Raw genomic sequence first — 56893 nt, forward strand, 5'->3', positions numbered from 1 at the left:
GGTTGGGCCCCAACAGCCCCCCCGCCCGGGGTCGGGGGTGTTTTTGGCCGCGTTCCGCGGGCCCGCCCCGCCGCCCCGGCGCCGCGGTGCGCGAGAACGGGCCGGCGCAGTTGAGCAGCAGGTCGATGCCGTCGAGCCCGCGCGCGAGCGCACCGGCGTCGTCGAGGCCGAACACGCGCGCAGGCAGGCCGAGCCGCCCGGCGAGTGCCTCGACCGCTTCGCGGTTGCGGCCGCCGAGCACCGGCGCGAGGCCGCGCCGCACGGCTTCCCCGGCGATGAGCGTGCCGGTGTAGCCGTTCGCGCCGTAGACGAGCACGCGCTGCATGCCCGCCGTCATTTCGGCGCCGCGGGCGTCGCGTACAGCTGTTGCGCGCGCTGGAACAGGACCCACGAGGTGGCGATGTACTTGTCGCCACCCTTGGGCATGTTGCCGCGATGCGTGTGGGTGAAGCCGGCGGGCGCGAACAGCAGGGCGCCGGTCTTCGGCACGACGCGCCGCTGCTGGAACAGGAACTCGGTCTCGCCTTCGGCGAAGCCTTCATTGAGATAGAGCGTCCACAGCAGCACGCGATGCAGGTTGTCGTCGCTTTCCACTTTCGGCGAGATCTCGCTGTGCCAGTACGGATAGCCGCCCAGGTCGGCGGAGTAGCGCTGGATGTTGATGCCGCCGGGGCGGAACAGGCGCACGATGAGCTGCTTGAGTTCGGCGTCCGGCATCGCGCGCACGTCGTCGACGCCGAGCATCTGCATCTCCCCGCTGCCGGCGCGCTGGCGATGCAGCACGGTCGGCGCGAGTGCGAGGTGGGTGTACTTGCGCAGGTACGCGACGAGGCCCTGCAGCATCACGCCATTCAACATGTTCTCGGCGTTCTTCCACTCCGGCTGGCCGCTCACGTGCAGGTCCCAGCTGTCCTTGAGGCGCGTGTTGACGCCACCGGACGTGCGGCCACGCACGAGCTTGTCGCTCGCCTCGAACGCGGCGACGAGTTCGGCGCACGCCTTCGCATCGAGCGCGCCTTCGTACACCTCGATGAAGTCGTCCATAGTCATCCGCCCGCGGGGATCGGCCGTATCATCGCCCGGACTCTATCTCATCGGCGCGGCGGAGCTGGCGATCCTGACCGGCGCCTGCATGCGCGACGCGGTCACGCGTCCGCGCCGGCCCCAGCGGCCCGCGCGAGATGGTAGGCGGTCACGCGGTCGACGTCGTTCGTCGAACCGAGGAAGACCCGGACGCGCTGGTGCAGCTGCGAGGGCGCGATCCCGAGGATGCGTTCGCGCCCCGTGGTCGCCGCACCGCCGGCCTGTTCGACGATGAATGCCATCGGGTTCGCCTCGTACATGAGGCGCAGCTTTCCGGGCTTGCCGGGGTCCTTGAGGTCGCGCGGATAGATGAAGATGCCGCCGCGGGTCAGGATGCGATGCACGTCGGCGACCATCGAGGCGACCCAGCGCATGTTGAAGTCGCGACCGCGCGGTCCGGTCTTGCCGGCGAGGAGTTCCTCGATGTAGCGGCGCATCGGCGGTTCCCAGTGGCGGATGTTCGACATGTTGATCGCGAACTCCGAGGTGTCCTCGGGGATGCGCAGCTTCGAATGCGTGAGGGGGAAGTTGCCCTGCTCACGATCGAGCGTGAACTGGTAGACGCCGTCGCCGAGGGTGAGCACGAGCACCGTGCTCGAGCCGTACACCGCGTAGCCGGCCGCGACCTGCTGCGTGCCCGGCTGCAGGAACGCCTTCTCGTCCGGCTCCTTCACGCCCTCGGGGCAGCGCAGCACCGAGAAGATCGTGCCGACCGATATGTTGACGTCGATGTTCGACGAGCCGTCGAGCGGATCGAACACGAGCAGGTATTCGCCCTTCGGGTAGCGGTCGGGGATCGGGTGCGGATCGTCCATCTCTTCCGACGCGAGCGCGGCGAGATGGCCGCCCCAGGCGTTCGCCTCGAGCAGTATCTCGTTGGAGAGCACGTCGAGTTTCTTCTGCGTCTCGCCCTGGACGTTCTCCGTCCCCGCGCTGCCGAGCACGCCGCCGAGCGCGCCCTTGCCGACGGCGATCGAGATGCGCTTGCACGCGCGCGCGACCACCTCGATGAGCAGGCGCAGGTCGGCGTTGATGCGGCCCTCGCGTTGCTGCTCGATGAGGAACTGGGTCAGCGAAATCGACTTCATGGGCGCTCGGCTCCGGAGGGCGGGTCGGGACGCGCATTGTCCGGAGTCCGGGGCCGTCGAGAAAGGGGCACGGGAGGCGGGGCTGCTGACACCACGTTGGCAGTGGCGGGGCGGCATCGTAGCGGCACGCCGATGACCGGCCCCGCCAAGGAATCGACATGCTGAGTCCGAACGTCCCCGCCTGGTTCGAGATCCCGACCACCGACCTCGATCGCGCCCAGCGCTTCTACGAGGCCGCGCTCGGGGTGACCCTGCAGCGCCAGCCGTTCGGCGGCCCGCCGATGGCGGTATTCCCGCGCGGCGACAAGCCGAACGCGACCGGCGCACTCGTGCGCATGCCGCAATGCGAGCCGTCCATGCAGGGTAGCATCGTCTATCTCAGCCTCGACGACATCCGCCCGGTGCTCGAGCGCGTGCCGACCCTCGGCGGCGAGGTGTTCGTGCCTCGTACGCAACTCCCCGACGACATCGGCTTCTTCGCGCAGATCCGCGACAGCGAGGGCAACCGTGTCGGCCTGTTCTCGCCGCGATGAACGCCGCGCCGACCACCGGCGATCCCGCGCGCGCCGCGATGCTCGGCGCGCTCGGCATCGCCGCCCTGTACACCCTGCCCGACCTGCGCGCCCCACGCGCCGGCAGCCAAAGGAGCCTGGCGATGCCGCCCCAGCCCTCGCACGACTTCGATTTCCTGCACGGCCGCTGGGTCGTGCACAACCGCCGCCTGCGCGAGCGCCTGGTCGGCTGCACCGAGTGGGAAGCCTTCGACGCGGTGCAGGTGTGCCGCCCGATCCTCGGCGGCTTCGGCAACGAGGACGAACTCGTCACCGACGCGTTCGGCGAGCACCACTTCATCGGCATGACGATCCGCCTGTTCGACCCGCACGCGCGCGAATGGAGCATCTACTGGGTCGACAACCGCAGCGTGCAGCTGCAGCCTCCGGTGCGCGGCCGCTTCGACCGCGGCGTCGGCACGTTCCATGGCCGCGACGCGCATCGGGGCACGCCGGTGCGCGCACGCTTCATCTGGACCGTCGTCTCGGCCGATCGAGCGCACTGGGAGCAGGCGTTCTCGACCGACGATGGCAAGAGCTGGGAAACCAACTGGACCATGGACTTCGAGCGCAGCGCCGCATGAACGCACTCCCTGCCACCGACGCCCGCCATCGCATCGAGCCGATGCTCGCCGCGGCACGCCTTCGCCCTGCCGCGGCCGGCCGGCGCGAACACCTTCATCGAGGAACCCCGCGCATGACATCCGCGACAACGAATGCATGGCCGACGAATGCATGGCCGATCGTCGAACTGCGCCAGTACACGCTGCACCCGGGCCGCCGCGACGACCTCATCGAGCTGTTCGAGCGCGAGTTCGTCGAGACGCAGGAGGCCTGCGGCATGCGCCTGTTCGGGCAGTTCCGCGATCTCGACGATGGCGACCGCTTCGTCTGGTTGCGTGGTTTCGCGGACATGGAACGGCGCGCTGCCGCGCTCGGCGCGTTCTACGGGGGACCGATATGGAAGGCACACCGCGACGCGGCGAACGCGACGATGATCGATTCCGACGACGTGTTGCTGCTGCGGCCGCTGAGCGCCGACAGCGGTGTCGCACTCGACGGCGCGATGCGCCCAGCGGCGGCGACGTCGACGCCGCGCGCTCGCCTGGTCATCGGCCTCGTCTTCCGGATGCCGCGCGGTGACGGTCTTTTCGCCGAACGGCTCGAACACGGTGTCGCCGCCTGGCTCGCGCGCGCCGACGCGACGCCGCTCGCGAGCTTCGCCAGCGAACATGCGCCGAACACGTTTCCGGCCCTGCCCGTGCGCGAGAACGAACACGTGTTCGCCTGTTTCGCCGCATTCGATGACGACGCGCACTGGCAGCGCCATCGCGAAGGACTCACGGCGACCGTGCCCGCGCCGATGCAGCTGCTGCGCCTCGCGCCGACCGCGCGTTCGCTGCTGCGCTGACGGCGACGCTTCGGCGCGCGCACGCGTCGAACTGCAGGCTGCCATGCGCGATGATCCGGACTTCCCCGCAGGAGAACCACGACATGAAGAAGACCTACCACGGCAGTTGCCATTGCGGCGCGGTGCGCTTCGAGGCCGACCTCGACCTCGCCGAAGGCACCGGCCGCTGCAACTGCTCGATCTGCACGAAGACGCGCAACTGGGGCATCTCGGTCAAGCCCGACGCGTTCCGCCTGCTCGCCGGCGAAGACGCGCTCGCCGACTACACGTTCGGCACGCACGCGAACCACCACGTCTTCTGCCGCCATTGCGGCGTGCGCCCCTTCACGCGCGGCCACGTCGAGGAAATCGGCGGCGATTTCGTCTCGGTCAGGCTCGCCTGCCTCGACGCCGTCGATCCGGCCGAGCTCGCCGAGGCACCGGTGCGCTATTTCGACGGTCGCGCGAACAACTGGTGGAACGCGCCGGCCGAGACGCGGCACTTGTGAGCGCGACGCGCGCCCGGATCGCCCTGGCATGGCGCGCACGGCGCGTGCCCTGCCAGCCGCGGCGAGCGCATGCGCGCCACCGAGCTTTACCACGCGCCGTCGATCGCGACATCATCGCCGGATGCGCCGCGCCGACCGCCTGTTCCTCATCATCCACGCATTGCGCGGCCGGCGCACCGCGCTCGCCGCGCGCGGCCTCGCCGAGACGCTCGGCGTCTCGCTGCGCACGGTCTATCGCGACGTCGCCGACCTGCAGCTGTCGGGCGTGCCGATCGAAGGCGAAGCCGGCGTCGGCTACGTGCTGCGCAAGGGCGCGGACATCCCGCCGCTGATGTTCAGCGCCGAAGAACTGGAAGCCCTCGTCGTCGGCACGCGCTTCGTCAAGGCGTTCGCCGGCGAACGCTTGCACCGCGGCGCGCAGGCGGCGCTGCTGAAGATCGAGGCGGTGCTGCCGCCCGAACTCAAGCAGCGCGCGACGCGTTCGCGCATCTTCGCACCCGCGGGCTGGAACGAGGCGCGCACGGGCCTCATCGACCGCCTGCACGCGGCGATCGCCGCGCAGCTGGTATTGCGCCTCGATTACCGCGACGAGGCGGGCCGCGGCTCGCTGCGCGAGGTCGAGCCGCTCTGCCTCGCGTTCTGGGGCGGCGTGTGGACGCTCGGCAGCTGGTGCCGCCTGCGCGCGGATTTCCGCACCTTCCGCCCGGATCGCATCGTCGCGTTCGAACCGACCGGCGACACCTTCGTCGAGACCCCCGAGCGCGGCATGGCCGCCTACGTGCGCGCGATGGGCGGTGACAGCGAGGGTCTCGACCTCTAGTTCCGCGCCTGCGGCGCTCGATCCGCTGCCTCGGGCATCCCGGCGAGCGGAGCCCATCGCAGCGCCCATCCTGTGGCACTGCCCAAGCACGCGATCGGTGCGATGATGGCGGCTTTCGTGACGGAGAGCCCGATGAACCGCTGCTGCCTCGCCCTGTTGCTCTGCACCGGCCTTGTCCCGCTAGCCCACGCGAGCGATGCGGACGACCGCTTCAAGGCGCTCTACACGAAGGAGTGGAGCTGGCGCCAGCAGCAGTTCGGCGGGCTCGACGACGAGGACCGGCAAGCCGACCCGAAAGACAACCACCTGCCCGCAGTCGATGCCGCGACGCAGGCGAAGCGGCTCGCCTACTGGGACGACGTGCTGAAACAGCTCGACGCGATCCCGGCGCGCCAGTTGTCGGCGGAGAACCAGGTCAATCTCGCCGTGTACCGCCCGCAAGTCGAGAACCTCGCCGCCGACGTGCGCTTCCACGGCTATGAAATGCCGTTCAACAGCGACTCGCAGTTCTGGTCCGACCTCGGCTTCATGACGCGCCGCCCGCTCGGCGACGCGCAGGCGGTGCGCAACTACATCGCCAAGCTCGACGACGTGCCGCGCTATTTCGACGAGCAGGTCGCGAACATGCGCGCCGGCCTCGCGCGCGGTTTCAGCGTGCCGCGCGCGGTGCTCGACGGCCGCGACGTGTCGATCGCGAGCTACGCGCAAGCGAAGTCGCCCGAAGAAAGCGATTTCTACGCGCCGCTGAAGAACCTGCCGGCGACGATCCCGGCCGACCAGCAGGCCGCGCTGCGCCAGGACGCCGCGCGCGCGATCAGCGAGCACGTGATTCCCGCCTACGCGAAGCTGCTCGCGTTCTTCCGCGACGAATACATGCCTCACGCGCGCGACACGCTCGCGGCCGAAGCGCTGCCCGACGGCAAGGCCTACTACCGCCAGCAGATCCGCGAATACACGACGCTCGACCTCGACGCCGAGGCGATCCATGCAATCGGACTCAAGGAAGTCGAGCGCATCGACGCCGAGATGCAGGCGACGATGAAGGCGAGCGGCTTCAAGGGCGACTTCGCCGCGTTCCTCGAGTTCCTGCGCAAGGACCCGCAGTTCTACGCGAAGACGCCGGACGAGCTGCTCATGCGCGCGGCGTGGATCGCCAAGCAGGTCGACGCGAAGATCGGCCGCTTCATCGGCACGCTGCCGCGCGGGCGCTTCGGCATCGAGCCGGTACCGGCGTCGATCGCGCCGTTCTGGACTGCCGGCCGCGGCAGCGCGCAGACCTACTGGGTCAACACCTACGACCTGCCCTCGCGCCCGCTCTACAACCTGCCGGCGCTCACCCTGCACGAGTCCTCTCCCGGCCATTCGCTGCAGGGTGCGCTCGCCGAAGAGCAGAAGCAGCAGCCGGAATTCCGCAGCCGCAACTACATCTCGGCCTATGGCGAAGGCTGGGCGCTGTACTGCGAGAAGCTCGGCAAGGAGCTCGGCATCTACCACACGCCGTACGAGGAATTCGGCCGCGAAACCTACGAGATGTGGCGCGCGGCACGCCTCGTCATCGACACCGGCATCCACCACAAGGGCTGGACGCGCGCGCAGGCGATCGACTACCTCGCCTCGCACACCGCGCTCAGCCGCCACGAAGTCGAGACCGAAGTCGACCGCTACATCTCCTGGCCGGGCCAGGCGCTCAGCTACAAGCTCGGCGAAATCCGCATCGTCGAGCTGCGTGCGCGCGCGGAGAAGGCGCTCGGCGAGAAGTTCGACCTGCGCGCATTCCACGACGCGATCCTCGCCGAAGGCTCGGTGCCCCTGCCCGTCCTCGACCAGCGCATCGACGCGTGGATCGCCTCGCGCAAGGCGGCAGTGAAGTCCTGAGAGCAAAGGCGAAAGCCTGAAGCACGAAGGACACGAAGGAAAAGCGATCAGATCGGAAGTCTGAAACACGGAGCACTCGTTCGTGTGCTCCGTGTTTCAAGCTTCCGGTCTTTTCCTTCGTGTCCTTCGCGGTTCAAGCTTCAGGCAGGACCGGTTCGCCGTCAGCGCTTGGGTTCCTTCGCCGGCGGCTTGGCCGCGGCGTCCTTCTTCGCCTGTTCCTCGAGCGCCTGCTGTCGCCATTGTTCGAGGACGGCGCTGCGGTTGCGCAAGCGCGCGTCGGCCTCGCTCGGAGGCGCCGGGGGCGGCTCCGGATCGCCGGTGTCGGCGTAGCGCACGAGTCGTGCGAACTGTTCGCCGAGCACGCCGTCGACCTTGGGCGCGAATTCGTCGAGCCCGCTCGCCGACGAGCCATTCACGCGGTACTCGAGTTCGAGCCGGGTCGAGCCGTCGTCGGCGGTGCGGATCCAGAACGTGAGCACACCGGTCAGCGCGAACTCCTGCAACGGACCCAGCGCCGCGTCGATGCGCAGCATGCGCTCGGGCAGCGCCATCAGGACGCGCCCGTGCACCGCGCTGCCGCCCGGCCAGCGCTCGCAGAAGCAGCCGTCGGCATCGGGTTTGAGGCTGAGGTTCCCGGCCTTGCCCGACCAGGTGTGTTCGCGGCTCCACCAGCTCGGCACGGCGACGAGCGAGGCCCATGCGTGTTTCGCGTCGCCCTTGACCGGTGCCGCATACGAGAGCACGAAACCGTCCGGCACGGCCTGGCGCACCTCGGCGTGCGTGGCACCGGCGAACGCCAGCGCCAACGTTGCGAAGGGGCCCAGCCAGCGCTTCATCGTCGCCTCCGTTTTCATCGTGACGTCGTTCCGACCGCGCGGGGATCGGATGGTTCGCCCGCGCCGGCGGCGCAGCCGCCGGATCGCGTACCGCGCGACGGCGCGGCAGCTATACGTCGCCGTCGTTCGACCAGCCCTCGCCGGTGCCGCGATGGTGCACGAGGTCGCCGGCGAGCACGTCGCCGGCGGGGATCGACGGCTGCGCGGCGAGTTCGGCGTAGAGCGGGCGGAAGTCCGGCCGCGTCGCGTCCATCAGCTGCTCGAAGCTGTCGATGACGAAGTAGGTCTTCTGGTAGGTATCGATGCGATAGCGCGTGCGCATGATGCGGGCGAGGTCGAAGCCGATGCGGTTCGGCGCGGGCGACTCGAGACAGTAGATCGATTCGCCCTTCGAACTCACGATGCCCGAACCGTAGATGCGCAGGCCGCCGTCCTGGCGGATCAGGCCGAATTCCACCGTGTACCAGTAGAGGCGCGTGAGGTTCACGAGTGCTTCGGCGCCGACACCGTGCGCCTTCACGCCGCCGCGGCCGTAGGCCTGCATGTAGTCGGCGAATACCGGCTCGAGCAGCAGCGGCACGTGACCGAACAGGTCGTGGAAAAGATCGGGCTCGGCGAGGTAGTCGAGCTGCTCGGGCTTGCGGATCCACCAGGTGACCGGAAAGCGCCGGTTGGCGAGGTGGTCGAAGAACACGAGTTCGGGCAGCAGGCCTTCGACGCCGACGAGCTGCCAGCCGGTCGCCTTGGCGAGGACCTCGTTGAGCTCGTCGAAGCGCGGGATCGCGTCCGGCGTCATGCCGAAGCGTTCCTGGTTGGCGATGAACTCGCGGCAGGCGCGGCCCTTGAGCAATTCGCGCTGGCGCTCGAACAGGGTCGCCCAGGTGCCATGATCGGTGCGCGAGTAGCTCGCCCACGGCTGTTCCACCACCGATGTGGTGTAGACCGGCACGTAACCCTTGTCGGTCTGCTGATGTTCGACGCGGCGCGGTTCGGACGAAGTCATGGCATGGATCCGGTGTGCATGCGCGACAGCTTAGCGCGTGGCGCGTCGGGGTGCGCGCGCTGCGGCATTCAGTCGCCGGCGCGGTCGTCGGCCGGCGGCGCGGAGCGTGGCCGGAACGCGATCACGCGGCCGTGGCCGGCATCGCCCGCATTGCGCTGCCAGAGTACGGGCACGTCGGCCGCGCGCGGCAGTTCGAGCTCGTCGTCGACTGCGTCGTTGGCTGCCTCGGTCTCCCAGCTGTAGCGCTTGCGTGCCGGCATCGGGTCGCGTCGGCGCAGCGCGATCGCGGCGAGCAGGCCGGAGACCGCACCGGCGAGGTGGTATTCGAAGCTGATGCGCTCCTCGTGCGGCAGTACCGAGAGCAGCATGCCGCCGTAGAGGAAGAACACGACGAGCGAGGTCACCACCGCGAGACGGTCACCGCGCAGCAGCCCGATCACGAACAGGAACAGCATGAGCCCGTTGACGATCCCGCTCGCGCCGACGTGGGCCGAGTCGCGTGCGAACAGCCAGACGCCGAGCCCCGACAGCAGCCAGATCGCGGGCAGCGCGAGCCGCGTCGCGCGCGGGTAGACATACAGGGTGAGGGTCGCGAGCACGCCGAGCGGCAGCGTGTTCGACATCAGATGGTCGAACGACGCGTGCGCGAACGGCGCGGTCAGGATGCCGACGAGGCCGGCGGCACGGCGCGGCAGGATACCGAGTTCGTCGATCGGCCAGCCGAGCAGCCAGGCGGCGAGCCAGACGATCCAGACCCCGGCCAGCAGGGCGCCGGCACCGAGCAGCGCATAACGGATGCGCAAGCGATCCTGCGCGACCGTGACGGAGGTGGGCTCGGGGACGGGGCGGGCAATGTCCATGGGTGTCACATAGGGCGCGCGGTTCAGCTGCGCAAGTCGACTGCATCACAGAATGGAGGTCGATACCCGTTGGTACAATCCTTGCGATAGCAAGCCGAAGATCCGCGCGTAGAGGGCGTGCGGCCGTTCGGTACTCCGCAGCGCGACCGGGAGAGGGGGCCCGCCGTGCATCCGGCAGCAGTACGCGCGGCCGCCACGTGCAGCCGACCGCGCCTGCGTGCCGACCCGTCATGAGCTTCGACATCAAATCCGCCATGTTGATCGCTTCGCTGCTGACCTTGTGCGTCGGCGCGAGCCTGTCGTTCGCCGCGTCGCGCTATCCGGCGCACCTGCGCGCGGCCATGCGCATCTGGATCGGCGGCCTGCTGATCGAGACGCTCGCGCTGCTGTCGGCGGCGCTGCGCAGCCCCGCATGGGACGACGCGTTGCCGATCGTGCTCACCAACACGATGTACGCGCTGTCCTACGCGGAGATGGGGCGTGCAATGAACCGCTTCGCTCAGCGCCCGCGCAGCAGGGTGCCGCTGCTGCTCGTCGCGCTCACGTTCGCGATCCTGTGCCTGTTCACGCTCGCCTGGCCGTCGCCGCGCTGGCGCGTCACGTTCGATACGCTGCCGATCGTCGCGCTGCAGCTCGGCGTCGCACGCGCGGTCCTGCTCGGCCGTGGTCGCCTGCGACCGGCCGACATCCTCACCGGTTCGCTGTTCATCGCCTGCGGCGCGCTCGCGCTCGCGCGCGGCCTCACCGAATTCCTCGCCCCTGTAGTCGGCCTCGAGGAATTCCGTCCCTTCATGCTCAACGTCGTGCTGATCTTCAGCTCGATCCTGCCGATGCTCGGCACGATCGGCTTCATGCTCATGTGCGGCGATCGCATGAACGAAGACCTCGGCCGCCTCGCGATGACCGATCCGCTCACCGGCGTGCACAACCGGCGCACGCTCGTGCGTGTCGCCGCGAGCGCGATCGACGATGCGCAACGCGACGGGCGTCCGCTGTCGCTGCTCGCGATCGACGTGGACCACTTCAAGCGCATCAACGACGCCTTCGGCCACGATGCCGGCGACGAGGCGCTGCTCGGCCTCGTGCGCCTGATGCGCGAATCGCTCGCGGTCGACGCGCCGCTCAGCCGCATCGGCGGCGAGGAATTCGCCGTGCTGCTGCCCGGCCTCGGCGAACTCGAGGCCTGTGTGCTCGCCGAGTACCTGCGCCAGCACGTCGCGAGCGCGCTGCTGCCGCTCGGCGGCCAGCCGCAACGCCTGACCGTTTCGATCGGCGTCGCCTCGCTCGACGCTGGCACGCGCGACCTGCGCGCGCTGCTGCGCAATGCCGATCGCGCCCTGTACGCGGCCAAGCACAACGGCCGCAACCGCTGCGTCGCCTATTCGACGCTCGCCCCGGCGCCCGCGGCGTCGCAGATCTCGGCCGTGCGCTGAGGGGCGATCCAATAAGCTTGGAACACGAAGCACACCGAGCACACGAAGGAAGAATCTTCCTTGGCTCCTACCTCGTGTGCTCGGTGTGCTCGGTGTTTCATGCCTTTCCTTGCCCAGCGCACGTCTTCGTACGATCAACCCGCGCCGGCCTTGCGCGGCGGGATCAGGGGGCTCGCGACGATCGAGGCGGCGATCACCAGCGCGACGACGACGAGCGCGACGCCGATCGGTATTTTCCAGATGCCCGCGAGCAGCATTTTCGCGCCGATGAAGAGCAGCACGACCGCGAGGCCGTGGCCGAGCAGGTGGAAGCGGTCGGCCATGCCGGCGAGCAGGAAGAACAGCGCGCGCAGGCCGAGCACCGCGAACACGTTCGAGCTGAGCACGATGAACGGGTCAAGCGTGACCGCGAAGATCGCCGGGATCGAGTCGACTGCGAAGATCACGTCGGTGACCGCGATCAGCACGAGCACGACGAACATCGGCGTGAACCAGCGCCGGCCGTCCTCGCGCACGGCGAGCGCGTCGCCGCGGAAGTCGCGCGTGATGCGCAGGTGCCGGCGCATCCAGCGCAGGATCGCGTTCTGCTCGAGATCGGGCGCCGACGCCGTCGCGAACAGCATCTTGAGTCCGGTCAGCAGCAGGAACAGGCCGAACAGGTAGAGCAACCAGTGGAACTTCGCGACGAGTGCCGCGCCGACGAAGATCAGCAGCGCGCGCAGGACGATCGCACCGAGCACGCCGAGCATGAGCGCGCGCTGGCGCAGTGGCGGCGGTACCGCGAACGTATTGAACACGAGCAGGAACACGAAGATGTTGTCGACTGCGAGGGCCTTCTCGATCAGGTAGCCGGTGAGGAACTCGAGGCCGACTTCATTCGCGACCGCGCGGCCCGCATGCGCGTCGAGCCAGGCCCAGAGGCCGAGGTTGAACGCGAGCGCGAGTCCGACCCAGGCGGCGCTCCACAGCGCCGCCGCTCGGAACGTGACGCGACGCGGGCCTGCCGCGCGCAGCAGTGCGAAGTCGACCGCAAGTGCGATGAGGAGGATGGCGACGAAAGCCGCCCAAATGCCCGGTGTCGCGATGCTGTGCATGTCTGTGTCCCAGAAGCCCGGAATGGACCGAGGGCGCGGGGTCACGAATGCTCGGGACACACCTTCGCCGTCGACGGCGAAGGTCTTGCTCGCGTCTCGCCATGGCGAGACGCCCGCCGGACCGGGGCCTTCCGGCCCGTGATGACGATCGCGGCGACGGGAGAGCTACTCCCCTTCTGCTGGGTGGAACTTAGCGCCAGGCCGGCGGGCTGGCAAGGTCGGATGCAGTACGGGGTGTGAAGAATGGTGAGGTGGACGGCGGAGGGCCGGGGAGCGGCGGATCCGCCTTCACCGCCCCGCAGGGTCGAATCGCCGCTCCCGCCTTCGGCCTTGAGCCGCCTTCCGAGACCGTTGCTCCCACATCGCGCGCGGCCCGACAGGTGTCCACGAACACCGCGCGGTCCTCGGTCCCAAGCCCCCATTCTATAATTGCCCGATGAATCGCCCCACCCCGGCCCCGCTGCCCGTCATCCAGCTCAAGACCGAACGCCGCTCCAACCATCCCTGGATCTTCCAGAAGATGGTCGAGAAGCCGGCGACCAAGCCCAAGCCCGGCAGCGTCGTCGACATCGTCGATCGTGAAGGCCATTTCGCCGGACGCGGCTTCTACAACGGCCATTCGCGCATCGCGCTGCGCGTGCTCACTGCCGATCCCGACGAAGCCGTCGACGAGGCGTTCTTCGCGCGCAAGATCGCGCAGGCGGTCTCGCTGCGGCGCGAGGTGCTGCGGCTCGATGCGGTCACCGATGCCTATCGCCTGATCCATTCCGAAGGTGACGGCCTGTCCGGCCTCGTCGTCGACCGCTTCGCCAACACGCTCGTCATCGAGTATTTCTCGGCCGGCATGTTCAAGGTGCGCGACCTCATCCGGCGCTGCCTGCTCGAGCATTTCCCGGACGCGGACCTGTACTGGTTCGCCGAGGAGCACGTGCAGAAGCAGGAGAGTTTCGACTGCGGGATACCCGCGCCGCCGACGCCGACGGTGATCCACGAGCACGGCGTGCAGTTCCACGCCGCGCCGGGCACCAAGCACAAGACCGGCTTCTTCGCCGACCAGCGCGACAACCGCAAGCTGCTGTCGACGTTCTGCGAAGGCAGGCGCGTGCTCGACCTGTGCTGCAACTCGGGCGGCTTCGGCATCTACGCCAAGGCGATCGGCGGCGCGAGCGAAGTCACCGGCGTCGATCTCGACGAGGAGATCCTCGCGATCGCCGAGAAGAATGCGCGCCTCAACAAGGCCAAGGTGCGGTTCGTGCAGGCGGACATCTTCCACTGGCTGCGCGACGGCAAGAGGGACCCGTACGACGTCGTCATCCTCGACCCCGCGAAGATGACGCGCGATCGCGAACAAGTGATCCCCGCGCTCAAGAAGTACCTCGACATGAACAAGCTCGCGCTCGGCGCGGTCAAGCCGGGCGGCATCTTCCTGACCTGCTCGTGCACCGGCCTCGTCAGCGAGGAGCAGTTCCTCGACATGCTGCGCCGCGCGGCGTTCTACGCAGGCCGCACGGTGCAGGTGCTCAAGGTAACCGGTGCCGGCGAGGATCATCCGTGGCAGGCGCACGTGCCGGAGTCACGTTATCTCAAGGCCGCGTTCTGCCGCGTCGAGTAGGCGGGTTGCGCACATCGCGAGGGAGCATCGCGGCTGAAGCCGCTCCCGCGGGAGGAGGCACTCACACGCGGGAGAGCACCGTGGCAAGCCCCCACCGGGCGCAGAAGCGCGCCGGTGGGCCAAGGACGGCCTTACGGCTTCCAGCGGGTCGCGATGCGGTCGGCAAGCACGAGGTCGGCCTGCGCAGCCTTGCCGCCGCGCTCGTAGGCGACGGCGAGCTTCGTGCCCGCCGGCAGCGTGCGCAGGCGCTCGCGCCATTCGGGCAGGCGGCGTGCGCCCACCTTCTCGCCGCCGATCGCGCTGATGCGGTCGCCTTCGCGCAGGCCCGCGCGCGCGGCGGCGCTGTCCTTCGCGACATCGGCGACTTCGAGCGCGTCGCCCGCGCCGAGCAGCCACAGGCCGCTGCGGTCGAACGCATCGGCGTTGGCCGCGTCCGCATTCGGCGCGAGGTACATCTTCTTCGCGCCGTAGTCGAACGCGACCGTGTAGCGCTTGAGCACGCCGCCGCCGAGGTTCGCCGAAAGATCCGGGCTCGCGAATGCGCCCTTGTCGCCGGTGTAGAGGTCGCCCGCGATGCCGGTCACCGCGAGGTCGCCGAGTTCGAGCGTTCCGAAACGGGCGGGACGCCCGCGCGACGGACCGCCGACGCCCCAGCCGACGACCGCGTCCGGGGCCGCGTGGTATTTGTCGACGAGGCCGTGTTCCCGCACGAACGGCGCGTGCAGGGTGAGTGAAACGCGCGAGCCGGTATCGATGCTGATGCGGGCCGGCAGTCCGTCGAGCGTGCCCTGCACGATCGGAATGCGATCGGCGAGTTCGAACGGCACCACGTGAGCGCCGGCCGGCGGCGCGAACTTCGCCGGGTCGGCGAGCACGAGTTCGTGCCTCGCGTAGTCGATCGTCACGCCGAAGCGGCGGAACATCTCGTAACCGACGAGGCCGTCGCTGTCGTAACCCTCGACCGCGGGCAGCTTGCCGAGATCCATCACGTAGAACACAGGACGCGACAACACGGCGTCGCCGAGCCGCACTTCCTTCGCATGCGCGAACGCGAGGTCGACCAGCTCGTCGCCGACGCCGCGCCCGGCAAGCTTGCCCTCGCCCGCGAGGCCGAACTTCTTCGCCGCGGCCGGCGTCAGCAGGTTCGCACCGCCGGTGTCGACGAGGAAGCGCGCCGGCTTGCCGTCGATCGAGCCCTGCGCGTAGATGTGGTTGTTGACGAGTTCGAACGGTACGCGCGCGCCCCCGGTCGGCGCATCGATGCGCGCGGTCGCGGTCATCGCCGGCATCGCGAAGTCGGCGTCGACGACCGCGACGTTCACCTTCATGCTCGTGGCCTGCACTTCGCTGCGGTTGCGCTCGTCGACGCGTCCGGCGGTGTCGGTGAGGAAGGTGGCCGAGTGGAACGGCAACTTGACGCCGTCGACGTCGCGCCAGTCGTCGAAGCTCGTCGTCGCGATGTCGGCACCCTGCTTCTGCTCCGTGCGCACGAGCAGGTGCGTCTGCACGTCGAACCAGAGCGTGACCGGATCGCCGCCTTCCGGCGTCGCGACGAGCACGTCGTAGCGTCGACCGTCGAGTTCGCGCGCCTCGGGCTTGCCATAGCTCGCGCCGATGCGCGACGGATACCAGTAGCCGCGCGCATCGAGCCAGGCCTGGCTGCGCGCGCGGCGCTTCGCTTCCGGTGCATCGAGCGCGGCCACTTCGCCGCCCGGGTCGCGCGACCACGCGACCGTGCCGTCGTAGCCGTCCGCGCCTTCGATCGGGCCGAGCTTGTAGTGGGCGTTCGAACGCCCCTGCACGAGGTCCTGCGTTGCATCGAACGCGCCGCTGAGCCCGCCCGCGGCGAGCATACCGTCGGTGCGAACGCTCCTCACCGCGTCCCAACGCGCGCCGCCGCTCGCCGCCTTCCAGCGCGCTAGCAGATCGCCCGCCTCGTCCGCGCGCGCTGCCTGTGCGAAACCGAACGCCAGCAACGCCAGCGCGATCACATGCCTGCCCATCTTCGTCTCCTTCGATCGCGGCGCTCGCCCTTGCGAAGCACCGTCGTTGATTGAATAATTGCATCGAATTTCAAACGAGGCAACCCAACCGATGGCACGGATCCGCAGCGCACTGGTGGAGGACGCGGACGAGATCGCCCTGCTCGCTTCGCCGACGCGCATCGAGATCGTCGATACGCTCGAGGCCCTCGGCGACGCGGTCAGCGTGGCCGAACTCGCCGCCGCGGTCGGGCGCCCCGCGGACAGCCTCTACTATCACCTGCGCCAGCTCGCCGACGGCGGCCTGATCGAGGAGGAAGCCGCTCCCGACGGCCGCCGCTATCGCTCGCGCACGCGCAAGGGCGACCGGCTGCGCCTGCGCTACCGGCCCGGCGCGACCGCCAACGCCGATGCGGTCGGCCGCGTCGCCGCGAGCGTGCTGCGCGTGGCCGGGCGCGATTTCGCGCGTGCCCTGGCCGACCCCGACACGATCGTCGAAGGGCCGCGGCGCGAGCTGTGGGCCGCGCGCGGCAAGGGCTGGGTCGATGCCGCCGAACTCGCCGAGATCAACCGCCTGCTCGCGCGCCTGATGGAACTGGTGCAGAAGCCTGCGATCGAGCGCCCGCGCGGCAAGCTCGTCGCGCTGTCGTGGGTGCTCGCGCCGGTCGAGGCGAAACCCGCGCGGCGAAACACCGCACCGCGCGGCACCGCACCACGCAAATCCCGCGCGCGCTGAACGCGTGGCGCCGCGACTGCTAGACTGCGCGTCCGCCCGCATGCCATGACGTCGATGAAGAAGCCCGCGCGCACGACGAAGAAGCACCCGCTGCCACCCCCCGTGACGCAGGCGCAGGCCGAGGATGCCGTGCGCGTGCTGCTGCGCTGGGCCGGCGAAGACCCGCGGCGCGAAGGTCTCGTCGACACGCCCAAGCGCGTCGCCGACGCGTACCGCGACTGGTTCTCCGGCTATGCGATCGATCCGGCCGAATACCTCGGCCGCACGTTCGAGGAAGTCGCCGGCTACGACGAGATGATCGTGTTGCGCGACATCCACTTCGAATCGTTCTGCGAGCACCACATGGCGCCGATCATCGGTCGCGCCCACGTCGGCTACCTGCCGACCGACAAGGTCGTCGGCATTTCCAAGCTCGCGCGCGTCGTCGACGCGTACGCGCGCCGCTTCCAGGTGCAGGAAAAGCTCACCGCGCAGATCGCGCACTGCATCGGCATGGTGCTCAAGCCGCGCGGCGTCGGCGTCGTCATCGACGCGACCCACCAGTGCATGACCACGCGCGGCGTGCACAAGACCGGGGTATCGATGATCACCAGCCAGATGCTCGGCACGTTCCGCGAGGATGCGCGCACGCGTGCGGAGTTCCTGCGGTTCATCGATTGCGATCGGTGATTGCGATCGTCCTCGATCGCAGCTTCGACGCGCGCTGCGCCGAATGGCGATGCCTCGGCTCGGGCTGTTCCAGAGCGGCCATCCATGTGCCCGTGCATGCCTCGCGTGAGCGTTGACGGCAGGCGCGCGTGGCGGATGCGCCCGGGCTGTTGACCGCCTTCGCGGGCGCGAGCCGCAAGCGCATCACGCGCGGACGGAGCCGGGATCGGCTATCGTGCGCGCTTTCGCCTGCCGGCCCCCGAACCCGCCATGGAACCGATCGCTCCCGCCGCGCCACGCCGCGCCGCGCTGGTCTTCATCTTCGTGACCGTGCTGATCGACATCCTGTCGTTCGGCCTGATCATCCCGGTGCTGCCGCACCTGATCGAGAACTTCCTGCACGGCGACGTCGCCGCCGCGGCGCGCTGGTACACGGGCTTCGCGAGCGTGTTCATGGCGATGCAGTTCGTCTTCACGCCGGTGCAGGGCGCGCTGTCGGATCGCTATGGCCGGCGTCCGGTGATCCTCCTCTCGAACCTCGGCCTGGGCCTCGATTTCGCGATGATGGCGCTGGTCGACTCGCTGCCGCTGCTGTTCATCGGCCGCGTCGTTTCGGGGATCACCTCGGCGAGTTTCAGCACGGCCAACGCCTACATCGCCGACATCACGCCGCCGCAGCAGCGGGCGCAGGCGTTCGGCATGATCGGCATGGCGTTCGGCCTCGGGTTCATCGTCGCGCCGTTCATCGGCGGGCATCTCGGCGCGATCGACGTGCGCCTGCCGTTCTGGGCCGCGGTCGCGATGAGCCTCACGAACTTCTGCTACGGCTGGTTCGTGCTGCCCGAGTCGTTGCCGGCCGGGCGGCGCGCCGCGCGCTTCGACTGGAGCCATGCCAATCCGCTCGGCTCGCTCGCGCTGCTGCGCCGCTACCCGCAAGTGCTCGGCATCGCCGGCGTGCTGTTCCTCATGGCGTTCGCGCACATGGTGTATCCGACCACGTTCGTCCTCTACGCCGACTACCGCTTCGGCTGGGGACCGGACATGGCCGGCAACACGCTCGCGCTGGTCGGCCTGCTCGCGGCGATCGTGCAGGGCGTGCTGATCAAGCGCATCGTCGCCGCGCTCGGCGAGCGCCGCACGCTGCTGTTCGGCCTCGCCTGCGGCGCGGTCGGCTTTGCGCTGTACGCGCTCGCGCCGACCGGCTACTGGTTCTGGGCGATGATGCCGGTCGCCGCGTTGTGGGGCGTCGCGACACCCGCGGCGCAGGCGCTCATGACGCACGCGGTCGATCCACGCGAACAGGGCCGCCTGCAGGGTGCAGTCGCGAGCCTCGGGAGCATCGCGGGCATCTTCGGCGCGCTCGTGTTCCCGACGATCCTCGCCGCGGTCGCAGGTGCCGGCCGCCACGACGTCGTCGCGGGCGCGACGTTCTGGCTTGCCGCACTCATCGTCGGCAGCGGCGGGCTGCTCGCGTGGCGCGTCTCGGCCCGCCTGCCTGCGGTCACGAACGCCGCGCCGCCGACGACGATCGAACCTGCGATCGTTTCCGACGCCGACGAAATCATCGTGCAGCCTGCGCCGCAGCGCGACTGATCGACCCGCGACGCGGGGACTTCTTGATGTCGAGGCGCATGGTGCGCCCCCTGCGCGTCGTGGCGACGTGATTTTCCACGCGGATCGGATCATTCCCATGCCGATCCAGTCCATCAAGCCATGCGCGTCCGCCAGCGTCCGATTCGAACGCGCTGCGACGATGCCTTGCCTGCACGCAGGCACCGGCACGCCCGGTCCGCCCTTGCATGCCGAAGGATGCATTGGCGCGGATTTCAAGGGTCCCTTTCGGCACTGGCCGGCCGCCCCCATCCTGCGAGGATGCGCATGCCGGAGCGGTTCCGGCACCGTGGAGACGTCGATGCTGACCTTCGTGCTGTGGTTGCTGCTGCTGGTGTTCTGCTGGCCGCTCGCGCTGCTCGCGCTGGTGCTCTACCCGCTCGTTTGGCTGCTGTTGTTGCCGTTCCGCCTGCTCGGGCTCGCGGTCGAAGGCGTGTTCGAGCTGCTGCGCGGGATCATCCTGCTGCCTGCACGCGTGCTGCGCGGCCGCCCGGTCGCCTGAACGGCACGGCTCGGCCACCCGCACGGACCTCGGCCCCTGCGGCGCGCTACACTCGGGCGCGTCCGCGAGGGGCCCCATGACCGCATCCGACCCGAATCCGGCCGAGAGCGCCGTGCAGGCACAGCCGCTCGGCGCCTTGTTCGACGCCGTCTACGACCGGCTCAAGGCGATGGCCAGCCGGCAGCTCGCGCGCGGTTCGCGCGGTACGCTCGACACGACCGCGCTCGTGCACGAGCTGTGGCTGCGCGTGAACACCGGGCGCGAGCTCGCGTTCGAGCATCCCGCGCAGTTCTTTTCCTATGCCGCGCGCGCGATGCGCCACCTGCTCGCCGACCGCGCACGCGACCGCATGCGCCAGAAGGCCGGCGGCGACTGGGTCCGCATGAGCCTGACCGGCAGCGAAGCGCTCCATCCGCAGGTCGAAAGCGCCGAGCAGGCGCTCGCGCTGGAAGAGGCGCTGACGAAGCTGGAACAGGTCGATGCACGCGCTGCGCGCGTGGTCGAACTGCGCTGGTTCGCCGGCCTCTCGCCGGAGCAGGTCGCCGAACTGCTCGGCCTCACCCGGCGCACGATCGACCGCGACTGGCGCTACGCGCGCGCGTTCCTGCTGTCCGCGCTCGAATGATGTCCGCGCCACGCACGCAACGGCGTTATCGCTGACCGACACGGCGGTGCCTGGGGACCGCGATGACCGCCACACCCGCCAGCCCACGCGAATGGTTCGAAGCCGCGCTCGCCCTCGCGCCGGCCGAGCGCGCCGAATGGCTCGCCGAGCACTGCACCGACGAGGGCCAGCGCGCCGAGGTGCTGCGCCTGCTCGCGGCCGACGCCGAGGGCGGCGAGCGCGTGCTCGACCAGCCGTTCGACCAGTTGCTCGGTCGCGTCGGCGAAACCGCGGCGCCGCCGGCGCCGCTGCCGCACGGCACGACCGTCGGCGACTACACGCTGATCGAGCGGCTCGGCGAGGGCGGCTACTCGGTCGTCTACCGCGCCGAGCGCGAGCAAGCCGGCGTGCGCCAGGCGGTCGCGCTCAAGCTGCTGCATCGCGGCCTGCACACGCCCGAGGAACAGCGCCGCTTCCGCGACGAACGGCGCGCGCTCGCGCAACTGCGCCATCCGGGCATCGCCCGCCTCATCGAGGGCGGCGTGACGGCGGCCGGCGCGCCGTACATCGCACTCGAGCTCGTCGACGGCGCGCCGATCACCGACTACGCGCGCAGCCACCGGCTCGACCTGCATGCGCGCCTGCGCCTGTTCGTCGCGGTCTGCCGCGCGGTCGAAGCCGCGCATCGCGCGTTGATCGTGCATCGCGACCTCAAGCCGTCGAACGTGCTGGTCACCCGCGAGGGCGAGGTGAAGCTGCTCGATTTCGGCATCGCCAAGCTGCTCGATGCCGGCGACGACGCGACGCGCACGCAGCGGCAGGCGCTGACGCCCGCCTACGCGGCGCCGGAGCAGTTCGCGCTCGGCCAGATCACCACCGCCACCGACGTCTATGCGCTCGGCGTCCTGCTCGGCGAACTCGTGACCGGCCAGCGTCGTGCGCCCGGCGACGCGCACACGCCGTCCTCGCGCGTCGGCGCCGATACCGACGAGGCACTGCTGCCCGCACCCGCGCGCGTGGTGCGGCGCCAGCTTCGCGGCGACCTCGACAACATCGTATTGAAGGCGACCGCAGCCGAACCCGAGCGGCGCTATGCGTCGGCCGGTGCATTCGCCGACGATGTCGAGCGCCACTTGGCCGGGCAACCCGTGCAGGCGCACCCGCCGTCGCGCTGGTACCGCGCACGCAAGTTCGTCTCGCGCCATCGCGGCGGCGTCGCCAGCAGCGCGTTGTTCCTCGTCGCGATCCTCGCCGCGCTCGCGCTCGCGGTGTGGCAGGCGCAGCGCGCAGAGTCCGCGGCTCGGCGCGCGCAGGTCCAGGCACGCCGCGCCGAAGCGATGCAGGCCTTCCTAGGCGACGTGTTCCGTGCCAATTCGCGCAACCAGCCGGACGCCGTGAAGGCGCGCCAGACCACCGCGCGCGAGCTGCTCGATCTCGGCGCGCGGCGCATCGACGACGCGATGGCCGACGTACCCGAGGCGAAGCTCGGCGTGTTGCAGCTGTTCGCCCAGCTCTACGACGACCTGCAGCTCGCCGACGAGGCGCTGCGCGTGCGGCGCCAGGCCGTCGAGCTCGCCCGCGGCGTATACGGCCCGTCGTCGCTGCAGGTCGCCGACGAGCTCGTGCACCTCGCGAGCGCGATGCAGAGTTCGCGCGAGGATGGCGATGGGCGCAGGGCGACACTCGACGAGGCCGGCCGCATCCTCGATGCGCACGGCGACGCCGACTCGCCGACCCGGGGCGCCTGGCTGCGACGCGAGGCGGAGTACTGGTGGAACTACGATCCCCAGCGCGCGTACGACTACGCGCAACGCGCCGTGCGCCTGTTCGACGCGAAGCCGCCATCGGTCGATCTCGCCGACTCGCTGCTCAGCGCCGGCGTGCAGGCGCTGCAGCTGCACCAGCCCTCGCAGGCGGCCGCGGCGTTCGCGCGCCCCAACCACATCTAGCAGGGCGTGGCCCCGGCCGCGCCCAATGCGGTGAAGTACTACGCCGACCTCGGCGAAGCGCAGTCGCAACGACTTGAGCTCGCCGCTGCCGAGCGCAGCCTGCGTGCCGCATGGACGATGGCGAAACGCGACAGCGGCGACGAGCACATCGACGTGCTGCAGACCCAGCAGCGTCTCGGCGCCCTGCTCTGCGACATCGGCCGCACGCAGGAAGGCCTCGACCTGCTGCGTGGCGCGAAGGAGCTCGCGATCAGGTTGCGCGGTGCCGATGATCCGTTCCACACGCGCGCGGTACTGAGCGCGCTCGGTCGTTGCGAGGCGGGCGCGGGCGACCTCGACGCAGCACTCGCCGATGCGCAGGCGGCGACCTCGATCGACCGCAGCCGTCGCCCCGGCAGCCTCGACCTCGCGCAACGCGTTGAGCGCGAGGCCGCGGTACTGGTCGAACTCGGCCGCTACGCGCCCGCGCAAGCCGAACTCGACGAGGCGGCCGCGCTGCGTGTGCAGGCGAAGCAGCCGCGCGACGGCGAAGCATTCGCCGGCAACCTGCGCCTGCAGGCGGCACTCGCGCTCGCCCGCGGCGACACCGTCGGTGCGCGCGAGCGCGTCGCCGAACTGCGCGTCGAAGCGAGTGAGTCGGCGCTGTCGTTCGATCGCCTCGAGCGCCGCCTGCTCGCGGCCGAGGCTGCACTGGCGTCAGGCGACGCCGCGGCGGCATCCACTGAGTCGCTCGCGGTCGCGCAAGCGATCGCGCGCAGCGGCGAGGCCGACGCGCTCGATCCCGGGAGCGCCCGCGCTGCGCTGGACGCGGGCCGCGCTGCGGCGCTCGCGCACGACACCGCCGGCGCATCGGCGTCGCTGCGCCGCGCGATCGGGCTGCGCCGCAAGGTCATGCTGCCGACGAGCCCGCAACTCGCCGAGGCGTTGGTCGCACTCGCTTCGGTGGAACTCGACCGCGGTGACCGCGCCGCCGCACGCACGCTCGCCGGCGAGGCCACGGCGATCCACGCCGCACACCCCGAACTCGGCGAACACTACCGCCGCCCGCTGCGCGACCTCATGGCCCGCCTCGGAGCGGAATGAGCGCAAGCGCGGCGACCGGAAGGAAAAAACGGAAAAAGACTGAAACACGAAGGACACGGAGCACACGAAGGAAGAGCGAAAGGCCGCGACCGTCGAAGAAGTTTGAACCGGGAGCACATGAAGCACGCCAAGAAAGCAAAGGCCATTGACGGAAACTGCCTTCCTCCGTGTGCTCCATGTTCAATCTCCATCGCTTGCTTGTCTTCGTGTGCTCCGTGTCCTTCGTGTTTCAGTCTTTTCCGCTTTCCGAGCCCGCCGGGTTTCCGAACCCCAGATCGGCCGCCTCGAAGGCGACGCGCTCGGTGCCGAAGCTCGTCTGCGCGAGCACGCGTGCGCGCGTGACCTTGATCAGCCAGCCGTGCTGTTCGAGCGGCTCGCTCGTGCGGAACGCCTTCGGCGTGAGCACGGCGGCGCAGGCGCGGTGCTGCGGATCGCGCACCGACGCGTAACGGATCAGGGCGATGCCCGCTTCGCGCGCGCCGCGGGCGAGCGCCTGCGTCGCGACGTAGCTCGCCGGGTCCTCCCAGGCTTCGCGCTGGCGCGCGAACGGTGCGTCGGCGAGCACGAGCGCCTGGCCCGCAACCGTCGCGCGGAACACCGTGTGCGGTACCGGCGGCAGGTCCGGCGTCGCCGGCGAATCGGCGAGGAAGCGCAGGCGCCAGAACGCCACTTCCGCCAGCGCGGTGTGCACGGCTGCGGCGCCGTACCAGACGCCGGGGTCGCCGATGGCGCGGAAGCGCGAACCTGCGGGCGGCGGCGCCGGGTAGCGGAACGGTGTCGCGAGCAGGTAATGCAGGTGCGCCGCCTCGGCCGGCAGCGGCGGCTTGCCCGCCTCGAGCAGGTCTTCGAGCACGCGTTGCTCGGCCAGGGTGTCGACCAGGCGCATCGTCGATGCGCGATGCTGCGCCTCGACCACGCGCCATGGTTTCATGCTGATGCGGCGCGCCGCCTTGCGCAGCACGTCGGCAGTGGGAATGTTCACGTGGCGGTCCTCAGGTCAGGCACAGACTGCCGGCGCGCCGTCGCAGCAACCGCGACGGGGTCACAGGCGCGCGCGCGCGCTGTCGAGGTAGTGCAGCACGTGCACGAGGCCTTCGGCGTCGCGCATGCGTTCGAGCGGCCGCGCGCCGCCGAACGCCGCGTTCGCGGTGGTGAGCCAGGCGCGCGCGGCGGCGTCGTTGGAGCCGACGATCGCGTCGAGCGAGCGGAACACGCGCACCCACAGCGCGGCGAGCTGGCCCGGCTTGCTCGCCGGGTCGAGCGGCGCGCGCGCGGCGCGCGAGATCGTTGAGGGGCTCACGCCGATGATCTCGGCGAGCGTGCGCTGCGGTACGTCGAGGATCTCGGCCGCGCGCAGCGCGGCCTGGGTCAGCACGCGGCCCGGATCGGTCGCGGCGGCGGACTTGCGGGCAGCGGACGGGTTCATCGCGGCGGCACCGTGGGCGTCTCGTTCAGATGCAATTATCTGCGCACGCCTTTGCACATGCAATGATCAGCCGAAGAACCAGTAGCACACCGCGATGGCGGCGATGACGCCGGCTAGGTCGGCCAGCAGGGCGCAGCCGACCGCATGCCGCGTGCGGCGGATGCCGACCGCGCCGAAGTAGACCGCGAGCACGTAGAACGTCGTCTCCGTGCTGCCCTGCACGGTCGCGGCGAGCAGCGCCGGGAAGCTGTCGACGCCGTGCGTCTTCATCGTCTCGATCAGCATCGCGCGCGCGGCGCTGCCGGAGAACGGCTTGACCAGCGCGGTCGGCAGCGCGTCGACGAAGCGCGCGTCGAAGCCGAGCGCGTGCACGCCCCAGCGCACGCCGTCGAGGGCGAAGTCGAGCGCACCCGACGCGCGCAGCACGCCGACCGCGCAGAGCATCGCCACGAGGTACGGCAGCAGGTCGCGCGCGACCTCGAACCCCAGGCGCGCGCCGTCGACGAAGCTCTCGTACACCGGCACCTTGCGCCATGCGCCGACGACGAGGAACGCGAGCACGATCGCGAACAGGGTGAAGTTGCCGAGCAGCGACGACAGTGGCGCGAGTGCCGCCGCGGGCAGCGCGATCAGCGCGCTGACGAAGGCGCTGAGCAGCACCGCCGCCGCGAGCAGGCAGACCAGCACGAGCGGATCGCGCAGCTCGAGCTTCTGCACGAACGCGACCGCGAGGAAACCGGCGAGGGTCGATGCGCTCGTCGCGAGCAGGATCGGCACGAACACGAGGGTCGGATCGTGCGCGCCGGCCTGCGCGCGATACATGAAGATCGATACCGGCAGCAAGGTCAGCGACGACGCGTTCAACACGATGAAGAGGATCTGCGCATCGCTCGCGGTGGTCGTGCTCGGGTTGAGCGCCTGCAGTTCGCGCATCGCGCGCAGGCCGATCGGCGTCGCCGCGTTGTCGAGGCCGAGCACGTTCGCGGCGAAGTTGAGCGTGATCAGGCCGATCGCCGGATGGCCACGCGGCACGCCCGGCATGAGCCGCGCGAACAGCGGGCCGAGCAGCCGCGCGACGCGATCGACGAGGCCGGCCTGTTCGGCGATGCGCAGGAAGCCGAGCCACAACGTGAGCGTGCCGAACAGGAGGATCATCACCTCGACCGCGAGCCTGGCCATGTCGAACAGGCTGGCGACCATCGCCGCGAACACGCCGGCGTTGCCGGCGACCAGCCACTGCGCGAGCGCGGCGAGCGCGGCGACGAGGAAGAAACCGAACCAGAGCCGGTTGAGCATGCGCGCACCGTGGCCGTGACGATGCAAGCATCGCACAGCTGCCGCGGGGGCGGCGCATCGGGCACACTCGCGCCATGGACGACAAACCGTATTCGGCCGCCTGCGAGCGCAATCGCGAACCGATCCTCGGCGTACTGCGCGACGCGTTCGCGGACCGCCGCCGCGTGCTGGAGATCGGCAGCGGCACCGGCCAGCACGCCGTGCACTTCGCCGCTGCGTTGCCCGCGCTCGAATGGCAATGTTCGGATCGGGCCGGGAACCTCCCGGGCATCCGGGCATGGCTCGCCGGGGCGAACCTGCCCAATACGCCTGCGCCGCTCACGCTCGACATCGCCGCGGGCCCGTGGCCACGCGGGTCTTTCGACGCCGTGTACAGCGCGAACACCCTGCACATCATGGCGTGGAACGAGGTCGAGGCGCTGTTCGCCGCGTTGCCCGCGCTCACCACCGACGACGCGGCGCTCGCGATCTACGGCCCGTTCAATGTCGATGGTCGCCCCACGAGCGAGAGCAATGCCGCGTTCGATGCGTCGTTGCGGGCGCGCGCCGCGCACATGGGCCTGCGCGACATCGCCGCGGTCGACGCGCTCGCGCGCGGCGCCGGCTTCACGCTCACCGCCGACGTCGCGATGCCGGCGAACAACCGCATCCTGCTCTGGCGACGCGCATGAGCCGGGCGGACGATGACGACCGCGCGCGCGGATGCGCCGCATCGCGGGTGCGCGCGTGAGCCGCCCGCTGCTGGTCGCCTGGAGCGGCGGCAAGGATTCGACGCTCGCGCTCGAACGCGTGCGTGCGGATCCCGCCTGGCACGTCGCCGGGCTGCTCACGAGCGTGACCCGCGAATACGACCGCATCAGCATCCATGGCGTGCGCCGTTCGATCCTGCATGCACAGGCGGCCGCGCTCGGCGTGCCGCTGTTCGAGGCGGAGCTGCCGGCGCAGGCCGACAATGCGGCCTACGAGGCGTCGTGCGCCGCCGCGCTCGCGCAGGCGCGCGCGGCCGACCCGGCGCTCGATGCGATCGCATTCGGCGACCTGTTCCTCGCCGACGTACGCGCGTACCGCGAAGCGCTGCTCGCGCGGCTCGGCTGGCATGGCGTGTTCCCGCTGTGGGGCGAGGACACGCGGCGCCTCGCGCACGCGTTCATCGAGCGCGGCCACCGCGCGATCCTCTGCTGCGTCGACACCGATCAGCTCGACGGCGCGTTGTGCGGCCGCGACTACGACGCGTCGCTGCTCGCCGGCCTACCGCCCGGCTGCGATCCCTGCGGCGAGAACGGCGAGTTCCACACGTGCGTGCACGGCGGGCCGCTCTTCGCGCAGCCGATCGAGCTCGTGCGCGGCGAGCGCGTGCTGCGTGAACGGCGATTCGCCTACGTCGACCTCGTCGAGGCGTCTTCTGCGTCGGGCTCGTAGCGGTAACCGACTCCGTATACGGAAGCGATCGGATCGATGCCCGCGTCGGCGAGCTTGCGGCGCAAGTTCTTGATGTGGCTGTCGACGGTGCGCTCGCTGACCACTCGGTGGTCCTCGTACGCGGCATCGATGAGCTGCGCTCGCGAGTAGACGCGGCCGGGCTGCTGGCTCAGCTTGCGCAGCAGGCGCAGCTCGACCGGCGTGAGTTCGAGCCGGTGCCCGCGCACGCGCGCCTCGAAGCGATCGTCGTCGAGCTCGACCACGCCCGGTTGCGGCGTACCGCGCGCGGCCGAACGGCGTAGCACCGCGCGCACGCGCGCGACCACCTCGCGCGGGCTGAACGGCTTGCAGATGTAATCGTCGGCTCCGAGTTCGAGGCCGAGCAGGCGATCGATCTCCTCGACGCGCGCGGTGATCATGAGGATCGGCAGGTCCGACTGCGCGCGCACGCCGCGGCAGATCGAGAGCCCGTCGACGCCCGGCAGCATGAGATCGAGCAGCAGCGCATCGGCCGCCTGCGCGCGCACCCACTCGACCGCGCCCTCGCCGGTTTCGCGCACGCCGACGCGATAGCCTGCCGCGACCAGGTAGTCGCGCAGCAATGCGGCGATCTTCGGTTCATCCTCGACCACGAGCACGAGCGCGCTCATGCGCGCTCCGGCGCCGCGAGCGGCAGCTCGACCACGATGCGCAGGCCGCCGAGCGGCGAGGCTTGCGCATCGATACGGCCGCCGTGCGCCTCGACGATCGCGCGGCAGATCGCGAGACCGAGTCCGGCGCCGCCATGCGCACGCGAGCGCGCGGCATCCACGCGATAGAGCCGCTCGAACAGCTTCGGGAACGCCGCCTCCGGCACGCCCGGCGGCGTGTCGTCGACGACGAGGCGGACGACACCGTCGCGCACCGGCAGCGTGAGGCGGATGCGCCCGGGCGCCTCGGTATGGCGGCGCGCGTTGGCGAGCAGGTTGTCGACGAGCTGGGCGAGCCGGCGCGCATCGCCGCGCACGACGAGGCGATCCGCCACGGGCACGTCGAGCACGAGTCCTTCGTCGGCGCAGCCGGCCACCTGCATCGCCCCGGACTGCTGCACGAGTTCGGCGAAATCGAGCGGCTCGAAGCGGTACTCGAGCGCGCCCGCGTCGGCGAGCGCGAGCTGGTACAGGTCCTCGACCAGGCCGCCGAGGCGCTCGCACTCGGCCTGCAGCGAGTCGAATGCGGCCGGCGTCGGCGTGCGCACGCCGTCCTGCAGCGCCTGCACCTCGCCGCGCAGCACGGCGAGCGGCGTACGCAGTTCGTGCGCGATATCCGCGCCCCATTCGCGGCGCGCGTCGCGATTGCGCTCGAGCGTCTGCGCGAGATGGTTGAAATCGGCGGCGAGTTCGCCGAGTTCGTCGCCGCGCGCAGCGTCGACGCGGCGCGCGTAGTCGCCGTCGGCGAGCGCGCGCGTCGCTTGGGCGAGTGCATGCACCGGCGCGAGCAGGCGGCGCGCGAGGGCGAACGCGAGCGGCAGCGCGAGCGCGAGGATCGCCACGCCCGCGACGATGGCGTCGCGCGCCTGCGCGCGTGCGAACGCGGTGTCGATCGCGCCGCCGAGTTCGGGCTGGCGCGCGAGCCGCAGGCGGCCGACTTCGCGACCGCCCGCCATGACCGCGAGCGAGGGTGCGTCGGCGGGCACGCGCGGATTGCCCGCGACACGTTCACCGCGCGCGTCGACGAGCAGCAGGCGCGGCACGAGATCGGGCGGCCCGCGCGGCGGCCGCCGCGGTTCGCGTACGCCGTCGTCCGGCGGCGGCGCTCCGTCCCCGGGCCGGGCGTCCCGCGGGATGCCTGTCCCGCCTGGCCCGCGCCGTGCGCGGTCGTCTTCTTCGGCGGGGCGCACGCGTGCACGCCAGCGCTCGGGCACGACGAATTCACCGATGCGCCGCGGCGCATCGCGCAGGAAGCGCCAGTCGCCGTGCTCGACGTACGCGGCGGCGAGCCGCTCCGCCGCAGGCGCGAGCCGCTGCAGCGCGACCTCGTCGACGTAGTCGAGGAACGCACCGCGGAACGCATGCTGCTGCCACGCGAGGAAGCCGAGCAGCACCGCGCCGCTGAGCACCACGAAGGCAATGAACAGGCGCTGCCACAGGCGCAGGCGCAGCATCGGACGCAAACCGGACATGGCACCACGATAGCGCCGGCGTCGGGCACCGCAAGGAGCGCCGTCAAGAATCCTCGATTTCTCCACGATGGCTGCATCGGCGCTGCGCAATCCCCTGCGATCGTCCGGTGTCATATCCACCGACATGGAGCTGCCGATGACGACCCGGACCCTCGCTGCCCTCCTGGCCACGATGCTCGCCGCGAGCGCAGGGGCGCAGCCCCTGCCGCCCGCAGGCGACCCACCCCTGCGCGGTCGCGGCGAGCTGCCCTCGGCCGAGGCGCTCGCCACCTTGCCCGGCCTCGATGCCGCGCGGCAGGCACAGCTGCGCAAGATCCTGCGCGAACGCCGCGACGCGCTCGACGCGCTGCGCGAGAAATCCCGCGCCGCGCTCGCGGCACAACGCAAGCACGACCGCGACGAAGCCGAGGCCATCGAAGATCGCAGCAGCGAGCGCATCCGCGCGTTGCTCGGCGACGACGCTTACCGCCAGTACGCGCAATGGTCGCTCGAACGCGGGCTGCCCGGTCCGCATCCCGCCTTCGGGCATCCGATGCGCGGCGGACGGCCCGCACCGGTGCAGCCAGGCGATCACGATGATGGATTGCGCACCGGCGGCGCAGGCACGCCGCGCGGGCCGTCGGGTTCGTGACGATTCGGGCGCCGCGGATCCGCGGCGCCCGGCCCGGCGCACGAGCGCGCCGCGCGCTACAGTGGCGCGAACAACTCGGCGACGTCGGCCTCGTCGAAGCGCAACGCCTGCGTGCTGCCGCCTTCGAGCACCGCGCGCGCGAGTTCGGCCTTGCGTTGCTGCAGGCCCTGGATCTTTTCTTCGACCGTGCCGGCGCAGATGAGCTTGTAGACGAACACCGGCTTGTCCTGGCCGATGCGATGTGCGCGATCGGTCGCCTGCGCTTCGACCGCGGGGTTCCACCACGGGTCGTAGTGGATCACCGTATCCGCCGCGGTGAGGTTGAGCCCGACGCCGCCGGCCTTGAGGCTGATCAGGAAGACGGGTACCTCGCCGGCCTGGAAGCGTTCGACCAGGGCCGCGCGCTGCGTGCCCGGCGTGTCGCCGGTGAGGCTCTGGTAGGCGAGGCGGCGTTCGTCGAGCGCCTGCGCGACCAGCGCGAGCATCTCGGCGAACTGGCTGAACACGAGCACGCGTCGGCCTTCTTCGGCGAGGCTGCCGAGCAGGTCGAGCAGATAGTCGAGCTTGGCCGAATCCTGCACGCCGCGCGCGCCCTCGAGCTTGACCAGGCGCGGATCGCAGCAGGCCTGGCGCAGCTTGAGCAACGCATCGAGCACGACGATGCCGCTCTGCGCGAGACCGCGCCGGCGCACCTCGTCGATGACGCGCTCGTGCTGGGTCAGGCGCAGCGTTTCGTACAGTTCGCGCTGACCGCCCTCGAGTTCGATGCGCCGGACGATCTCGGTCTTCGGCGGCAGTTCCGACAGCACGTCTTCCTTGCGCCGGCGCAGCAGCAGCGGTGCGATGCGCCGGTTGAGCCGCTCGCGCCGCTAGACGTCGCAGGGCTTCTCGATCGGCGTGCGGAAGTACCGCGTGAAGTGCTTCTCGTCGCCGAGCAGGCCCGGCTCGACCGCATCGAACTCCGCCCACAGCTCGCCGAGGTGGTTTTCCAGCGGCGTACCGGTCATCGCGATGCGCTGGCGCGCGTCGAGCTCGCGCACGAGCTTCGCGGCCTGGCTCTTCGCGTTCTTGATCGCCTGCGCCTCGTCGAGCACGAGCACCGAGTACGCGTGCGCGACGAGCGCGTCGCGATCACGCAGCAGCAGCGGGTAGGTCGTGATCACGAGGTCGTGGTGCGGGATCTCCTCGTGCAGACCGTGGCGTTCCGGGCCGTGCACGACGAGGACGTCGAGGTCGGGCGCGAAGCGCGCGGCCTCGTCGGCCCAGTTCGCGACGAGGCTGGTCGGCGCGAGCACGAGTGCGGGCCGGTCGAGCCGGCCGCGGCGCTTCTCCGCGAGCAGATGGGCGAGCACCTGCACGGTCTTGCCCAGGCCCATGTCGTCGGCCAGGATGCCGCCGAGCCCGGCTTCGGCGAGGAAGCCGAGCCAGGCGAGGCCGTCGCGCTGGTAGCCGCGCAAGGTCGCGCGGAAGCCGTCCGGTTCGCGCGCGGGTTCGCGGGGCGTGCGCAGGCTTTCGAGCTGCGCGCGCAGGCGCTCGCCGCCGCGCCACGGCCGCTCGAGTCCGCTCGCGACCTTCTCCAGCACGTCGGCCTGCGCGCGGCGCAGGCGCAGCGCACCGTCCTCCTCGCGCAGCGGCACCTGCAGCCATTCGAGCAGCGGCGCGATCAGCGCGCGCAGTTTCGCCAGCGGCAGCGGCACGCGTCGGCGCGCGTCGAGTGGCACCAGCCACATCGCATCCTCGGGCTCGCCCTTGCGCGCGACCAGCGGGAACGCGGGGTCGGTGAGCAGGCGATGGAGCACCGGCAGGAGATCGATGCGTTCGCCGCCGACGTCGATGCCCAGGCGCAGGTCGAACCAGGGATTGCCGGTCTGCTCGTCGACCTCGGCGTACCAGTCGCTCGGCTCGTCGAGCAATGCGAACGGGAAGCCCTCGTCGGATTCGAGCCGGAAACCGAGATCACGCAGGCGTGGCGCTAGCGCGAACAACTGGTCGGCGCCGCCGACCTGGCCGCGGCCGTGCTCGATCACGAAATCGTTGTCGGTGATCGCGTCGGCCGGAATCCCGGGCAGGCGGCCGAGCGTTTCGGCCGGCACGAGGCCCGCCTCCTCGAGGCGATCGCTCGCCGCAACCTCGCTCGCGCGGTCGCGCGCGATCTCGATCACGCGGTCGCCGACGCGGCGGCGATCGCGCGCGGGGGCGGGAAACATCGGCAGGCGCACGCCACCGTAGTCGTAGCCGAGGCGCGCGAAGCCGGCCTGGTAACGCGCGCCCGCGGCGGTGACCGCGGACACCGCACGCAAGGTGAGCACCGGCACCGGCGCGGCGGAACGGCGTTCGACCGCGGTCTCCAGAGGCGGCGGCAGTGCGGCGAGCAACGGGGTGTCGCGCCAGCGTTCCATCAGCAGCGGCACCTGCTCGGGCAGCAGCGGCGGCGCGCGCAGCACCGCTTCGGCAAGGCGCGTGTTGCCGTCGATGCGGCCGAGTTCGCGCGCGGCCGGATCGAAGTACCAGAGCCCGCCGACGCGCAGCAGGCGCGCCTTCTGCGAGGCGCCGTCGACGCTGAGCGCGAGCTTCTGCGTGCCGTCGTCGCGCGCCTCCCAGCCGATGCGCAACGCGCGCAAGGGCCCGTGCGCGAGGCGCCCGGCGGAGGCCTTCTCGAAGAAGCACGGCAACGCGCCGAGCAGTGTTTCCAGCAGCGGTTCGTCGCCGCTGCTGGACAGCTGGAACCAGCCACCGCTGCCGCCGAACGCGGGCGCGCGCATGCGCAGACCCGCGACGAGCTGGAAGGTGTCCGCGTCGAGGCCACTCCACGGTGCGGGGTCGGCCCACGACGGCTGCAGCGGTTGCGGCGTCGCGTAGCCGCCCTTCTTGCCGGGCTTCACGCGCACCACCTGTGCCTGCAGCGACGGCAGCGGATGGGCGTTGTCGGCGCGCAGCATGATCGCGCAGACCGAACCTTCCGAGTCGTTCGCTCGCACCAGCCGCGTGTCGCCGCTCGGCGCGCGCAAGCCGTCCAGCCAGGACTTCCATGCGCCGAGCTGCGGCGTCGGCGGCTCGAGTTCGGTGCGCGGCTGGCCGGTCGGCTTGCCCTTGAGTTCGTACAGCACGGTCGCGGCGACGTGCTTGCATTCGAACTCGAGCGGGCAGGTGCAATAGCTGTCGAGCCGCGCGTTGTGTCCGTCCCACTTGAGGCGCACGCCGGCCGCGTACGGATCGCGCGCGGTGCCCTCGACCATGCCGACGAGCGCGCCCTCGCCGTCGCCCGCTTCGTAATGCGCACCGAGCACGTAGCCGCGCCGCAGGTAGTCCGCGCCCTTCTCGATCGTGTGAGGATCGAACAGCGTGGTCCAGTGTCGGGCGAGCAGATCGCGGAATGTGGTCTCGTCCATGCGGATGACCGGAGCAGTCCAACCTTGCATGGTGCACGCATCGATGCACCGGCGTCCAGCGGAAGGCGAAGGGCACGACGTCCGCACATGCCTCGCGGCGGCTCGCCGAGTCGCATCCGCTAGACTCGGCGCATCGAGTCGCCGAGCCACGGGAGAGCCGGTGCGCGCGCAACGGGTTGGCGGGATCTTGCAGGACCGGGCTGCAGCGGTGGCCGCCCGCCGCGGAGCGGCCGGCGTCGCCAAGGCATCCGCCACGCGATGAACCCTGCCGTGGAGACATCGCTCGTCGTCGTCTCGATCGTCAACTGGAACACGCCGGCGCGCACGCTCGAATGCCTCGCGGCGGTCGGTCGGCTCGACTATCCGAACCTGCATGCGATCGTCGTCGACAATGCGTCGCGCGACGACAGCGTCGCGCGCCTGCGCGCGGCCGGCTCCGATGTGATCGTCGCCACGGACAATGGCGGATTCGCCGCGGGCCATGCGCTCGCCTGGCGCGAGGCGGAGCGGCGCGGCGCCGACGCGATCTGGCTGCTCAACAGCGACGCGCTCGTCGAGCCGGATGCGCTGGCAGCGCTGATGGCGGCACGGCATGCGCATGGCGACGCGATCTACGGCGGCCTGCCGCTGCGTCGCGGGGCGGACGCGGCGACGATCGATTTCCCCGAGAAGTTCCTCGATCCCGCGGCGAAGCCCCGCCCCTGGCGCCGCGATCGCGCACTGCCGTTCGACGCCGGCTGGCGCGGGCGGGCGCCGTTTCGCGTCGGCGCGGTCTCGGGCGTCTCGATGCTGCTGCCGCTCGCACTGATCGCCCGCCATGGCTGGCTCGACGCCTCGTGGTTCATGTACTGCGAGGAGATCGACTATTGCCTTCGCCTGCGCGAAGCCGGCGTCGCGTGCTGGCTCGTGCCGGGCGCACGCGCCTGGCACGCGCGGCGCGGCAGCCAGCACGGACGCCCCGGTGTCGCCGATGTCATGCGCTACTATGGCGCGCGCAACGAGATCCGCCTCGCGCGGCGACACGCGGGCGCCACGGTGGCCGCGATAATCGCGACGAAGAAGTTCGCGCGCGCGCTCGCGACCCTGCCACGCGCGCCGCGCAGCGCGCGCTGGCTGCTGCGCGGCGGCATCGACGGCATCCGCGATCGCGGCGGACGAATCTACGCACCGGACGATGTCCTCTGAACCCATGCGCCGAGTGCTGCGAAAACTCCGCTCGCTGCTGCCCCGCCCGCACTGTCGCGTCGAGCGGCATGGCCGCTGCCGCTTCGCGCTGGATCCGAACTATCCGCTGCACGTGCGCGAGTACTACCACCATTGCGTGGGCCTGTTCGTCGATGCCTTCGTGCGCGCGGATGCCGCCGTCGACGTCGTGTTCGGTCCGCAGCCATCGCCGTTCGGGCCGCAGCGGCCGCCGTTGCGCATCGACCTGCAGCCCGAGCACACGCTGGTGCGGCCGGGTGGACGCGACAGCGCGGGCGCGCCATCCGGCACCGTGCCGCTCGCGGACGGCAGCGGCCACTATCTCGTGCGCCTCGCCGATGAAGCCTACCTGCGCACGCTCGACACGATCATCGAGTACAGCCGTCCGAACCTCGTCAACGTGCGTGAATCGGGCCGCTTCGACGATCTCGCCGCGCGCACCACGCTGGTCGAACCGCTGCTGTATCCGCCGCGCTTCGACGCGGGCGGGCGCGACATCGCCGCACTCTCGCTGATGTACGACGACCGCCAGCCGCGTCGCCGTCGCTTCCTCGACGACGTGCGTCGCGCATCGTTGCCGCTGCGCAACGTGCGCGGCGTGTTCGACGCGGTGGCGCTGCGCCGCCTGTACGACCGCACCCGCGTGCTCGTCAACGTGCACCAGACCGACGACCACCATACGTTCGAGGAGTTGCGCGTGCTGCCGGCGCTGTTGCGCGGCGTCGTCGTGGTCAGCGAGGACGTGCCGCTGCGCGAACGCATTCCCTACCATCGCGCGATCGTCTGGTGCCCGTACGAGGCCCTCGTCGACACCGTGCGCGACGTGCTCGCGCGCGTCGAAGAACATCGCGCGCGCGCGTTCGACGATGCATTGGCGGCGACATTCGCGGCGATGACGCGCGAGGATCGGGAGGGCGTCGAAGGCGCGGTGCGGCGCATGCTCGCCGCGCGCGGCTGACCATGCGGCGCCTGCTCGAACCCCTCGCGGCGAACTACGGCTATGCCGCGTTCTCCGCGTTCGTCACCTTGCTGCTCGTTCCGCTGTACGTGCGCCTGCTCGGCGGCGCGTGGGGCCAACTCGCGCTCTGCCTCACGCTGCAGGGGTTCCTGTTGCTCGCCGACGGCACGCTGTCGCCGCTCGCATTGCGCGATGCGGCACGTACGCCAAGCGCCAATGCCTGGGCGCAGTATCGGCGCCTGCTGCGCCGCTATGTGATCGTCGCGCTCGCATGCATGCTGGTGGGCGAGCTGCTGCTCGGCCACGCCTGGGCAGGCGTCGATGCCGGGCTCCGCCTCGCGCTGCACATCGCGCTGCTGCAGTTCGGCTGGCAGTTCGCCAATGGCGCCGCGATCGCGTTCCTCATCGGTCGCGGGCGCGCACGCGAGGCGAACCGCCGCCTGGTCGCGTTCGCGCTCGCCAAGCATGCACTCGCACTCGCCCTGCTCGCGCGCGCGCCCACCGCGGCGACGTACCTCGGCGCGTTCGCCGCGATCGGCGCGGTCGAATTCTTCGCCAACTACGTCAGCCTGCGGCGCGAGCACGGCGCAGCGACCGGCGCCGCCGCACCGGCCGCCGAATCCGGCGCGCGCACCGCCCTGTTCGTCGGCGCGAGCGCGCTCGGCCTCGTCGCCGGGCAGCTCGATCGCGTGGTGCTCGCCCTCACGCAGCCCGCGCAGCGCTACGGCGTCTACTACCTCGCGGGCAGCGTGCTGCTGTCGCTGCTGAGCCTGCAGGTGCCGGCGACACGTACGTTTCTGCCGCTGATAGCGGCCGGCGGGCGGCCGCGCGCGGCGGCAGATTCGATGCTCGGCGTGCTCGCGACGACGATCGTCGCGCCCGCCGTGCTCATCGCGCTGTTCCCGTACGACGTGCTCGCGCTCTGGTTGCGCGATGCCGCGATCGCGTCCGAAGGGGCACCGGTGTTGCGCCTGCTGATGCTCGCCGCGATCATGAATGCACTGTATGCGCCGGCCGGACTGCTGCTCGTGCACGCGCACCGTTACGCGACACTCGCGCTCGTCAATGCGTCGATGCTCGCCGCGCAGGCGGCCGTGCTGTATCTGCTGGTGCCGCATGCCGGTATCCTCTCCGGAGCGATCGCATGGGTCGTCGGCGGCGCGATCCAGTTCCTCGTCGCGATCGCCGTGTGGCGAGGCGGGATCGCCCCCGATGACGAGACGGCCATGCGCCACGACGGGGAAACCCATTGAAGCCATCCGCAAAGTCCGCCGCGCAGCAACATGTATTGCCGCCGCCCCTGCCGCGCGCGCACGGCGTCGTCGTGTGGGCGAGCGCCGCGGCGATCGCCGGCGCGGCCTGGCTCGTCGACCCGTTCGCCGAAGCGGCGTTCGACGCCCCCAAGCGCGGTGCGGTGCTCGCCGGCGCCGCCGTCGCGGCGCTCGCACTCGCCCGGAACGCAGGCATGCCGGACTGGCGTCGCTGGTCGCGCAGCGCATGGATCGTCGCCGCCTCGCTCGCGCTGCTCGCACTGTGGCTGCTGGTCGCGACGCTCGCATCGCCGCATCCGGATCTCGCCTGGCCCGCGCTCCGGCGCACGTGCCTGTTCCTGCTGCTGATCCCGATCGGCGCATCGCGCGCGTTCGATGGCCGTGGTGGCCGCCTGGTGTTCGGCATCTTCGCGCTCGCCACCGCGACGAACGCGCTCATCTCGCTGTTGCAGTTTGCCGGCCTCCCGCTCCCGTTCGAAGTCACGCAGATCGGCGGCCGCTTCAAGACCGGCGCCCTGCTCGGCAACGAAGGCTACGTCGCGCTCGCGTGCGCGATGCTCGGCGCGGCTGGCGTCGCGATCGCGGTCGGCAGCGGCCGGCGGTCCGCGCGCGTGCTCGGCGCCCTGCTGCTCGTCGTCGCGATCGCCGCGATCGCGGCCAACCGCCAGGCGACGAGTGCCGCCGCGCTGCTCGCGGCGTCGGTCGTGGTCGTCGCCGTGCGGTGGCGCGCGCGACGCGTCGCGACCGCCGTGTTCGCCCTGCTCGCGCTCGTCGCGACCAGCGCGGCAGTGCCGCCGCTGCGCGCGCTGACGTGGGCGCAGGCCCCGCTCGGCGTGGAGGGCTATCAGCAGCTGACGACGTACCGGCTCGGTGCCTGGGCCGCCGCACTCGACATGGCGGCGACGCGGCCGTGGACCGGCTACGGGCCCGGCTCGTTCGGCGCCGAGCAGCAGGCGCCTCGCGTCGCGGTCGAGATCGCGACGCGCGCGCGCTTCGTGCACCCGCTCGGCGCGACGTTCGTGTATGCGCACGAGGACTACCTGCAGCTCGCGGCCGAGGCGGGGTGGCCGGCGCTGCTGCTCGCGCTCACCGGGCTCGTCGCGACCTTGCATGGCCTCGTCCGGCTCGCGCCCGCGCCCGGCGATACGGAGCGCGGCGTGCTGCTCGGCGTGCTGACGACCGGCGCGGTCGCGGCGCTGGCATGGTTTCCGATGCAGATTCCGCTGACCGCGGCGGTGCTGCTGCTCGCGGCCGGACGCGCCTGGCGCCTGATCGCCACCCGGGAGGCGCCATGAAGGGCGCGTTCTTCGCGGTCGCCTCATGCGTGCTCGCCGCGGCACTGTGGCCGGAAGCCGCGCGCTATCGGGCCGAATGGCAGCTCGCCGATGCCGATGCGCGGCTCGGCGCCGCCTTGCGCGGTGCGGGCTCCGCCGCTGCGGTCGAAGTCGCGCTCGGCGAGGCACGGGTCGCGATGGACGCATTGCCCGGCGATCCGCGCGCGCCGCTTTCCGCATCGATCGCGTTGCTGCTGCTCAAGCGTGGCGCCGAAGCGAAGGCGATCCTCGAGCCCGCGATCGCCGCGGGCGAACGGCCCGAACTCACGCTCAACCTCGGCCGCGCACGCGGCACGCTCGGCGACGAAGCCGGTGCAGAGGCCGCGTTCCTGCGCACCGCGTGGGCGAGCCCTGCGTCGATCGCGACCTTGCCGGCCTCGCTGCGTGCGAGCCTGCAAGAACGCGTGGATCAACTCGAGCATGCATTGCGCGACGGCCGCCTCGAGCGCGTTCCGCCGCTCGACTGACGCATCGATGCGCCGTCAGCGCGTGCGTGCACCGATGGCGTCGCGCCAGACGCGCTCGAGCGCCTGCGCCGAAGCACGCCACGAGTAGCGGCGCTCGACGAACTCCGCGCCGTTGCGTGCGAGCGTCGCCGCAAGATCGCGGTCGCCGAGCACGCGCAGCACCGCATCGGCGAACGCGTGCGGCTCGTCGGCGACGAGCAGGTCGCGAGCCGGCACGGCCTCGATCGCCGCCGCGGCGTCGGTGGTCGCGACGACCGGCGTACCGCTCGCCATCGCCTCGAGGATCTTCAACTGCTGGCCGCTGCCCGCGCGCATCGGCGCGATCGCGACCGCGGCCCTGGCAAGATGCGGATGCACGCGTTCGACCGGGCCGATCACGCGCACGCCTTCGACGTGCGCGGCGAGGCGCAGCAGCCGCTTCGCCGGGCGCGCGCCGATGAGGCGCAGCTCCGCGGCCGGCATCGCGACGCGGATGCGCGGCATCTGCGTCGCGAACCAGCTCGCCGCGTCGACGTTCGGGAAGTAACCGAGGTTGCCGACGAACGCGATCGCCGCCGCGTCGCGCGGCGTGTCGGAGAACGGGAACTCGGCGGGGTCGACGCCGTTGTGCACGAGGTGCACGTTCGGTGGATCGCCGAGCGCCGCGCGATCGCGCGCGGAACTCACCGCGCCGGCGCTGACGCGGCCGCACAGCTCGCGCTCGTAGCGCGCGAGGCGATGTGCCTCGAGTCGCGCGGCCAGCCCCATCGGTCCACGATCGTAGCGCGCGCGTCGCGCCATGTTGAGCGACAACGCATCGACGAAGTCGACCACGCAGGGCAACGCGGACGAGGGCGGTGCGAACGCGCCCAGGCGCGCGAGCTGCAGGTGGACGAGGTCGAAGCTCGCCTGCGCGCAGGCATCGTGCAGCGCCTGGCGCAGGCGTGGCGACGCGTACAAGGCCGCCTGCAGCGGCGTCGACGTCGGCAGCGCGAGCGCCGCGCGCACGAGCATGCCCGCACGATCGCGTGGCACGAGGATGACGCGCTCGCACAGGCCGAACAGCTCGCGCCGCAGCGCGGGATCGCCGCCGCGGTCGTCGAACGTGAGCAGGGTGATCGCGTGCGAGGGCGCGAGCAGGCGCAGTTGTTCGTAGGCGCGGCGGCGGTCGCCACTGCGCAGGTCACCGGGGAACCGCGTGGTCAGGAACAGGACGCGCACGATCGGCTGTTCATGACACACTAGCGTGCCGCGAGGCGCCGCGACGCGAGTTGTGCCGGGTGCGAATCCTGATCGTTGCCACCAAGTCTCCCCATCCGGCGTGCGACGGTGGCCGCCTGGCTCTCTGGCACATGCTGTGCGGCCTCGCCGGGGCGGGCCATGAACTCGCGGTCGTCGCACCCGCTGGCGAACCGGATCATAACCGAAAGGCCGCGCACGACGGCTCGCTGCCCTATCGCGCGCGCGCGGTCAGGATGTCGCCGCGCGGCGTGTTCGGCGCCGCCGCGCTGGCGCTCGCCTCCGGCGGTTCGCTCGGCGTCGCGCGCCATGCATCGCACGCGATGCGCAACGCCGTGGCCGACGAGATCGCGCGCTGGCGGCCGCACGTCGTCCATGCCGAGCAGTTGCACGCGTTTGCGAACTGCGAGGCGGCCATGGATGCGGGAGTTCCGCTCGTGTTGCGGATGCAGAACGTCGAATCCGCATTGCGTGCGCAGCAGGCGCGCTTGCGCCCGGGCGCGCGTCTTGCACTCGGCATCGAAGCGGCGCGCCTGCATGCGGACGAAGGCGCGGCGCTCGCGCGCGCCGTGCGCACGATCGCGCTGACCGAAGAGGATGCCGACGCATTGCGCGCGGCGCATCCCGCGGCGACGGTGGTGGCAGTCGCACCGGCGTTTGCGCCATCGCTGCAACCCGCGCCACCGCTCGCGGGCGAGCCCGCGATCGCGCTCGCCGGCAGCGGTGGCTGGTGGCCGAATGCCGATGGCGAGCGCTGGATGCTGCGGCAGGCGTGGCCGCAGGTCGCAGCGCGCCTGCCGGGCGCGGTGTTGCATCGCTTCGGTGGCGCAACCGGAGATTGCGCGCGCACGTGCCGCCACCCGGCCCCGGCCGATTCGCGCGACGCGTTTCCCGAACGCGCGATCGCCGCAGTGCCGTTGCGCGCGGCCTCGGGCATCCGCATGCGCATCCTCGAGGCGTGGGCACGCGGGCTGCCCGGGGTCGCGACGCCTGCGGCCGCGCGCGGGCTCGCCGTCACCGACGGTCACGAACTGCTCGTCGCCGGGTCGGCGGTGGATTTTGCCGAGGCGATCGCACGCGTCCACCACGATCGCGTGCTGCGCGACGCGCTCGTCGGGGGCGGTCGCGAATACCTGCGCCGGCATCACGCCGGCGCCCGGCAGACGCGCGCGCTGCTCGCGGTGTACGAAGAAGCGTGCGGCCGATGACGCGCGTGCTCGTCGTCGGCGGCAGCGGATTCATCGGCTCGCGGCTCGCCAGCCGCCTGCTCGAGCTCGGCCACGAGGTCGCCCTGTTCGACAAGGCGCCGAGCATGCTGCACGCGCCGCGCCTCGTGCGCGGTGACGTGCGCGATGCCGCCGCGCTGGCGGACGCCGTGCAGGGCTTCGACTGCATCGTCGCGCTCGCGGCCGAGCATCGCGACGACGTGCGGCCGGAGTCGCTCTACCACGACGTCAACGTCGGCGGCGCCGCGAACCTCGTGCGCGCGGCGGCGATCGCCGGCGTGCGGCGCATCGTCTTCGTCAGCAGCGTCGCGGTGTATGGCCTCGACCAGCCGCTCGCGGACGAAGCCGCGCCGCTGCGACCGGCGGGCGCGTACGGCCACAGCAAGGTGCTCGCCGAACGGATACACGAGGAGTGGGCCGACGCCGGGCCGCAACGCTCGCTGCTCGTGCTGCGTCCCGTCGTCGTGTTCGGCGAAGGCAATCGCGGCAACGTGCATACGCTTGCCGAACAGTTGCGCCGTGGCCGCTTCGCGATGGTCGGCAGCGGCCGCAATCACAAGGCGATCGCCTACGTCGGCAACCTGGTCGAGTTCATCGCGCGCCATCTCGAGGGCCCACCGGGACGGCGCGTGCTGAACTACGCCGACCCGCCCGACTTCCGCAGCGGTGATCTGGTGGCGCGATTGTGTGAGCTGCTCGGGCGGCCGCCGCCGTCGTGGCGGCTGCCGTACGCGGCCGCGCACGCGGCCGCCCATGCCTGCGACGCCGTCGCGTGGTGCCTGCGCCGGCCGCTGCCGATCAGCGTCGCGCGCGTGCGCAAGTTCTGCGCGCGTACCCAGGTGTCGATCGCCGCGCTGGAAGCCACCGGCTTCGAGCGCCCGCTATCGCTCGACGAAGGCCTCGCCCGGATGGTCGCGGCGATGCGCGCCGAGGCCGATCAGTCCTGACGCGCGGCGTCGACGACCTGCCAGGCGTCGATGCCGCCGCCTGAGACGCAGTCGCGGCGGAACTGCAGCGCGTTCGGCTCGCCGGCGAACGCGGCGACGATCTCGTCGCGTCCATCACCGTCGAGATCGCGCAGGTGCAATGCGTGGCCGCTGCAGCCGGCGCGCCAGGCCGGCGCGGGTTCGACGTGATCGCGCGTGTAGGCGCCCGCCGGCGTGGCTGCGAACAGCAGCAGGCTGCCGTCGCTGCCCAGTGCGGCGAGGTCGAACGCGCGCGCGGAGGCGAGATGGCCGAATGCGAGCGCGCCGATCGTGAGCGCGGGCTCGACCAGCAACGGCTCGCGCAGGTAGCGCTCGCCACTGCGCCGGAAAAGGTCGATGGCCGACTGCCAGCCTTGCGCGGTGCGGATTACGTAGGCAACGGCGATGGCGTGCTTGCCGTCCCCCGCAGGATCGGCCGCGGCACTCGCGCGCACGATCGCACCGGCCGGCAGGCCGTCGAGTTCGCGCGAGACGCCACGGCCGGCGGCGAATTCGTAAGCGCGGATTCGACCGTCCGGTGCCGCCCCGACGACGATCGCGAGGTCCTTGCGTTCGCCGGCGAGCGTCGCCAGCGAAGCGTTGCCGCGCGGCACGTCGTTCGCCGGCAGGACTGCGCGCGTCCAGGAGCCCCGTTTGCCGGTGAACACCGAGACCGCGGCGGGCGAGCCGCCTCGGCCGAGCAGCCGTTCGTCGACCGTGATGAGATCGGGCCGGCCGTCGCGATTCCAGTCGAACGCACTTATCTCGTGGGTCGAATAGCGCGCCGGCGTCTTCGAACCGGGTAGGCCGAGCGGCAGGTTGCGGTCGTAGCGTTCGAAGCGCCCCTTGCCGTCGCCGGTGAGGACCGCGATGCCGCGCAGGTGCATTCCGAGGGCGAGGTCGGCGCGACCGTCGCCATTGAAGTCGGCGACGACCGCCGCACCGTAGTCGTACGGCAGCGACGGGAATCGCGCGTCGTCCCAGCGCGTCCAGGTGCCGTGGCCGTCGCCGCGCAGGATCACCGGCTTGGCAAGCGTCTTGCGCGCGGGCGCGAACGCGATGTCGACGTGGCCGTCGCCGTCGACATCGGCGAGCGCGAAGTCGTCGCGCCATTGGCCCGCGTGGGGCAGGCCGCGGCCCGCGTCGCGCAACGCGAATCGCCGCGACGATGGGAGCCCGATCTGCTTCAGCACGGGGAGCGCCATCGCCGCACGCTTCTGTGCGCCTGCGACGTACTGCTTGACGTAGAACCAGTCGGCGTCCTCGCCGGCGAGTTCGTAGCGCGCGAACGGAAAATAACGCACCGTGTGCGCGTCGATCCTCTCGTACTTCGCACCGGCCTTGGCGATACGCTCGACGCGATAGGCACGTCCATCGGGCTCGTGCAGCACCTCGCCCGACTGCGCGGCGCGCGCCGGCGACTCTTCGGCGCGGATGCCGGTGACGGCGACGACGCCAGCCAGCGTCAGCAACAGCAGCGCGGTCCTCGCCCGTACGCGCGGTTCGCCGCGCGTACGGCTCAGTGCGGGACCGTCACGCACCGGGTTGCTTCAGCGCGCGGCCCGCTTGCCGCGCAAGGCGCGGTAGGCGACGAGCGCGAGCAGCGCAGCGATTGCGGCGAGCGTCTGCCACGGCAGCGGCGTCGGCACGACGACGGCCGGGACGGGCGCGCAGCTCACGTCGACGCTCCAGTCGTCGAGGGCGCCGTCGCCGCTGTTCGACGTATCGGTGACCGTCAGCGTCCAGGTGCCTTCCGGGGACGTCGCGAGCAGCGGCGCCAGCGGTGCCGCGGGCGCGACGGTTCCGAGCACGCTCGGGATGCGCGCCGAGCAGATCGGTGCCGCGCCGCCGTCAGTGAAGGTCGCATCGATGTCGCTGCCGCGACACTCGCCGGAGACGCCCTGGATGTTCGAGAGCAGCGCGACATTCCCGCCGCCCGGACTCTGCAGCGTGATCGCGAGATCACCGACAGCGCCATGCGTGACCTGCAGCGCGACGCTCAGCACGGGTTCGGAATTCGGGCACGAGACGGCCGGTACGTCGAGCGTCGAAACCAGCGCGGCCTGCGGCGCGTCGGGGATGCGCGCGGGGCAGTTCGTGCCCCCCGAGCCGACGCATGCGATCGGCGCGGCGCTGGCGGAGCCGATCGCGGCGAGGAGGAGCAATCCCGTCCAGAGGCTGTTGGGCTTCATGTGTGAGCGTCCGGAAGATCAGGGAAGGATGTCGCGAACGACGCCGTACGACGCCGGAGGGATGTTCGCGCACATGGCCGGCTGCGGATTGGCGCCGAAGCACTGTGCCTGCGGAGCGGTCATCAACAGGGACCCTGGGAAAGCCGTCGCGTTGCGCGCACCCAGGCGCAGGATGCGCGAGGACACGTAGCCCTGGCGCACGGTGCCGTCGGCGAGGCCGAGGTCGAAGCGCACGATGCCGAACGTGTACGGCGACAACGCCTCGCCATCGACGAGTTGGGTCGCGTACGGAATGAGGTTGTTCGCCGCGGGAGTGAGGTTCTCCTCCTCGTCGAACGCGACCACCTCGCGCGTCGTCAGCGGGAAGGGTGGGGGCAACGCACCACCGCAGGCGAACGGCGAGACGGCCTGGCCCGGATCGCGCCAGACGACGAACTTCGTCTGGAAATTGAAAACAGCGCCTTCCATGCTGCGCGCCGTCCACACGGTGCCGAGCGCTTCCCGGCCGTCGTCCGGGGTATTGCCGATCTGGCTGCCGTAGAAGGTCTGGATGCCGGGCGTCGAGGTGGTCGGATCGTTGAACGACGCCTCGACCGGTACGAGGTTCTCGGTGTAGACGGTCTGGAAATTGCGGTTGATCGTCGTCGACGTCCCGTAGAGGACGTTCTGCATCGTCGCGTCCCCGCTGAAGCCGGGCGCGAAATAGCCCGGATCCGACGGATAGCGCATCGTGCAGTTGTTGACGGTGTCGATCGTCATGTAGCCGCGCGCGATGTTGTCGCCGTGCGCGACCGCTCCGCACTGCCCGCTCCACAGCGTCGACGCCTGGCCGGTATGCGCCGCTCGGATCGCGGCGACCGTGCCTACGTCCCAGGTCGTGTTCGCGGGCAGCACGCCCGAGCTGGTCGGCGGCAGGCCCGGCGGCGGCAGGACGCCGCCGCTGCAGCTGGCGAAGTTGATGTCCTGCGACAGCGGACCTTGCGGCGAGATGAGATCGGTCGGGTCCTGGCCCGCGGACGCGGTCTGCGGAACGATGCCCTTGAACAGCAGGCGCAGGTCGATGTCGACCGAATCGTAACCGACGAGGTACGTGTCGAACTGCAGCGTCGGAACGCCGAGGTCGGTGTACAACGTCGAATGCAGCAGCATTGCGGTCGCGCTCGCGTTGCTGATGCGCACCGTCGTCTGCGTGCCGTTCGGGTCGCCCAGATCGGTTTCGAAATACGGCAGCAGCAGCGTCGCCGCGGGCGCGCCGTCGACGGTTCCGACCACGGCGCGCGTCGATGGCGACCAGAGGAACGCCATGGCCGCGAAACAGGCGGCGAGCCAGCGCGTGCAACCGATCAGTGCGGATTTCGACATGTCCTTCCCCTTGCCGCTCGGCACGGTCGATTCAGTTGTGCGGAATGAAGTGCTGCGCGTTCAGGGCCTTGTCGAGCGGCACGGCGCGATGGCCCGATGCCACCGGCTGCTCGCCCAGTTGCGCGCGCGCGACGCCGACGTAGCTTTGCGCCGCCGCCGGATCGCTCGGCGGATTGCTGCCTGCCGGGACGCTCGTGTTGAGGTTGGCGAAGAACTGACCGAGCTTGCCGCTGACCGGGCCGAGCACCGACGCTGGTGCAAGCTGCGCCGCATTCGCGAGCGGCGTGCCCGCGCCCGCGCCGCCGTAGGACGAGTCCGGCGAGAAGGTGGCGAAACCTTCCTGCCCGAGCGGGTAGTAGGCGGGGTCGGCGCCGCACGCATGCGGCTGCCCATTGGTCTTGGTATCGCGCCAGACGATCAGCGACGATGTATCGAGCTCGCCCTGCGAAACCCAGGTCGTCGGCAGCGGCTCGCGCCGGTCGCCGGCGTTCCAGCCATTGTAGCGGCCGTAGAACGTGTAGTTGCCGGGCGTGGTGATCGGCGAGGGGTCGTTCGAGTACGTGCTCTCGAGCGACAGCGCACTGTCGACGAACCACTCGCTCGTCGCGGGCGTCGCGATGATGAACGAGCCCAGTAGCGAGTTCTGGGCGGTGAGCGCGGCGAACGGCACGTCGGCGTAGCCGGCGTCACCCGGCTTGAGGTCACTGCAGAAACTGACGAGGTCGGTCGTCACGTAGCCGCGCGCGCGGCCGTCGCCGACGTTGCGGCCCCAGCACATGCCGGCGGCGATGCCGCTCGTCGGGGCGCCGGTGAGCGCATTGCGCAGGTCCGCCGGCGTCATTCCCGCCGGCGCGGGGATCGTGCCCGGCGCGTACGGCAGGCGGCCAGTGCAGCTCGCGAAATTGATGTCCTGCGAATACGGTCCCTGCGGGCTGATCGTATCGGCCGGGTCCTGGCCGTCCGATGCGGTCAACGGCAACGTACCGTTGAGGACGTCGCGCATGCTGAAGCTGATGATGTCGTAGCCGGTCAGGTAGATGTCGAAGATCGCGCTCGCGACGCCTTCGTCGGACCAGACGATCGTGTGCGCGAGCATCGCGGTCGCGCTCGCGTTCTGGAGCGTGAGCACGGTGTCGCGCCCGGCCGGGTCGCCGAGGTCCACTTCGAAATACGGGAACAGCAGGGTCGAGCCCGGCGTGTCGTCGAGCGCGCCGATCGCCGCGCGCGAGGTCTGCGGCACGAGGAATGCGGCACAGACCGCGAGGATCGCGAGCACAAAGCCGTAGCGGAACGACGACATGATTCCTCCTGTTCGCAGGCCCGATGGCCTGCGTCTTCCGCGAGTGCATCCGGTCGGACGTGCGGAACCCCGGTTTCGAAGTCTGTCGGGCGCGCACAGCGATGTCAACGCGAGTCGTCGCGTGAAGATCGATCCGCGCGCGCCGCGCGGCGGTGCGCGCCACCGCCGCGGGTGATTTCCCTCACGCCGCGGCGCGCGAACCCGAGGGATTGCGCCACGCCGCGAGCAGGTCGTCCTGGCGCTTCATCGCCGCCGCATGCTGGCGTTCCTTCACGTGGCCGTAGCCGCGGATGAGTTCGGGCACCGAGGCGATGTCGACCGCGAGCGCAAGGTTGTCGGGCGTGAGGCCGGCGAGCAGTTCATCGACGGTCCTGCGATAGTCGGCGATCAGGCGGCGCTCCATGCGCCGCTCGGCGGTGTAGCCGAACACGTCCAACGCGCTGCCGCGCAAGCCGCGCAGCTTCGCCAGCAGGCGGAACGCGGAGAACACCCACGGACCGTACTCCGCCTTGCGCAGCCGGCCCTCGGCATCCTTCTTCGCGAACAACGGCGGCGCGAGGTTGAAGTGCAGCTTGTAGTCGCCGTCGAACGTGTCCTTGATGCGCTGCTCGAACTCGCCGCTCGTGTACAGCCGCGCGACTTCGTATTCGTCCTTGTACGCCATGAGCTTGAACGCGTAGCGCGCGACCGCTTCGGTCAGCTTCGTCGAACCCGGCGCCTTCGCCTGCTCGGCCGCGCGCACCTTGTCGACCAGCGCCTTGTACGCCGTGGCGTACGCGGCGTTCTGGTAGCCGGTGAGGAACTTCACGCGGCGCGCGACCTGCTCGTCGAGGCTCGTGCTCAGCGCGTGGTCATCGAGCGGGTCGGCGGCGACGCCGCGCGCCGGCAGCGCGAGCGGGATCGCACCGGACGTGCGGTGCGGCGCGATCCCGGCGGCCTCGCGCACGCTCGCGATGTCGTGCGCGGCCATGCGGCCCCACGCGAACGCGGACTTGTTCATCTCGATCGCGGCGCCGTTGAGCTCGATCGCGCGCATCAGTGCATCGTGCGAGAGCGGCACCCAGCCTTTCTGCCAGGCGTAGCCGAGCATGAACAGGTTCGCCGCGATCGTGTCGCCGAGCAGCGCGGTCGCGAGTTCGGTCGCATCGACGACCTCGGGCGAGTCGCCGCCGAGCGCGGTGCGCACCGCATCGATGATCGCCTGCGCCGGGAACTGCATGTCCGGCTTGGTCGTGAACGTGCCCGGCATCGCCTCGTAGCTGTTCAGCACGACGCGCGCGCGGCCCGCGCGGATCTTCGACAGCGCCCAGTAGTCGTTGACGACGACCATGTCGCAGCCGAGCACGAGGTCGGCTTCGCCCGCGGCGATGCGCACCGCGTGGATGTCGGCCGGCGTCTTCGCGATGCGCAGGTGGCAGGTCACCGCGCCGCCTTTCTGCGCGAGTCCGGTCTGGTCGAGCACGGTGCCGCCCTTGCCTTCGAGGTGCGCGGCCATGCCGATCAGCGCGCCGATCGTGACGACGCCGGTGCCGCCGATGCCGGTGACGAGGATGTTCCATGGCTGCGCGAGGTCGGTCGCGAACGCCGGCACGGGCAGGTTGGAGAAATCGACCGCGCCCTTGCCCTTCTTCTTCTTCAGGCCGCCGCCGACGACCGAGACGAAGCTCGGGCAGAAACCCTTGACGCAGGAGAAGTCCTTGTTGCAGTTGCTCTGGTCGATCTCGCGCTTGCGCCCGTACTCGGTTTCCTTCGGCAGCACCGACACGCAGAACGACTTCTCGCCGCAGTCGCCGCAGCCTTCGCAGACGAGCGAGTTGATGAAGATGCGCTTGTTCGGGTCGATCATCTTGCCGCGCTTGCGGCGGCGGCGCTTCTCGGTCGCGCAGGTCTGGTCGTAGATGAGCACCGACACGCCCGGCACTTCGCGCAGGCGCTTCTGCACCGCATCGAGCTCGTCGCGGTGAATGAACTCGACGCCGGCGGGGAAGATCTCCGGGCGGCTCCACTTCGCGATGTCGTCGGACATCACGATGATCGTCTGCACGCCCTCGCTGCGCACCTGGTGCGCGATGTCGGGCACGGTCAGCGTGCCGTCGACGGGCTGGCCGCCGGTCATCGCGACCGCGTCGTTGTAGAGGATCTTGTAGGTGATGTTGACCTTCGCGGCGATCGACTGGCGGATCGCGAGCGAGCCGGAATGGAAATACGTGCCGTCACCGAGGTTCTGGAACACGTGCTTGGTTTCGGTGAACGGCGCCTGGCCGCACCAGGTCACGCCCTCGCCGCCCATCTGCGTGAACGTGTCGGTGCGCCGGTCCATCCAGGTGACCATGTAGTGGCAGCCGATGCCGGCGAGCGCGCGCGAGCCTTCCGGCACCGCGGTCGAGGTGTTGTGCGGGCAGCCCGAGCAGTAGTGCGCGGCACGCGGGAAGTTCGCGCGCGGCAAGGTCAGTTCCTTCTCCTTCGCCTCGATCCACGCGACGCGCGAGGTCATCGCCTCGCTGGTGAAGAAGCGCGACAGGCGCCTGGCGATCACCAGCGCGATCATCGCCGGCGTCAGTTCGTTGGTCGAGGGGAGGATCCAGTTCCCTTCCTCGTCGTACTTGCCGACGATGTGCGGGCGCGCGTCCCAGTTGAACATGTATTCCTTCATCTGCGACTCGATGAAGGAACGCTTCTCCTCGACCACGATGACGTCCTCGAGGCCGCGCGCGAATTCGCGGATGCCGATCGGTTCGAGCGGCCAGGTCATGCCGACCTTGTAGACGCGGATGCCGATGTCACGCGCCATCTCCGCGCTGATGCCGAGGTATTCGAGCGCCTGCAGCACGTCGAGATAGCTCTTGCCGGTGGTGACGATGCCGAGGCGAGCGTTCGGCGAATCGAGCACCACCTTGTCGATGCGGTTGGCGCGCGCGAACGCCTGCGAGGCCTGCACCGCGTACTGGTGCAGGCGCATCTCCTGGTTCAGCGGCGGATCCGGCCAGCGGATGTTGAGGCCGCCCGCGGGCAGCGCGAAATCCTCCGGCAGCACGATGTCGAGCTGGTGCGGATTGACGTTGACCGAGGCCGACGACTCGACCGTCTCGGCGATCGTCTTGAAGCCGACCCAGCGCCCGGTGAAACGCGACATCGCCCAGCCGAGCAGGCCCATGTCGAGGATGTCCTGCACGCCGGCGGGGTTCAGCACCGGCATCATCGCCGAGACGAACTCGAGTTCGCTGCCATGCGGCAGCGTCGACGAACGGCAGGCGTGGTCGTCGGCCGCGAGCGCGAGCACGCCGCCGAACCTCGAGGTGCCGGCCGCGTTGCCGTGCTTGAACACGTCGCCGCAACGGTCGACGCCAGGACCCTTGCCGTACCACATCGCGAACACGCCGTCGTACTTCGCGCCGGGGAAAAGGTTCGCCTGCTGCGTGCCCCACACCATCGTCGCGCCGAGATCCTCGTTGAGGCCGGGCGTGAACTCGATGTTGGACGCGGCGAGATGCTTCTTCGCCTTCCACAACTCCAGGTCGAAGCCGCCGAGCGGCGAACCGCGGTAGCCCGAGATGAAGCCGGCCGTGTTCTGCCCCGCGGCGCGGTCGCGCATCTGCTGCATCAGCGGCAGGCGCACCAGCGCCTGCACGCCGGAAAGATAGATGCGGCCTTCGGTGCGCGTGTACTTGTGTTCGAGCGTGTACTCGCGATCGAGCACGGGCGCGATCTGCGTGGCGGGGACGGACATGGCGGCTACCGGCGAAGGGGGCTGGACAAGAGCGGGATTGTAGCATCCGGCCGCCACCGGACGTTCCGCGTCGGCGCCGCCAGTTGATCCAGATCACCGGGCGCTCCCTGCCGCGGTCGCACACTGCGCGGATCCTCCACGCTCGTTTCCACATGGCGACCGAACTCTTCCGCAACGACGACCACCTCTGCATCGCATTCACCGATCTCGTGCGCGGCGACGACGGCGTGCAGGCCAACCAGTTCCTCGTCCTCGACCATGGCCAATCGGCGCTGATCGACCCCGGCGGCGCCCTGCTCTACACCCCGCTCAACATGGCGCTGACGCAATACGTGCAGCCGCGCGAGCTGACCTGGATCCTCGCCTCGCACCAGGACCCCGACATCATCGGCTCGGTCGACAGCTGGATGCTCTACACGCCGGCACGCGTGGTCTGCTCGCGCCTGTGGGGGCGCTTCATCCCCCACAGCGTTCCGCATTACCAGAAGAACGCGGGCAGCGACCGCTACCTGCTGCTCCCCGACGACGGCGCGCCGATTCCGCTCGGTTGCAACCACTTGCAGGCCGTGCCCGCGCATTTCCTGCACAGCGTCGGCAACTTCCAGTTCTACGACCCGGTCAGCCGCATCCTCTTCAGCGGCGACCTCGGCGCGTCGATGGTCGACGCGGACACGCCGTACGCGCCGGTCGCGGACTTCGACGCCCACGTGCCGCGCATGGCCGCGTTCCACCGTCGCTACATGGCGTCCAATCGCGCCTGCCGCTGGTGGGCGCGGCGCGCGCGCCGGCTCGACATCGAGATGATCGTGCCACAACACGGCCTGCCGATCCGCGGCAAGGAAAACGTCACGCGCTTCATCGACTGGATCGAACGGCTCGCCTGCGGCGTCGACCTGCTCGAGGAGCACGTCGACGCGTTCTGACGATCACCCCTTCGGAGTCGCGCGGAAGGGGAACGCCTGCTGCGCGCGCCAGCCGTCCGGCATGTAGTCGCCGACGACGCCGTATCGGGCCGGCAGCGGCTTGTGCGCGGGCACCTTCACCGCGGTGCCGAACAGGTGGTCGAGGAACGAATAGTGCGCGGCGTAGTTGCGGTCGATCGCCTCGTCGTCGGACGAGTGGTGCCAGTGGTGGAAGTCCGGCGTCACGATCAGGTACTTGAGCGGGCCCCACGGCAGGTGCACGTTGGCGTGGTTGAGCACGGCCTGGAAGCCCACCACGATGATGTAGGTGTTGATCACCGCTTCGCTGAAACCGAGCACGAACAGCGGCGCGAGCACGCACACGCGCGTGAAGACGATCTCGGCGACGTGCTGGCGCGAGCCGGCGAGCCAGTCCATCGTCTTCGCGCTGTGGTGCACCGCGTGGAATTTCCATAGGAACGGGATCTCGTGGTACGCGCGATGCGTCCAGTACTGCGCGAGGTCGGCGACGAGGATGCACAGGAGCAGTTGCGGCACGAACCAGATGCGTTGCACCGCGAGCTGGAAGTCGTGGCTGACGAGCCAGGCGAAGCCGTGGTGGATCGTGAAGTTCACGGTCAGGAGGACCAGGCCGACGAGGAAATGATTGACCGCGAAATGCTTGAGGTCGGTCTGCCATTCCGGCCGGAACACGGTCTGCTCCTTGTACAGCGGGAACAGCTTCTCGATCGCGACGAACACGAGCGTGGAGCCGAGCAGGTCGAGGATGAACCAGTCGAGGCCGATGTACGGCGTGTGGTCGGGGAAGTCGCCGACCGGCACGCGCGAGCCGCCGAGCGCGACCGCGGCGATCACGCCGGCGAACGCGACGAGGTTGACGTTGCGGCGGATGCCGAGCACGAGGTTCGCCAGCGCGAGGCCGCCGGCGACGAGCAGCGCGATTAGCAGCAACTGGCGCAGCACGTCGACCGAGTACTGGTGGCGCAGCTCCGGCGTGGTCAGGTACTCGGGGAAATGGAACGCGAGCACGCCGAGCAGGCAGAGCACACCGAGCGCGAGCGCGACGATCGTCGCGATCGTGCCCTGGCCGAACTTCAGCGCGCCGCTGCCGGCGAGGAAGCGCGCGGTGTCGTCGACCGTCGCGCGCGCGACCTCGACGTGCGCATCGACCGCGTCGCGCAACACGTACGGCGTCCGGCTCACCGACGGATTCGACATGATTTCCCCTTCCCCAGGCGGCCCGGCCGGCCGCGCAACGCGCGCATTCTAGCGCCGGCGCGGCCGTGCGCGCCGCGCCTCAGGGCGCTTCGCCGCGCTGGCGCAGCTGCATCGCCGGCCCCAGCGTGTAGTCCTCGAGCGGCGTCCAGTTCGGCCCCGGCCGGTCGAGCCGGCGCGCCGACTCGAGCGCGCCGAACCAGTCATCCTCGATGCCCGCGGTGGAAAGCAGCAGCGCGGGCAGGTAGAACGACGCGGTCACTTCACTGGCCGGCGCCGCCGCCGGTTGCGCGCTGTCGAACAGCAGCCATGGCACCGGCTGCTGCGCGCCGCTGCCATCGTCGTCGAATCCGGCGCCTGCGTAGACGCGCGGCAAGGCCGGCAGGTGGTCGCCGTAGAACAGCAACAGGGTGCGGCGCGAGCGCTGTTTCAGCGCATCGGCGAGGCGACCGAGCGCACGGTCGGCCCGTGCGAGATGGAAGAGGTAGCCGCGCAGGCGCTCGCCCGTGACGCCGCCCGCGCCCGGCGGGAGCGGCTGGGCCGCGATCTCGCCGGGATCGGCGTTCGGGAACCCCTCGTAAGGGCCGTGGTTTTCCATGCTGATCGCGAACACGAAGGCGGGAGCACCGGCGGCGGCGTCGAGGCGCTGCAGCACATGGTCGACGAGCGCGTCGTCGCCGATGTACCAGCCGACGCGCGCGGCATCGCCGAAGGTTTCCTGGCCGTCGAATTCGGCGAATCCCAGGTGCGCCAGCGCGGACGCGCGGTTCCAGAAGTCGCGCTCGTGCGGATGCACCGCGATCGTCCGGTAACCGTGCGCGGCGAGCACGCTCGCGATGCTCGGCACGGCGGTCGCGGTGAGCCGGAAATATGGATATTGCACGTCCGGGAAGTAGCGCATCGCGATGCCCGTGAGTACTTCGAACTCGGTCCGGATCGTGCCGCCACCGTAGGTCGGCACCCACAGGTCGCCATGACGCGATTCGGCGGCGATGCGGCGATATTCGGGCAGTACCTGCGCGGGCTCGATCCCGCGCAGGCGCGCGGCGTCGAAGAACGATTCGCTCTGCAGGACGACGATGTCGGGCAATGCCGACGGCGCCGGCGCGGTGACGACCGGCGCGGCGTGTTCCTGCATGAAGTGCCGCGCGAGCGCGCGGTCGGGCTCGGGCAGCACGAACGTCGTCCGCCAGGCGTACCTCAGCAGCGTCGCCGGCAAGCCGCCGCTGCCGGCAGATGCGGCCGGCGACCACTCGTGCCAGTCGTCCTGCGCGGCGGCGTAAACGCGCGACCACGGCGTCGCACCGGCCAGCAGGCTCGCGCCGAGTGCGAGCGTGCCGCCGCCGAGCAGCGCGCGGCGCCATCCGCGCAGCCGGCTCCAGGCAGGTTCCCAGCGCAGCAGCGCGGCGACCCCGAGCACGCAGGCGAATGCGACGCCGATCGCCGCCGCCGGCAGGTAGTGCAGCAGCAGCTGGCCGCCGTCACCGAGGTGGCCGAGCAGGACCAAATCCGCGGGCAGCACCGGCGTATCGAGCAGGTCGAGCTTGATCGCGTTGGCGAAATAGAGCAGGTAGAGCGGCAGCAGGCTCAAGCCGAGCGAGAGCACGGGCCGTCGCGTGAGGGCGAGCAGCAGCAAGGCGAGCACGACCGCGGGCAACGCGTTCGCGGCGATCGCGCCGTAGGGCACGGCGGCCGCTTCGTCGGCGAAGGCCGGGTCCAGCCAGCCGACGAGCACCCCGCCGCCGAGCAGCGCGAGCAGCGCGAAAACGACCAGGGCGGGTGGCAAGCCGATCCGCGGCGTCGGATGGTCTGTCGAAAAAACGCGTGACCGGCTCATTTCGTCGCGTGCACTCCCGGCGTTCACCGCAGCGCAGCATCGTCACTGCACCGGACAGCATACACGCGAGCCGCCTTGCGTGGCCCGCGAAGGCTGCTCTACGCTCGCCGGATCGCCCGCGCCTCGCGGGCCGGGGGATCTTCACCGATGATGCTGGCCTTGGGGCATGTCGCGTTCGGGCTGTTCGGCCTCGCCGTACTGGTCGGCATCGCGTTCGCGTTCTCGAACAACAAGCGCGCGGTCGACTGGCGCCTCGTGCTCACCGGCGTGGCGCTGCAGATCGCGTTCGCCGCGATCGTGCTGAAGCTGCCGCTCGGCCGCGACGTGTTCAATGCGATCGCCACCGGCTTCGTGCGCCTGCTCGACTTCGTCCGCGTCGGCTCCGAGTTCATCTTTGGCAGCTTCATGGACATCTCGAAGTTCGGCTTCGTGTTCGCGGTGCAGGTGCTGCCGACGATCATCTTCTTCGCTTCGCTGACCGGCGTGCTTTACCACCTCGGCATCATGCAGAAGATCGTCAAGGGCATGGCCTGGGTCATCACCAAGGTCATGAACGTGTCGGGCGCCGAGACGACCAGCGTGTGCGCGAGCGTGTTCATCGGCCAGACCGAGGCGCCGCTGACGATCAAGCCCTACATCGAGCGCATGACCCAGTCCGAACTCATGACCGTGATGATCGGCGGCATGCGCACATCGCCGGAAGCGTGATGGCCGCGTACGTCGGCCTCCTCGGCGGCGACGACCCGGTGCAGAAGCAGTTCTTCGCCAAGCACCTCTTGACCGCGAGCATCATGGCCGCGCCGGCGACGCTGATGCTCGCAAAGATCCTCGTGCCCGAGACCGAAGAGCCGCTCACGCGCGGCACGATCAAGCTCGACGTCGAGAGGACCACCGCCAACGTCATCGACGCCGCGGCCACGGGTGCCGCCGACGGCCTTCGCCTCGCCCTCAACGTCGGCGCGATGCTGCTCGCCTTCATCGCGCTGATCGCGCTCATCAATGGGCCGATCCAATGGCTCGGCGCGCACGCATGGGGCGGCGATGCCGGCTCTTCGATCAACGCGTGGCTGAGCGCGAGCGCAGGCCACCCGGTGGAACTGTCGCTGCAGACGATCTTCGGCTGGGTGCTCGCGCCGATCGCCTGGTTGATCGGCGTGCCGTGGCACGACGCATCGCTGGTCGGCAGCTTCATCGGCGAAAAGGTCGTGATCAACGAGTTCGTCGCCTACGTCGACATGTCCAAGCACATTGCGCAGCTGTCGAAGGAAAGCCAGCTCATCGCGACGTACGCGTTGTGCGGCTTCGCGAACTTCTCTTCGATCGCGATCCAGATCGGCGGCATCGGCGGGCTCGCGCCGAACCGGCGCGCCGACCTCGCGCGCTTCGGCCTGCGCGCGGTGCTCGGCGGCTCGCTCGCCACGTTCATGACCGCGACGATCGCGGGCGTGCTCGAGCAGCTCTGAGCGCGGGATCGACGATGGCGCCGCCGCTCGCGCTGGTCGTCGGCAGCTACAACCACGACTACGCGTGGCGCGTCGAGCGTGCGCCGCGGGCCGGCGAGACCTTGCGCGGCGACGCTTTCCACAGCGCGCCCGGCGGCAAGGGCTTCAACCAGGCGGTCGCGTGCGCGCGCCAGGGGGCGCCCACCGCGTTCGTCGCCGCGATCGGCACTGACGCCGCCGGCGATGGCGCACGCCGTCTCGCCGCGGCCGAAGGCATCGACGCGCACTGGCAGGCCTGCCCCGAAGCCGCCACCGGCAGCGCCTGCATCGTGGTCGAGGCGCACGGCCAGAACCGCATCATCGTCGCGCTCGGCGCCAACGAACGCCTCGACCCCGCATTCGTGCGCGAGCGCGAGGCGCTGTTCGCGGCGGCCGGCGTGCTGCTCGTGCAACTGGAGAACGGCATCGAAGCGACGCGCGCCGCGCTCGACCTCGCGCAGGCGCACGGCGTGCTGCGCGTGCTCAACCCCGCGCCCGTGCACGACGCCCTCGACGCCGGCCTGCTCGCGCGTTGCGACATCGTGACGCCGAACGAAAGCGAGTTCGCGCTGCTGCTCGAGCGTGCGGGCGGTGCGCGCGTCGACGCCGACACGCTCGCCGCG

At 70.6% G+C, this 56893-nt stretch carries 49 protein-coding genes and 2 pseudogenes (1 of these 51 cut by a window edge); 28 read left to right on the forward strand and 23 right to left on the reverse strand.

The features are described 5' to 3' along the window. The 3 genes from ACTHK2_RS00105 to ACTHK2_RS00115 all read right to left on the reverse strand — a co-directional run. On the reverse strand, positions 1-337 hold a 337-nt coding region (locus ACTHK2_RS00105; protein ID WP_440243414.1), incomplete at its 3' end, for a hypothetical protein. Next, positions 334-1044, reverse strand: a complete 711-nt coding sequence (locus ACTHK2_RS00110) for a 2OG-Fe(II) oxygenase (RefSeq protein WP_440243416.1) — start codon at positions 1042-1044, stop codon at positions 334-336. The genes ACTHK2_RS00110 and ACTHK2_RS00105, both read right to left, overlap by 4 nt. Positions 1045-1145: 101 nt before the next feature. Beyond that, the gene (locus tag ACTHK2_RS00115) at positions 1146-2171 is read right to left on the reverse strand and encodes a class 1 fructose-bisphosphatase (RefSeq protein ID WP_440243418.1); all 1026 of its coding nucleotides are present in this window, start codon (positions 2169-2171) and stop codon (positions 1146-1148) included. 158 nt (positions 2172-2329) lie between these two features. Between ACTHK2_RS00115 and ACTHK2_RS00120 the strand changes: the two genes are divergently transcribed. The 6 genes from ACTHK2_RS00120 (at position 2330) to ACTHK2_RS00145 (ending at position 7316) form a co-directional block, all read left to right on the forward strand. Next, complete coding sequence (locus ACTHK2_RS00120; RefSeq protein ID WP_440243421.1) at positions 2330-2704, forward strand: VOC family protein; 375 nt, start codon at positions 2330-2332, stop codon at positions 2702-2704. After that, entirely contained in the window at positions 2701-3306 is a 606-nt protein-coding gene (locus tag ACTHK2_RS00125) for a hypothetical protein (RefSeq protein WP_440243424.1), read from the forward strand. The genes ACTHK2_RS00120 and ACTHK2_RS00125 overlap by 4 nt, the downstream gene beginning before the upstream one ends. A gap of 113 nt (positions 3307-3419) precedes the next feature. After that, a complete protein-coding gene (locus tag ACTHK2_RS00130; RefSeq protein WP_440243427.1) occupies positions 3420-4133 on the forward strand; it encodes an NIPSNAP family protein in 714 nt (237 codons plus the stop codon). An 83-nt stretch (positions 4134-4216) separates the two neighbouring features. Continuing rightward, on the forward strand, positions 4217-4621 hold the full coding sequence (locus tag ACTHK2_RS00135; protein ID WP_440243430.1) for a GFA family protein: 405 nt from the start codon (positions 4217-4219) through the stop codon (positions 4619-4621). Between the two features lie 121 nt (positions 4622-4742). Then, positions 4743-5441 carry a helix-turn-helix transcriptional regulator gene (locus tag ACTHK2_RS00140; protein WP_440243433.1) on the forward strand — a complete coding sequence of 233 codons (699 nt, stop codon included), beginning with the start codon at positions 4743-4745 and terminating at the stop codon, positions 5439-5441. 132 nt (positions 5442-5573) lie between these two features. Beyond that, positions 5574-7316 carry a DUF885 domain-containing protein gene (locus ACTHK2_RS00145; RefSeq protein ID WP_440243436.1) on the forward strand — a complete coding sequence of 581 codons (1743 nt, stop codon included), beginning with the start codon at positions 5574-5576 and terminating at the stop codon, positions 7314-7316. 161 nt (positions 7317-7477) lie between these two features. On the opposite strand, the gene ACTHK2_RS00150 is transcribed toward ACTHK2_RS00145, so the two are convergent. From ACTHK2_RS00150 to ACTHK2_RS00160, 3 genes are all read right to left on the reverse strand, one after another. Next, complete coding sequence (locus ACTHK2_RS00150; RefSeq protein ID WP_440243439.1) at positions 7478-8152, reverse strand: hypothetical protein; 675 nt, start codon at positions 8150-8152, stop codon at positions 7478-7480. Between the two features lie 109 nt (positions 8153-8261). Next, on the reverse strand, positions 8262-9155 hold the full coding sequence (gene phhA / locus ACTHK2_RS00155; protein ID WP_440243442.1) for a phenylalanine 4-monooxygenase: 894 nt from the start codon (positions 9153-9155) through the stop codon (positions 8262-8264). A gap of 68 nt (positions 9156-9223) precedes the next feature. Then, positions 9224-10015, reverse strand: coding sequence for a rhomboid family intramembrane serine protease (locus tag ACTHK2_RS00160; protein ID WP_440243445.1), 792 nt, complete (start codon positions 10013-10015; stop codon positions 9224-9226). 230 nt (positions 10016-10245) lie between these two features. Here ACTHK2_RS00160 and ACTHK2_RS00165 point away from each other — a divergent pair, with 230 nt between their 5' ends. Then, on the forward strand, positions 10246-11448 hold the full coding sequence (locus tag ACTHK2_RS00165; protein ID WP_440243448.1) for a GGDEF domain-containing protein: 1203 nt from the start codon (positions 10246-10248) through the stop codon (positions 11446-11448). A 134-nt stretch (positions 11449-11582) separates the two neighbouring features. Here ACTHK2_RS00165 and ACTHK2_RS00170 read toward each other — a convergent pair whose 3' ends face one another. Next, the gene (locus ACTHK2_RS00170) at positions 11583-12542 is read right to left on the reverse strand and encodes a TerC/Alx family metal homeostasis membrane protein (RefSeq protein WP_440243451.1); all 960 of its coding nucleotides are present in this window, start codon (positions 12540-12542) and stop codon (positions 11583-11585) included. Positions 12543-12978: 436 nt separating this feature from the next. Here ACTHK2_RS00170 and ACTHK2_RS00175 point away from each other — a divergent pair, with 436 nt between their 5' ends. Then, complete coding sequence (locus ACTHK2_RS00175) at positions 12979-14154, forward strand: class I SAM-dependent rRNA methyltransferase (protein ID WP_440243454.1); 1176 nt, start codon at positions 12979-12981, stop codon at positions 14152-14154. 131 nt (positions 14155-14285) lie between these two features. On the opposite strand, the gene ACTHK2_RS00180 is transcribed toward ACTHK2_RS00175, so the two are convergent. After that, positions 14286-16157 carry an aspartyl protease family protein gene (locus ACTHK2_RS00180; protein ID WP_440243457.1) on the reverse strand — a complete coding sequence of 624 codons (1872 nt, stop codon included), beginning with the start codon at positions 16155-16157 and terminating at the stop codon, positions 14286-14288. A gap of 91 nt (positions 16158-16248) precedes the next feature. Here ACTHK2_RS00180 and ACTHK2_RS00185 point away from each other — a divergent pair, with 91 nt between their 5' ends. From ACTHK2_RS00185 to ACTHK2_RS00215, 7 genes are all read left to right on the forward strand, one after another. Continuing rightward, complete coding sequence (locus tag ACTHK2_RS00185) at positions 16249-16872, forward strand: helix-turn-helix domain-containing protein (RefSeq protein WP_440243459.1); 624 nt, start codon at positions 16249-16251, stop codon at positions 16870-16872. A gap of 45 nt (positions 16873-16917) precedes the next feature. Then, a complete protein-coding gene (gene folE / locus ACTHK2_RS00190) occupies positions 16918-17541 on the forward strand; it encodes a GTP cyclohydrolase I FolE (RefSeq protein WP_440243462.1) in 624 nt (207 codons plus the stop codon). A 249-nt stretch (positions 17542-17790) separates the two neighbouring features. Then, on the forward strand, positions 17791-19113 hold the full coding sequence (locus tag ACTHK2_RS00195; protein ID WP_440243465.1) for a TCR/Tet family MFS transporter: 1323 nt from the start codon (positions 17791-17793) through the stop codon (positions 19111-19113). Positions 19114-19432: 319 nt separating this feature from the next. After that, on the forward strand, positions 19433-19633 hold the full coding sequence (locus ACTHK2_RS00200) for a hypothetical protein (protein WP_182530685.1): 201 nt from the start codon (positions 19433-19435) through the stop codon (positions 19631-19633). A 76-nt stretch (positions 19634-19709) separates the two neighbouring features. Further along, complete coding sequence (locus tag ACTHK2_RS00205) at positions 19710-20258, forward strand: ECF-type sigma factor (RefSeq protein ID WP_440243468.1); 549 nt, start codon at positions 19710-19712, stop codon at positions 20256-20258. Between the two features lie 62 nt (positions 20259-20320). Beyond that, entirely contained in the window at positions 20321-22186 is a 1866-nt protein-coding gene (locus tag ACTHK2_RS00210; protein WP_440243471.1) for a serine/threonine-protein kinase, read from the forward strand. 6 nt (positions 22187-22192) lie between these two features. Then, positions 22193-23269 (forward strand): tetratricopeptide repeat protein, encoded by a 1077-nt coding sequence (locus ACTHK2_RS00215; protein WP_440243474.1) that lies wholly within the window; start codon positions 22193-22195, stop codon positions 23267-23269. Positions 23270-23498: 229 nt separating this feature from the next. Here the strand turns inward: ACTHK2_RS00215 and ACTHK2_RS00220 are convergent, their stop codons facing one another. The 3 genes from ACTHK2_RS00220 to ACTHK2_RS00230 all read right to left on the reverse strand — a co-directional run bounded on the left by ACTHK2_RS00220 (position 23499) and on the right by ACTHK2_RS00230 (position 25991). Then, the gene (locus ACTHK2_RS00220) at positions 23499-24251 is read right to left on the reverse strand and encodes an RES family NAD+ phosphorylase (protein WP_440243477.1); all 753 of its coding nucleotides are present in this window, start codon (positions 24249-24251) and stop codon (positions 23499-23501) included. A 60-nt stretch (positions 24252-24311) separates the two neighbouring features. Continuing rightward, the gene (locus ACTHK2_RS00225; RefSeq protein ID WP_440243480.1) at positions 24312-24695 is read right to left on the reverse strand and encodes an MbcA/ParS/Xre antitoxin family protein; all 384 of its coding nucleotides are present in this window, start codon (positions 24693-24695) and stop codon (positions 24312-24314) included. A gap of 66 nt (positions 24696-24761) precedes the next feature. Beyond that, complete coding sequence (locus ACTHK2_RS00230) at positions 24762-25991, reverse strand: nucleoside recognition domain-containing protein (protein ID WP_440243483.1); 1230 nt, start codon at positions 25989-25991, stop codon at positions 24762-24764. A 74-nt stretch (positions 25992-26065) separates the two neighbouring features. Between ACTHK2_RS00230 and ACTHK2_RS00235 the strand changes: the two genes are divergently transcribed. Further along, positions 26066-26662 carry a DUF938 domain-containing protein gene (locus tag ACTHK2_RS00235; protein WP_440243486.1) on the forward strand — a complete coding sequence of 199 codons (597 nt, stop codon included), beginning with the start codon at positions 26066-26068 and terminating at the stop codon, positions 26660-26662. 55 nt (positions 26663-26717) lie between these two features. Continuing rightward, on the forward strand, positions 26718-27410 hold the full coding sequence (locus ACTHK2_RS00240; protein ID WP_440243489.1) for an ATP-binding protein: 693 nt from the start codon (positions 26718-26720) through the stop codon (positions 27408-27410). On the opposite strand, the gene ACTHK2_RS00245 is transcribed toward ACTHK2_RS00240, so the two are convergent. Continuing rightward, positions 27368-28060: a response regulator gene (locus ACTHK2_RS00245; protein WP_440243492.1), complete on the reverse strand. Its 693-nt coding sequence runs from the start codon at positions 28058-28060 to the stop codon at positions 27368-27370. The genes ACTHK2_RS00240 and ACTHK2_RS00245 overlap by 43 nt on opposite strands. Further along, positions 28057-29697 (reverse strand): ATP-binding protein, encoded by a 1641-nt coding sequence (locus tag ACTHK2_RS00250; protein ID WP_440243494.1) that lies wholly within the window; start codon positions 29695-29697, stop codon positions 28057-28059. Before ACTHK2_RS00250 ends, ACTHK2_RS00245 begins: the two co-directional genes overlap by 4 nt. Positions 29698-29707: 10 nt before the next feature. On the opposite strand from ACTHK2_RS00250, the gene ACTHK2_RS00255 reads away from it, so the two are divergent. Next, positions 29708-30202, forward strand: a complete 495-nt coding sequence (locus ACTHK2_RS00255; RefSeq protein ID WP_440243496.1) for a hypothetical protein — start codon at positions 29708-29710, stop codon at positions 30200-30202. Positions 30203-30258: 56 nt separating this feature from the next. Here ACTHK2_RS00255 and ACTHK2_RS00260 read toward each other — a convergent pair whose 3' ends face one another. Both ACTHK2_RS00260 and ACTHK2_RS00265 read right to left on the reverse strand, forming a co-directional pair. Next, on the reverse strand, positions 30259-30783 hold the full coding sequence (locus ACTHK2_RS00260; protein WP_440243538.1) for a DEAD/DEAH box helicase: 525 nt from the start codon (positions 30781-30783) through the stop codon (positions 30259-30261). 36 nt (positions 30784-30819) lie between these two features. Further along, positions 30820-33966 (reverse strand): annotated as a pseudogene (locus ACTHK2_RS00265) (DEAD/DEAH box helicase); the annotation flags it as partial. Between ACTHK2_RS00265 and ACTHK2_RS00270 the strand changes: the two are divergent. The 5 genes from ACTHK2_RS00270 to ACTHK2_RS00290 are packed head-to-tail and all read left to right on the forward strand — an operon-like array spanning position 33862 to position 38824. Further along, on the forward strand, positions 33862-34776 hold the full coding sequence (locus ACTHK2_RS00270; protein WP_440243498.1) for a glycosyltransferase family 2 protein: 915 nt from the start codon (positions 33862-33864) through the stop codon (positions 34774-34776). The pseudogene ACTHK2_RS00265 and the gene ACTHK2_RS00270 overlap by 105 nt on opposite strands. A gap of 13 nt (positions 34777-34789) precedes the next feature. Further along, the gene (locus ACTHK2_RS00275) at positions 34790-35752 is read left to right on the forward strand and encodes a hypothetical protein (RefSeq protein WP_440243500.1); all 963 of its coding nucleotides are present in this window, start codon (positions 34790-34792) and stop codon (positions 35750-35752) included. Between the two features lie 2 nt (positions 35753-35754). After that, positions 35755-37005: a lipopolysaccharide biosynthesis protein gene (locus tag ACTHK2_RS00280; protein ID WP_440243503.1), complete on the forward strand. Its 1251-nt coding sequence runs from the start codon at positions 35755-35757 to the stop codon at positions 37003-37005. Continuing rightward, positions 37002-38318: an O-antigen ligase family protein gene (locus ACTHK2_RS00285; RefSeq protein ID WP_440243505.1), complete on the forward strand. Its 1317-nt coding sequence runs from the start codon at positions 37002-37004 to the stop codon at positions 38316-38318. Before ACTHK2_RS00280 ends, ACTHK2_RS00285 begins: the two co-directional genes overlap by 4 nt. Then, positions 38315-38824, forward strand: a complete 510-nt coding sequence (locus tag ACTHK2_RS00290) for a hypothetical protein (protein WP_440243507.1) — start codon at positions 38315-38317, stop codon at positions 38822-38824. Before ACTHK2_RS00285 ends, ACTHK2_RS00290 begins: the two co-directional genes overlap by 4 nt. 15 nt (positions 38825-38839) lie before the next feature. Here the strand turns inward: ACTHK2_RS00290 and ACTHK2_RS00295 are convergent, their stop codons facing one another. Further along, the gene (locus tag ACTHK2_RS00295) at positions 38840-40024 is read right to left on the reverse strand and encodes a glycosyltransferase family 4 protein (protein WP_440243509.1); all 1185 of its coding nucleotides are present in this window, start codon (positions 40022-40024) and stop codon (positions 38840-38842) included. A 59-nt stretch (positions 40025-40083) separates the two neighbouring features. On the opposite strand from ACTHK2_RS00295, the gene ACTHK2_RS00300 reads away from it, so the two are divergent. Together ACTHK2_RS00300 and ACTHK2_RS00305 are read left to right on the forward strand one after the other, a co-directional pair. After that, a complete protein-coding gene (locus tag ACTHK2_RS00300) occupies positions 40084-41250 on the forward strand; it encodes a glycosyltransferase (RefSeq protein ID WP_440243511.1) in 1167 nt (388 codons plus the stop codon). Further along, a complete protein-coding gene (locus ACTHK2_RS00305; RefSeq protein ID WP_440243513.1) occupies positions 41247-42215 on the forward strand; it encodes an NAD-dependent epimerase/dehydratase family protein in 969 nt (322 codons plus the stop codon). The genes ACTHK2_RS00300 and ACTHK2_RS00305 overlap by 4 nt, the downstream gene beginning before the upstream one ends. Here the strand turns inward: ACTHK2_RS00305 and ACTHK2_RS00310 are convergent. The 5 genes from ACTHK2_RS00310 to ACTHK2_RS00330 all read right to left on the reverse strand — a co-directional run bounded on the left by ACTHK2_RS00310 (position 42206) and on the right by ACTHK2_RS00330 (position 50814). After that, complete coding sequence (locus tag ACTHK2_RS00310; protein ID WP_440243515.1) at positions 42206-43705, reverse strand: FG-GAP repeat domain-containing protein; 1500 nt, start codon at positions 43703-43705, stop codon at positions 42206-42208. The two genes, ACTHK2_RS00305 and ACTHK2_RS00310, sit on opposite strands and share 10 nt — an antisense overlap. A gap of 78 nt (positions 43706-43783) precedes the next feature. Further along, entirely contained in the window at positions 43784-44425 is a 642-nt protein-coding gene (locus tag ACTHK2_RS00315; RefSeq protein WP_440243517.1) for a proprotein convertase P-domain-containing protein, read from the reverse strand. Between the two features lie 18 nt (positions 44426-44443). Then, the gene (locus tag ACTHK2_RS00320; RefSeq protein WP_440243519.1) at positions 44444-45787 is read right to left on the reverse strand and encodes a hypothetical protein; all 1344 of its coding nucleotides are present in this window, start codon (positions 45785-45787) and stop codon (positions 44444-44446) included. 31 nt (positions 45788-45818) lie between these two features. Then, positions 45819-47087 carry a hypothetical protein gene (locus ACTHK2_RS00325; protein WP_440243521.1) on the reverse strand — a complete coding sequence of 423 codons (1269 nt, stop codon included), beginning with the start codon at positions 47085-47087 and terminating at the stop codon, positions 45819-45821. Between the two features lie 181 nt (positions 47088-47268). After that, positions 47269-50814, reverse strand: coding sequence for an indolepyruvate ferredoxin oxidoreductase family protein (locus ACTHK2_RS00330; RefSeq protein ID WP_440243523.1), 3546 nt, complete (start codon positions 50812-50814; stop codon positions 47269-47271). A 152-nt stretch (positions 50815-50966) separates the two neighbouring features. On the opposite strand from ACTHK2_RS00330, the gene ACTHK2_RS00335 reads away from it, so the two are divergent. Then, on the forward strand, positions 50967-51737 hold the full coding sequence (locus tag ACTHK2_RS00335; protein ID WP_440243526.1) for an MBL fold metallo-hydrolase: 771 nt from the start codon (positions 50967-50969) through the stop codon (positions 51735-51737). Positions 51738-51740: 3 nt separating this feature from the next. Here ACTHK2_RS00335 and ACTHK2_RS00340 read toward each other — a convergent pair whose 3' ends face one another. Together ACTHK2_RS00340 and ACTHK2_RS00345 are read right to left on the reverse strand one after the other, a co-directional pair. Continuing rightward, a complete protein-coding gene (locus tag ACTHK2_RS00340) occupies positions 51741-52955 on the reverse strand; it encodes a sterol desaturase family protein (RefSeq protein WP_440243528.1) in 1215 nt (404 codons plus the stop codon). A 79-nt stretch (positions 52956-53034) separates the two neighbouring features. Continuing rightward, a complete protein-coding gene (locus ACTHK2_RS00345; protein ID WP_440243530.1) occupies positions 53035-54738 on the reverse strand; it encodes an LTA synthase family protein in 1704 nt (567 codons plus the stop codon). A gap of 198 nt (positions 54739-54936) precedes the next feature. Here ACTHK2_RS00345 and ACTHK2_RS00350 point away from each other — a divergent pair. Beyond that, positions 54937-56252 (forward strand): annotated as a pseudogene (locus tag ACTHK2_RS00350) (NupC/NupG family nucleoside CNT transporter). A 14-nt stretch (positions 56253-56266) separates the two neighbouring features. Continuing rightward, positions 56267-56893, forward strand: partial view of a ribokinase gene (locus ACTHK2_RS00355; protein WP_440243532.1) — the 5' portion only. It continues 360 nt past the right edge of the window; the window shows 627 of its 987 coding nt (coding positions 1-627); it begins with the start codon at positions 56267-56269; the stop codon falls past the right edge of the window.

The organism is Dokdonella sp. (assembly GCF_051958935.1).
In the GTDB taxonomy this organism is placed as follows: Bacteria; Pseudomonadota; Gammaproteobacteria; order Xanthomonadales; family Rhodanobacteraceae; genus Dokdonella_A.

Bases quoted from the DNA above. Each gene is read 5' to 3' on its own strand.
- ACTHK2_RS00110 (WP_440243416.1), bottom strand. From the start codon at position 1,044: ATGGACGACTTCATCGAGGTGTACGAAGGCGCGCTCGATGCGAAGGCG.
- ACTHK2_RS00115 (WP_440243418.1), bottom strand. From the start codon at position 2,171: ATGAAGTCGATTTCGCTGACCCAGTTCCTCATCGAGCAGCAACGCGAG.
- ACTHK2_RS00120 (WP_440243421.1), top strand. From the start codon at position 2,330: ATGCTGAGTCCGAACGTCCCCGCCTGGTTCGAGATCCCGACCACCGAC.
- ACTHK2_RS00125 (WP_440243424.1), top strand. From the start codon at position 2,701: ATGAACGCCGCGCCGACCACCGGCGATCCCGCGCGCGCCGCGATGCTC.
- ACTHK2_RS00130 (WP_440243427.1), top strand. From the start codon at position 3,420: ATGACATCCGCGACAACGAATGCATGGCCGACGAATGCATGGCCGATC.
- ACTHK2_RS00135 (WP_440243430.1), top strand. From the start codon at position 4,217: ATGAAGAAGACCTACCACGGCAGTTGCCATTGCGGCGCGGTGCGCTTC.
- ACTHK2_RS00140 (WP_440243433.1), top strand. From the start codon at position 4,743: ATGCGCCGCGCCGACCGCCTGTTCCTCATCATCCACGCATTGCGCGGC.
- ACTHK2_RS00145 (WP_440243436.1), top strand. From the start codon at position 5,574: ATGAACCGCTGCTGCCTCGCCCTGTTGCTCTGCACCGGCCTTGTCCCG.
- ACTHK2_RS00150 (WP_440243439.1), bottom strand. From the start codon at position 8,152: ATGAAGCGCTGGCTGGGCCCCTTCGCAACGTTGGCGCTGGCGTTCGCC.
- phhA (WP_440243442.1), bottom strand. From the start codon at position 9,155: ATGACTTCGTCCGAACCGCGCCGCGTCGAACATCAGCAGACCGACAAG.
- ACTHK2_RS00160 (WP_440243445.1), bottom strand. From the start codon at position 10,015: ATGGACATTGCCCGCCCCGTCCCCGAGCCCACCTCCGTCACGGTCGCG.
- ACTHK2_RS00165 (WP_440243448.1), top strand. From the start codon at position 10,246: ATGAGCTTCGACATCAAATCCGCCATGTTGATCGCTTCGCTGCTGACC.
- ACTHK2_RS00170 (WP_440243451.1), bottom strand. From the start codon at position 12,542: ATGCACAGCATCGCGACACCGGGCATTTGGGCGGCTTTCGTCGCCATC.
- ACTHK2_RS00175 (WP_440243454.1), top strand. From the start codon at position 12,979: ATGAATCGCCCCACCCCGGCCCCGCTGCCCGTCATCCAGCTCAAGACC.
- ACTHK2_RS00180 (WP_440243457.1), bottom strand. From the start codon at position 16,157: ATGGGCAGGCATGTGATCGCGCTGGCGTTGCTGGCGTTCGGTTTCGCA.
- ACTHK2_RS00185 (WP_440243459.1), top strand. From the start codon at position 16,249: ATGGCACGGATCCGCAGCGCACTGGTGGAGGACGCGGACGAGATCGCC.
- folE (WP_440243462.1), top strand. From the start codon at position 16,918: ATGACGTCGATGAAGAAGCCCGCGCGCACGACGAAGAAGCACCCGCTG.
- ACTHK2_RS00195 (WP_440243465.1), top strand. From the start codon at position 17,791: ATGGAACCGATCGCTCCCGCCGCGCCACGCCGCGCCGCGCTGGTCTTC.
- ACTHK2_RS00200 (WP_182530685.1), top strand. From the start codon at position 19,433: ATGCTGACCTTCGTGCTGTGGTTGCTGCTGCTGGTGTTCTGCTGGCCG.
- ACTHK2_RS00205 (WP_440243468.1), top strand. From the start codon at position 19,710: ATGACCGCATCCGACCCGAATCCGGCCGAGAGCGCCGTGCAGGCACAG.
- ACTHK2_RS00210 (WP_440243471.1), top strand. From the start codon at position 20,321: ATGACCGCCACACCCGCCAGCCCACGCGAATGGTTCGAAGCCGCGCTC.
- ACTHK2_RS00225 (WP_440243480.1), bottom strand. From the start codon at position 24,695: ATGAACCCGTCCGCTGCCCGCAAGTCCGCCGCCGCGACCGATCCGGGC.
- ACTHK2_RS00230 (WP_440243483.1), bottom strand. From the start codon at position 25,991: ATGCTCAACCGGCTCTGGTTCGGTTTCTTCCTCGTCGCCGCGCTCGCC.
- ACTHK2_RS00235 (WP_440243486.1), top strand. From the start codon at position 26,066: ATGGACGACAAACCGTATTCGGCCGCCTGCGAGCGCAATCGCGAACCG.
- ACTHK2_RS00245 (WP_440243492.1), bottom strand. From the start codon at position 28,060: ATGAGCGCGCTCGTGCTCGTGGTCGAGGATGAACCGAAGATCGCCGCA.
- ACTHK2_RS00250 (WP_440243494.1), bottom strand. From the start codon at position 29,697: ATGTCGGTGGATATGACACCGGACGATCGCAGGGGATTGCGCAGCGCC.
- ACTHK2_RS00255 (WP_440243496.1), top strand. From the start codon at position 29,708: ATGACGACCCGGACCCTCGCTGCCCTCCTGGCCACGATGCTCGCCGCG.
- ACTHK2_RS00280 (WP_440243503.1), top strand. From the start codon at position 35,755: ATGCGGCGCCTGCTCGAACCCCTCGCGGCGAACTACGGCTATGCCGCG.
- ACTHK2_RS00290 (WP_440243507.1), top strand. From the start codon at position 38,315: ATGAAGGGCGCGTTCTTCGCGGTCGCCTCATGCGTGCTCGCCGCGGCA.
- ACTHK2_RS00305 (WP_440243513.1), top strand. From the start codon at position 41,247: ATGACGCGCGTGCTCGTCGTCGGCGGCAGCGGATTCATCGGCTCGCGG.
- ACTHK2_RS00315 (WP_440243517.1), bottom strand. From the start codon at position 44,425: ATGAAGCCCAACAGCCTCTGGACGGGATTGCTCCTCCTCGCCGCGATC.
- ACTHK2_RS00320 (WP_440243519.1), bottom strand. From the start codon at position 45,787: ATGTCGAAATCCGCACTGATCGGTTGCACGCGCTGGCTCGCCGCCTGT.
- ACTHK2_RS00325 (WP_440243521.1), bottom strand. From the start codon at position 47,087: ATGTCGTCGTTCCGCTACGGCTTTGTGCTCGCGATCCTCGCGGTCTGT.
- ACTHK2_RS00330 (WP_440243523.1), bottom strand. From the start codon at position 50,814: ATGTCCGTCCCCGCCACGCAGATCGCGCCCGTGCTCGATCGCGAGTAC.
- ACTHK2_RS00335 (WP_440243526.1), top strand. From the start codon at position 50,967: ATGGCGACCGAACTCTTCCGCAACGACGACCACCTCTGCATCGCATTC.
- ACTHK2_RS00340 (WP_440243528.1), bottom strand. From the start codon at position 52,955: ATGTCGAATCCGTCGGTGAGCCGGACGCCGTACGTGTTGCGCGACGCG.